This window comes from Vibrio sp. 10N.247.310.17, from assembly GCF_041466605.1.
Classification (GTDB): domain Bacteria; phylum Pseudomonadota; class Gammaproteobacteria; order Enterobacterales; family Vibrionaceae; genus Vibrio; species Vibrio tasmaniensis_A.
Window position 1 is genome coordinate 1 of record NZ_JBFSTC010000029.1, and the last position, 52,486, is coordinate 52,486.

Annotated in this window: 45 protein-coding genes; 37 read left to right on the top strand and 8 right to left on the bottom strand. The window is 43.7% G+C overall.

Annotated elements, in window-relative coordinates; all coding sequences use genetic code 11:
• Positions 1–166: 166 nt before the first annotated feature.
• On the bottom strand, positions 167–1,039 hold the full coding sequence (gene galU, locus AB6D80_RS10430) for a UTP--glucose-1-phosphate uridylyltransferase GalU (RefSeq protein WP_372188440.1): 873 nt from the start codon (positions 1,037–1,039) through the stop codon (positions 167–169).
• A 154-nt stretch (positions 1,040–1,193) separates the two neighbouring features.
• On the bottom strand, positions 1,194–1,841 hold the full coding sequence (locus AB6D80_RS10435) for a LuxR C-terminal-related transcriptional regulator (protein WP_029222919.1): 648 nt from the start codon (positions 1,839–1,841) through the stop codon (positions 1,194–1,196).
• Between the two features lie 277 nt (positions 1,842–2,118).
• Here AB6D80_RS10435 and AB6D80_RS10440 point away from each other — a divergent pair, with 277 nt between their 5' ends.
• The 26 genes from AB6D80_RS10440 to tldD all read left to right on the top strand — a co-directional run bounded on the left by AB6D80_RS10440 (position 2,119) and on the right by tldD (position 33,477).
• Positions 2,119–2,676, top strand: coding sequence for a single-stranded DNA-binding protein (locus tag AB6D80_RS10440; protein ID WP_009847868.1), 558 nt, complete (start codon positions 2,119–2,121; stop codon positions 2,674–2,676).
• A 161-nt stretch (positions 2,677–2,837) separates the two neighbouring features.
• Entirely contained in the window at positions 2,838–4,853 is a 2,016-nt protein-coding gene (csrD, locus tag AB6D80_RS10445; protein ID WP_135444535.1) for an RNase E specificity factor CsrD, read from the top strand.
• Positions 4,854–4,855: 2 nt separating this feature from the next.
• Positions 4,856–6,298 carry an MSHA biogenesis protein MshI gene (locus AB6D80_RS10450; protein ID WP_372188442.1) on the top strand — a complete coding sequence of 481 codons (1,443 nt, stop codon included), beginning with the start codon at positions 4,856–4,858 and terminating at the stop codon, positions 6,296–6,298.
• Positions 6,298–6,945 carry a type 4a pilus biogenesis protein PilO gene (gene pilO / locus AB6D80_RS10455; RefSeq protein ID WP_135444531.1) on the top strand — a complete coding sequence of 216 codons (648 nt, stop codon included), beginning with the start codon at positions 6,298–6,300 and terminating at the stop codon, positions 6,943–6,945. Before AB6D80_RS10450 ends, pilO begins: the two co-directional genes overlap by 1 nt.
• A complete protein-coding gene (locus AB6D80_RS10460) occupies positions 6,938–7,270 on the top strand; it encodes an MSHA biogenesis protein MshK (protein ID WP_372188444.1) in 333 nt (110 codons plus the stop codon). The genes pilO and AB6D80_RS10460 overlap by 8 nt, the downstream gene beginning before the upstream one ends.
• 15 nt (positions 7,271–7,285) lie before the next feature.
• Complete coding sequence (mshL, locus tag AB6D80_RS10465) at positions 7,286–8,962, top strand: pilus (MSHA type) biogenesis protein MshL (RefSeq protein WP_135384581.1); 1,677 nt, start codon at positions 7,286–7,288, stop codon at positions 8,960–8,962.
• A gap of 56 nt (positions 8,963–9,018) precedes the next feature.
• Positions 9,019–9,858 (top strand): ExeA family protein, encoded by an 840-nt coding sequence (locus AB6D80_RS10470; protein WP_102250487.1) that lies wholly within the window; start codon positions 9,019–9,021, stop codon positions 9,856–9,858.
• 2 nt (positions 9,859–9,860) lie between these two features.
• Positions 9,861–11,036: a tetratricopeptide repeat protein gene (locus tag AB6D80_RS10475; protein ID WP_372064144.1), complete on the top strand. Its 1,176-nt coding sequence runs from the start codon at positions 9,861–9,863 to the stop codon at positions 11,034–11,036.
• Complete coding sequence (locus tag AB6D80_RS10480) at positions 11,026–12,750, top strand: GspE/PulE family protein (protein WP_372064142.1); 1,725 nt, start codon at positions 11,026–11,028, stop codon at positions 12,748–12,750. The genes AB6D80_RS10475 and AB6D80_RS10480 overlap by 11 nt, the downstream gene beginning before the upstream one ends.
• 12 nt (positions 12,751–12,762) lie before the next feature.
• Positions 12,763–13,986 (top strand): type II secretion system F family protein, encoded by a 1,224-nt coding sequence (locus AB6D80_RS10485; RefSeq protein WP_009847859.1) that lies wholly within the window; start codon positions 12,763–12,765, stop codon positions 13,984–13,986.
• Positions 13,987–13,989: 3 nt separating this feature from the next.
• Positions 13,990–14,445 (top strand): hypothetical protein, encoded by a 456-nt coding sequence (locus AB6D80_RS10490; RefSeq protein ID WP_017101377.1) that lies wholly within the window; start codon positions 13,990–13,992, stop codon positions 14,443–14,445.
• Positions 14,446–14,524: 79 nt separating this feature from the next.
• Entirely contained in the window at positions 14,525–15,100 is a 576-nt protein-coding gene (locus AB6D80_RS10495; RefSeq protein ID WP_372188445.1) for a prepilin-type N-terminal cleavage/methylation domain-containing protein, read from the top strand.
• A 34-nt stretch (positions 15,101–15,134) separates the two neighbouring features.
• Positions 15,135–15,656: a type II secretion system protein gene (locus AB6D80_RS10500; protein ID WP_372188447.1), complete on the top strand. Its 522-nt coding sequence runs from the start codon at positions 15,135–15,137 to the stop codon at positions 15,654–15,656.
• A gap of 140 nt (positions 15,657–15,796) precedes the next feature.
• Positions 15,797–16,348, top strand: coding sequence for a type II secretion system protein (locus AB6D80_RS10505; RefSeq protein WP_372188450.1), 552 nt, complete (start codon positions 15,797–15,799; stop codon positions 16,346–16,348).
• A complete protein-coding gene (locus tag AB6D80_RS10510; protein WP_372188452.1) occupies positions 16,339–16,893 on the top strand; it encodes a prepilin-type N-terminal cleavage/methylation domain-containing protein in 555 nt (184 codons plus the stop codon). Before AB6D80_RS10505 ends, AB6D80_RS10510 begins: the two co-directional genes overlap by 10 nt.
• Positions 16,893–17,615, top strand: a complete 723-nt coding sequence (locus AB6D80_RS10515; RefSeq protein WP_372188454.1) for a PilW family protein — start codon at positions 16,893–16,895, stop codon at positions 17,613–17,615. The genes AB6D80_RS10510 and AB6D80_RS10515 overlap by 1 nt, the downstream gene beginning before the upstream one ends.
• The gene (locus AB6D80_RS10520) at positions 17,605–18,042 is read left to right on the top strand and encodes a hypothetical protein (RefSeq protein ID WP_017098893.1); all 438 of its coding nucleotides are present in this window, start codon (positions 17,605–17,607) and stop codon (positions 18,040–18,042) included. Before AB6D80_RS10515 ends, AB6D80_RS10520 begins: the two co-directional genes overlap by 11 nt.
• Positions 18,043–22,407 carry a DUF6701 domain-containing protein gene (locus AB6D80_RS10525; protein ID WP_372188455.1) on the top strand — a complete coding sequence of 1,455 codons (4,365 nt, stop codon included), beginning with the start codon at positions 18,043–18,045 and terminating at the stop codon, positions 22,405–22,407.
• 148 nt (positions 22,408–22,555) lie between these two features.
• Complete coding sequence (locus AB6D80_RS10530) at positions 22,556–23,599, top strand: rod shape-determining protein (RefSeq protein ID WP_009847850.1); 1,044 nt, start codon at positions 22,556–22,558, stop codon at positions 23,597–23,599.
• Between the two features lie 94 nt (positions 23,600–23,693).
• Entirely contained in the window at positions 23,694–24,581 is an 888-nt protein-coding gene (gene mreC, locus AB6D80_RS10535; RefSeq protein ID WP_135382240.1) for a rod shape-determining protein MreC, read from the top strand.
• On the top strand, positions 24,571–25,059 hold the full coding sequence (mreD, locus tag AB6D80_RS10540; protein ID WP_135382239.1) for a rod shape-determining protein MreD: 489 nt from the start codon (positions 24,571–24,573) through the stop codon (positions 25,057–25,059). Before mreC ends, mreD begins: the two co-directional genes overlap by 11 nt.
• A gap of 7 nt (positions 25,060–25,066) precedes the next feature.
• Positions 25,067–25,711, top strand: a complete 645-nt coding sequence (locus AB6D80_RS10545; RefSeq protein ID WP_372188456.1) for a nucleoside triphosphate pyrophosphatase — start codon at positions 25,067–25,069, stop codon at positions 25,709–25,711.
• Between the two features lie 20 nt (positions 25,712–25,731).
• Positions 25,732–27,201 (top strand): ribonuclease G, encoded by a 1,470-nt coding sequence (gene rng, locus AB6D80_RS10550; RefSeq protein WP_372188458.1) that lies wholly within the window; start codon positions 25,732–25,734, stop codon positions 27,199–27,201.
• Positions 27,202–27,211: 10 nt separating this feature from the next.
• A complete protein-coding gene (locus AB6D80_RS10555; RefSeq protein WP_372188461.1) occupies positions 27,212–31,084 on the top strand; it encodes a YhdP family protein in 3,873 nt (1,290 codons plus the stop codon).
• Between the two features lie 115 nt (positions 31,085–31,199).
• A complete protein-coding gene (locus tag AB6D80_RS10560) occupies positions 31,200–32,012 on the top strand; it encodes a carbon-nitrogen hydrolase family protein (RefSeq protein ID WP_009847844.1) in 813 nt (270 codons plus the stop codon).
• 19 nt (positions 32,013–32,031) lie between these two features.
• A complete protein-coding gene (gene tldD / locus AB6D80_RS10565; RefSeq protein WP_371701438.1) occupies positions 32,032–33,477 on the top strand; it encodes a metalloprotease TldD in 1,446 nt (481 codons plus the stop codon).
• Between the two features lie 104 nt (positions 33,478–33,581).
• Here the strand turns inward: tldD and AB6D80_RS10570 are convergent, their stop codons facing one another.
• Positions 33,582–34,961 (bottom strand): PhoH family protein, encoded by a 1,380-nt coding sequence (locus tag AB6D80_RS10570; protein ID WP_009847842.1) that lies wholly within the window; start codon positions 34,959–34,961, stop codon positions 33,582–33,584.
• 419 nt (positions 34,962–35,380) lie between these two features.
• Here AB6D80_RS10570 and rapA point away from each other — a divergent pair, with 419 nt between their 5' ends.
• The 3 genes from rapA (at position 35,381) to AB6D80_RS10585 (ending at position 40,202) form a co-directional block, all read left to right on the top strand.
• Positions 35,381–38,290 carry an RNA polymerase-associated protein RapA gene (rapA, locus tag AB6D80_RS10575; RefSeq protein WP_102250497.1) on the top strand — a complete coding sequence of 970 codons (2,910 nt, stop codon included), beginning with the start codon at positions 35,381–35,383 and terminating at the stop codon, positions 38,288–38,290.
• A 180-nt stretch (positions 38,291–38,470) separates the two neighbouring features.
• A complete protein-coding gene (locus AB6D80_RS10580) occupies positions 38,471–39,205 on the top strand; it encodes a pseudouridine synthase (RefSeq protein WP_372188463.1) in 735 nt (244 codons plus the stop codon).
• Between the two features lie 34 nt (positions 39,206–39,239).
• A complete protein-coding gene (locus AB6D80_RS10585; protein ID WP_372188464.1) occupies positions 39,240–40,202 on the top strand; it encodes a D-2-hydroxyacid dehydrogenase in 963 nt (320 codons plus the stop codon).
• A gap of 91 nt (positions 40,203–40,293) precedes the next feature.
• Here the strand turns inward: AB6D80_RS10585 and AB6D80_RS10590 are convergent, their stop codons facing one another.
• From AB6D80_RS10590 to argR, 4 genes are all read right to left on the bottom strand, one after another.
• Positions 40,294–40,731, bottom strand: coding sequence for a universal stress protein (locus AB6D80_RS10590; RefSeq protein WP_372188466.1), 438 nt, complete (start codon positions 40,729–40,731; stop codon positions 40,294–40,296).
• A 107-nt stretch (positions 40,732–40,838) separates the two neighbouring features.
• On the bottom strand, positions 40,839–43,418 hold the full coding sequence (locus AB6D80_RS10595; RefSeq protein ID WP_372188468.1) for a TRAP transporter permease: 2,580 nt from the start codon (positions 43,416–43,418) through the stop codon (positions 40,839–40,841).
• A 255-nt stretch (positions 43,419–43,673) separates the two neighbouring features.
• Entirely contained in the window at positions 43,674–44,642 is a 969-nt protein-coding gene (locus tag AB6D80_RS10600) for a TAXI family TRAP transporter solute-binding subunit (protein WP_009847835.1), read from the bottom strand.
• Positions 44,643–44,985: 343 nt separating this feature from the next.
• On the bottom strand, positions 44,986–45,456 hold the full coding sequence (argR, locus tag AB6D80_RS10605; RefSeq protein ID WP_004735909.1) for a transcriptional regulator ArgR: 471 nt from the start codon (positions 45,454–45,456) through the stop codon (positions 44,986–44,988).
• A 332-nt stretch (positions 45,457–45,788) separates the two neighbouring features.
• Here argR and mdh point away from each other — a divergent pair, with 332 nt between their 5' ends.
• Together mdh and AB6D80_RS10615 are read left to right on the top strand one after the other, a co-directional pair.
• On the top strand, positions 45,789–46,724 hold the full coding sequence (gene mdh, locus AB6D80_RS10610; protein ID WP_009847834.1) for a malate dehydrogenase: 936 nt from the start codon (positions 45,789–45,791) through the stop codon (positions 46,722–46,724).
• 129 nt (positions 46,725–46,853) lie between these two features.
• Entirely contained in the window at positions 46,854–47,045 is a 192-nt protein-coding gene (locus AB6D80_RS10615) for a hypothetical protein (RefSeq protein ID WP_017100846.1), read from the top strand.
• Between the two features lie 70 nt (positions 47,046–47,115).
• Here the strand turns inward: AB6D80_RS10615 and ispB are convergent, their stop codons facing one another.
• A complete protein-coding gene (ispB, locus tag AB6D80_RS10620; protein ID WP_269335451.1) occupies positions 47,116–48,087 on the bottom strand; it encodes an octaprenyl diphosphate synthase in 972 nt (323 codons plus the stop codon).
• A 268-nt stretch (positions 48,088–48,355) separates the two neighbouring features.
• Here ispB and rplU point away from each other — a divergent pair, with 268 nt between their 5' ends.
• The 6 genes from rplU (at position 48,356) to folA (ending at position 52,368) form a co-directional block, all read left to right on the top strand.
• On the top strand, positions 48,356–48,667 hold the full coding sequence (gene rplU / locus AB6D80_RS10625) for a 50S ribosomal protein L21 (RefSeq protein WP_004740823.1): 312 nt from the start codon (positions 48,356–48,358) through the stop codon (positions 48,665–48,667).
• A 19-nt stretch (positions 48,668–48,686) separates the two neighbouring features.
• Positions 48,687–48,944 carry a 50S ribosomal protein L27 gene (gene rpmA / locus AB6D80_RS10630; protein ID WP_004735905.1) on the top strand — a complete coding sequence of 86 codons (258 nt, stop codon included), beginning with the start codon at positions 48,687–48,689 and terminating at the stop codon, positions 48,942–48,944.
• Positions 48,945–49,265: 321 nt separating this feature from the next.
• Entirely contained in the window at positions 49,266–50,438 is a 1,173-nt protein-coding gene (gene cgtA / locus AB6D80_RS10635) for an Obg family GTPase CgtA (RefSeq protein WP_009847831.1), read from the top strand.
• A gap of 169 nt (positions 50,439–50,607) precedes the next feature.
• Entirely contained in the window at positions 50,608–51,375 is a 768-nt protein-coding gene (locus tag AB6D80_RS10640) for a threonine/serine exporter ThrE family protein (protein WP_004735903.1), read from the top strand.
• Complete coding sequence (locus AB6D80_RS10645) at positions 51,375–51,848, top strand: threonine/serine exporter family protein (protein WP_009847830.1); 474 nt, start codon at positions 51,375–51,377, stop codon at positions 51,846–51,848. The genes AB6D80_RS10640 and AB6D80_RS10645 overlap by 1 nt, the downstream gene beginning before the upstream one ends.
• Positions 51,849–51,888: 40 nt before the next feature.
• Positions 51,889–52,368: a type 3 dihydrofolate reductase gene (folA, locus tag AB6D80_RS10650; RefSeq protein ID WP_009847829.1), complete on the top strand. Its 480-nt coding sequence runs from the start codon at positions 51,889–51,891 to the stop codon at positions 52,366–52,368.
• Positions 52,369–52,486 lie beyond the last annotated feature (118 nt).

The window sequence follows — 52,486 nt, forward strand, 5'->3', positions numbered from 1 at the left end:
CATATCACTTACTACCGTTTTTGTTTTAAGTTCCCGCTAATCCGCGATGAACCATAAAAAAGGGCGACTCTTTTGAGTCACCCTTGGAATCATTTAATGTGCTGTTAAACAACCGCTCATTGCTATTAATTAAATAGCTAAACAGTGAGTAAGCCAAAATTAGCGATTAAGCTTCTTTTGTTGTTGAGTGCTTACCTAGCTCGATTTGTTGTTGATTTTTTTTATATAGGTTTTCAAAGCAGTAATTTGTTGCTTCGATGTAGCCTTCAACACTACCGCAGTCAAAACGTTGGCCTTTAAATTTGTAAGCCAATACACAGCCTGCTTTTGCTTGTTTCAGCAATGCATCAGTGATCTGGATCTCACCGCCTTTGCCTGGCTCTGTCTGCTCGATAAGCTCAAAGATATCTGGGGTCAGGATATAACGGCCAATGATCGCTAGGTTGCTTGGAGCAGTACCTGGCTCTGGTTTTTCTACCATGTCATCGACACGGAACAGGTCATCTTTGATCATCTCGCCAGAGATAACACCGTATTTGTGAGTCTCTTCTTCAGGAACTTCTTGTACTGCCACAATTGAACAGCGGAATTGCTTGTATAAAGCAACCATTTGAGCCAATACACCTTGCTGTTCGTTCACACAAAGGTCATCAGCAAGCACAACGGCGAAAGGCTCATCACCCACAAGTTCACGACCAGTCAAGATAGCATGGCCTAGACCTTTCATTTCGCGTTGACGAATGTAGGTAAAGTTTGCTGCTTCAATCGTCTCACGAATATTGATCAGCAAGTCTTCTTTATTGGTACCGCTAATTTGGTGCTCTAGCTCGTAGTTCTTATCAAAGTGATCCATCAGTGAATGTTTACCACGGCCAGTAACGATGCACATTCCATCCATACCGGCTTCGATAGCTTCCTCTACACCGTATTCAATCAGAGGTTTGTTTACTACAGGCATCATTTCTTTCGGCATTGACTTAGTTGCTGGTAAAAAACGTGTACCGTAGCCTGCTGCCGGGAAAAGGCACTTTTTGATCATGATAAGACCCTTTATCTATAATAATTATTGATTCAACTGATTTGTTGATATTTCTGAGGGCAACTCTAGCATATGTTATGTCGAAATTTCAGCAACAATACCAATGATTACTCGAGCTTCCCTCAAAATTATTGTCAGATTAGAGGCGGAGTGGTTATGCAAGCAAGTTTTGGTTTGCCCATGCAATAGCTTGGACTCTATTTTTCACCGCTAACTTACGGAATATTTGATAGAGGTGGGATTTGACCGTGAATTCGCTAATGAAAAGGTCATCGGCTATTTGAGTATTTGATGATCCTGATTGAAGGCAGCGAATGACTTGGATTTCACGAATAGTTAAATCAACATTGGTTGGGGTCGTATTGGTATTGACCATATTACGATAATAAAACAGAAGTTGATTAGTCACCTTCCTAGGTAGCCAGTTGTCACCATCGATCACTTCTTGAAGACCACGAGCAATCTTGTCCTTTTGTTCAGTGTTGTAAAAGAGTCCTTTTAGTACCCCATAGGTAAGAAGCTCTGAGGTTGGAAGTTGCTGGGGGACATTGAATAAAATGATTTCGTGATTTTTCCACATAACAGTCAGGTTAGGACAAATAACCAGTAGTTGTGGTACCTCTCTATAATCGACGAGCAAGATCCGGTTACTCTGCTTTCTATCAACTAACATTAATTCGTCGGGTGTCATTTTGTAGAGAATAATAGATAAGTGCTTTTCTATCTCCTTTACATGTAGATAGGTATCGTTTGGGTCGATGCACAGAAAGTGTAAAGTGCGAGCGTATCTTGATTTTCTCATTGAAACGTCCTGTTTGAGTGGGATTAGATTCCACGTTGTCATGCAGGCTTTCGCTTCTCTAGCGCCTTGATAGTGACTTGCGTTGAATATCAATTATCAAAGTAAATGAGTGGTTTGTAAGTGGAGAAAAAAGCAACATCGCTTTGAATATCATGATTTGTTACGTTTTTATTCTTTGTGGTGGAGTGAGAATAGGAAGCGATTTATCACAGCAGAAAAGCATGCTATTCTTGTGCGCTAAAATTTTCTGAGACTATGAATTTAGACGGAGCAAATCATGGCTAGCCGTGGAGTTAACAAAGTTATATTAGTGGGTAACCTAGGTAATGACCCTGAAATTCGTTACATGCCAAATGGCGGTGCAGTAGCGAACATTACCATTGCAACGTCAGAGTCATGGCGTGACAAAGCAACTGGCGAACAGCGCGAAAAAACAGAATGGCACCGTGTTGCTCTGTTTGGCAAGCTGGCGGAAGTTGCTGGTGAGTACCTACGTAAAGGTTCCCAAGTTTACATTGAAGGTCAACTTCAAACGCGTAAATGGCAAGATCAAAGCGGTCAAGATCGCTACACAACAGAAGTCGTTGTTCAAGGCTTCAACGGTGTAATGCAAATGCTTGGCGGTCGTGCTCAAGGCGGTGCTCCTGCCCAAGGTGGTATGGGTAACAACCAACAGCAAGGTAGTTGGGGTCAGCCACAGCAGCCACAACAACAGCAGCAACAATACAGTGCGCCAGCTCAACAGCAGCCGAAAGCACCTCAACAAGCTCCTCAGCAGGCTCAACCTCAATATAATGAGCCGCCGATGGATTTTGATGATGACATCCCATTTTGAGGACTGTTTTTAATATATTATAAAAGCAGTATTAAATTGGAAGAAGCCGCGTTCGTCGCGGCTTTTTGTTACCTACAATTCTTAACGCTTTATTTACAACGTCAATTTATAGTATAAGTAGCAATACGGTATAATGTGAGTTGAAAAGGATTTCGTTATTCATGAGATATACCCCGACACTAAAATTGAGCACTCGATTGGTCGCATTTGTCACCGTGATAGTGATCAGTGCGATGTTCATCCTTTTTATTGGTGGCACACTCTCCTTTAAGCGTATAGGACAGGAATATTTAGATCATTATTTGGTTGGCATTGTTGACGTCGTAGATAAAGAGATGGAAGATCCAGATGCTGCGTATTCAATGCAACGTTGGATGCCGAAGATGTTGCAGGCAAGCAATATCGTTGAGATGAAGCTTTCAAACAAAACCGGTATCGTTTACCGATTTAAAGATACCTCCCCACAAATTGATCCAAACCGTCTCTATGAAAGAAGCTTCATTTTAGATCGAAATGAAGGCTATCAAATCGAATTTAAAGCACTCCCCCCTTATATTGGTTACAACTACTCGATTGAAGCTATGTGGTCGATTACTTTGGCGGTGGCATTGATCCTTTTTTGTTTGGCCCGTGGTGTTCGTTGGTTAAAAGAACAGTTAATGGGCTCAGAGATTTTGGAAGAGCGAGGGAGAATGATCCTTGCTGGGCAGGTAGAGGCTCATTCAAAAGGGGACGAGCGAGAATGGCCATATACGGCAAGTGAAGCGCTTGATGTACTGATTGAAGAGTTGAAAGATGCACGCCAAGAGCGAAGTCGCTTTGATACTTTTATTCGCACCCATACTTTTCTAGATAAGCTCACTGGTACAGCCAACCGAGTACTATTTGATAACAAACTTGAATCTGTACTGCATGAAAGTGGCGCTCGTGGAGGCGTTTTACTGATACGTATCGACGAGTGGGAACAAGTTCGAGATGCCAATGACAAGCAGATCACTGACGGATTTATTATTGAAGTTGGTGAAGTGTTGTCGAATATTGTTCAGCGTTATCCCGATGTCATTTTTTCTCGTTATTACGAAGCAGACTTTGCCGTGTTTATTCCGCATCAAGGAACAAAGGATATTGCAACGTTGGCTGCTCAATGTTTAAGGCAATTAGATAAATTGACTCCGCCGGAGCCTTTGGAATCAGATAATTGGTGCCATATTGGTGTGACAATGTATACCGAAGGTGAACGCCATAGCCAAATTATGGATGAAACGGAAACGGCGTTAAAGAGCGCTCAGTTAGAGCGCATTAATAACTGGAGCCGTTACCCAAAAGAAAATAAAAGTGAGATAGACAGAGGCAGTGTTCGCTGGAGAACATTACTTGATAAAGCCCTGCTACCTGAAAATTTAGTAATCTTTGCTCAGCGGTGTTATCTTATGCCGGATTCAGGTCAAGTTAATGAATTGCATAAAGAAATATTTATTAGAATTCAAGATCCAGACAAAGGTCTATTGAAATCTTCTCGTTTTATGTCTGCGGTAGAACAAGTCGGTTATCAAGCTCAAATGGATCAATCGGTTTTGACGGTTTTGTTTAAGTCGCTGAAAGTATCAACACAGCCTGTCAATTATTCGGTGAACTTGAGTGTCACTCCGTTTGCAAATAAATCACATTTTAAATGGTTCAGAAGTGAGTTGTTACAGCTCTCTGCTCAGCATCGTTCTCAGCTTGCTTTTGAGTTTTCAGAAGGCCATCTAATTACTCACCTTGATTATATGCGACCAGTGGCGAAGATGTTACGAGGGTTAGGGTGTAAAGTGGTGGTTGGCCAAGCTGGGCGAACCATTGTTAGTACTCATTATATAAAGGATTTGAAGGTTGACTATATTAAGCTTCATCGAAGTTTGGTAAAGAAAATCGATCAAAGGCATGAAAACCAACTGTTTGTTCGAAGTCTGATTGGAGCATGCGGTGATTCTCCAACTGAAGTGATCGCGGTCGGAGTTGAGACAAAGCAAGAAAAGAATACCTTGATAGAGTTAGGCATTAACGGTTATCAAGGGAGATATTTTGACGAAGAACAACAAATAATTCCCTTGCCTACTCAAGGGGAGAAGACAGTGAAAGCTGAATCCGTTGTAAAAGTCGGTCGAAGAAATCGATGGCGTAAGAGTAATAGTTAAGCATGAATTTTAAAGCGATTTTAGACAAAATAAAGCCAACGAATAATAACGGTAGTTCTCAAGTTGTCCTTTTGGGCAATGATACCGTTTATATTTCATCGACTGAGTCAAAACCTCAAGTCACCAGTTTCCCTGTGGTTAACGGTGACTGGGAAAGTGCGCTGAAAAAATTGTTAAGCAGTGAGTCGCTTACTAGTGATAGCCTTCAGCTAATTGTCTGTGCGAACTACTACCAAACCTATCAAATTGATAAACCGGACATTCCACAGAGTGAATGGTCGGTTGCATTGCCTTTTCTATTGAAAGATCTGATCTCTGAAAGGGTGACTGATATTACAGCGAGTGCGGTAGCGCTACCGACCTCAAATAAGCTACAAGTGTATGTTTTGCCTAAAAAGCTATTGGACAAGCTTGTAAGCATTACTAATTCAGCACAAGTTGATCTTAAAGGTATTGCTCCCGAAGATGAAGTTTGGGGCTACAGTGCTGGTGAGCTCTCTAATTTCATTCTTTTACAGCGCAGCCCCAACTCACATTTTAAGCTTGGTGCATTTGTTGAAAACACGGTTTGCTTCCAAAGAACAATCCGCAGTGTTGTCCCCCCATTAACTGGTACCGCATCAAGTGCATTGCAGTTGGATGGTCTAGCTTTAGAACTCCAAAGGTCGATTGATTACCTTTCTTCTCAAATTAAAGGCACCCAACTTCATCAGTTAAAAATATGCTGTGATGAGGAAGATGAAGCTGAATTGCAGAGCGTGTTAAATAGCACATTGAGTTCGACCGTTTCTTTGCTTGTTGAAGGTGAACGCGAAAATTCAGAGAAATGGTTAGTTACGCTCGCGGCTGAAAAGAATATTTTTAACGTTAATCTCTACCCTGAGCACCTTAAGCCTAAAAAAGAGTATTTCACTCTAGTGAATGTGGTCATGGTTTGGGGGCTTGTGTGTACCTTGTTGCTTGGCAGTTATTGTGTAATGCAGTATCAAGCATTGAGTTTGGATGAAGAGCTAGCAGCTTTACAATATGACTTGAATCAGCTTAACCAAGAAGTTAACCAATTAAACAGTCAGTTAATTCAACATAAACCGTCTCCAAACAAGGTAGCTGCGGTAGCTCGTCTCACTAGTGAGACGCAAGCCAAAAAAGAGGCGTTGAAGGCGGTCGGTCAATTCGATGAATCTCAGCAAGTCGGGTATTCTGGCGTCATGAACTCCTTCGCTCAATTAGGCCGAAATGACATCTCGCTTTCGCATATATACATGACTCACGATACCTTAGAGCTTAATGGTTTTGCCCGTGATGCAAGTGTAGTTCCAAATTGGGTTGGTCAATTTAAGAATGAACTTAATTTAGTCGGACGTACCTTTGAAAAGATAAAGATAGGTCGTAATGAGCAAGATGTGGTGACGTTTGAGTTAAGTACTCATAGGGAGGGTGAATAATGCAACTGTGGAATCAGCTTAGCGATAAGTTTCTTGCATTAAGCCTGAGAGAGAAATGGCTACTTTTCGTGTGTGGTCTAGTGGGCTTATCCATGCTTGTATTTACCTTATTGATTGAACCTGCATATCTTGATTTACAAGAAAAGAATGTGAAGTCGATGAGCCTTACGCAGTCAAATCAGAAACAACAAGGTGAATTACTTGCTCTACAAGCCAAGTTGAACAAAGACCCAGATAAAGAAATTGATCTTGAGTTAAAAAAACTATTGGTTGAGAGCCAAGAGCTATCATTTGAGCTCGCTGAAATCGTTGATAGGTTGGTTACGCCTTCTCAAATGGCGCAGTTATTAGAGAGCGTTCTTAATGCAGGTAATGGACTGAAGCTTGAGTCTTTAGAATCGTTACAACCAGAAGCTATTTCGGACAATCAAGAGAACAGTGACAATTCAAAGTACTTTCTCCATCCTGTTAGAATGGAGTTGACGGGTAGCTACTTCGATATTTCAATTTATCTTCAAGCACTTGAGTCACTTCCTGTGAGCTATTATTGGCGTACGTTTGAGTATTCAGTAGAAGAATATCCCAAAGCTCGACTTGTGTTCGAGGTTTACACCCTAGGTACCAGACAGGAGTTTATCGGTGGTTAGAACTCTAGTGTTATCTTTGCTGTTTGGTAGTTCAGTGGTATGGGCAGAACAAGACCCGACTGCGCCATTAGGTTGGCTTTCGCCCCAACAGAAATCAGCATCAGCTAAAAAGGCGCCAGTTCAATATCGTTTACCGTCTCTAGAGAGCATTGTTTGCAAGGGCGATACACCTTGTTATGCGATTATGAATGGTCAGATTCTCGAACAAGGAGAAACGATCAGAGGGTACCGAGTTAAGAACATAGATCCAGAGTACGTCACTCTGCTGAGAAGCTCTAAGCAGTGGAAATTAGAGATGTTCTCTTTAGATGTTAAGAATAATTAAGGTTAGAGTGAAGACATGCGTAAACTTGTAGTAGCAATTCTAGTGTCATCTTTAGTCGGCTGTTCGATGGGGCATAGAGACCCTGTTGAGATAAAAGAGTCTTTAAACGAATCTATTAATGAAGCGAATAGCAAAGCACTTCATAACTTACCTTCGTCGGTACAAGATGACCTTATGCCTCAGCTAAGTTCGGACTCTATGTCTCCGAATGTGGAAACCGTCAAGCGCTTTCGTATTCAAGCAAAAGGCGTTGAAGCGAGAACCTTTTTTGCAAGCCTAGTGAAAGGTACAGAGTACAGTGCCGCGATTCATCCAAGCGTTGCTGGAAAACTTACTCTAAATCTAACAGACGTGACCTTAGATGAAGTTCTGGCTGTTGCTCAGGATATGTATGGTTACGATATTGAAAAACGTGGCAAAGTGATTCAAATTTATCCGGCTGGTTTGCGTACAGTCACGATTCCTGTGGATTACTTGCAAGTAAAGCGTTCTGGTCGTTCTTTAACGACGATTACTACTGGAACAATTTCCACTTCAGACTCTAACTCGAACTCATCTAACTCGAATTCTAATTCGTCTAACTCGAATTCAAACTCATCAAACTCGAACTCCAATTCGTCTAGCTCCACATCTAACGGTGGTACGGAGATTGAAACGATATCTGAAAGTGATTTTTGGCCGCAGCTTGAAGCGGCAGTCGCTCACTTAATTGGTTCTGGTGATGGGCAAAGCGTTGTGGTTACGCCACAAGCGAGTGTGATTACGGTACGTGCTTACCCCGATGAAATCCGAGAGGTTCGTGAGTTCCTTGGTATTTCTCAGAAACGTCTGCAGCGCCAAGTTATCTTGGAAGCCAAAATCATGGAAGTGACACTTAGTGACGGCTATCAACAAGGCATTAACTGGACCAAGATGTTTTCGTCGAACGGTACTAACTACACGCTAGGTATGGGTTCTATCGTTAAAAATGCAGCCGGTACGATCATCCCAGGCAAACTACCAGGCATGGACCCAATCGGTACCGCTTTAGGTGGTCAATCTAACCTCGTTGTTTCTGGTGGCAGCTTTGAAGCAGTATTGAGTTTTATGGATACACAGGGTGACTTGAATGTGTTATCTAGCCCAAGAGTGACAGCAGCTAATAACCAGAAAGCGGTTATAAAAGTGGGTATAGATAAATATTTCGTGACGAATTTATCAAGTTCGGTCGGTAGTGGTGATAACGCGAATGTTGCCCCTGAAGTTGAGCTAACCCCGTTCTTCTCCGGTATTTCTTTGGATGTGACGCCGCAGATCGATGATAAAGGAAATGTGTTCCTGCATGTTCACCCCGCAGTGATTGAGGTGGAAGAGGAAGTGAAAGAGCTTAATCTTGGCTCAACAACTGGTGTTGTGACGCTGCCGTTGGCTAAAAGCTCTATTCGTGAATCTGACTCCGTGATTCGAGCGCAAGATGGTGATGTGGTTGTTATTGGCGGATTGATGAAATCAAACACCAGTGACATGACTTCAAAAGTTCCATTTCTTGGTGATATCCCGGCACTCGGTCATTTGTTCCGTAATACCAGTCAACTCACTCAAAAAACTGAACTCGTTATTTTATTAAAGCCAACGGTTGTAGGTGTAAATACTTGGCAATCAGAAATGGAGCGTTCTCGAGATCTTTTACAAGAATGGTTCCCTGATGAATAGTAACCACTCACTTTATCAATGCAGATTGGTAGTGAATTACTAAGCTAGGTCGTCTTATGTATCAAGCTCATTTTGATTTTGAACAGTTACCATTTACGTTAACGCCGAATACCGATTTTTTTTATGGTTTAGCACCTCATTTTGAGGCAATTCAAACGGTAATGTCGGCGTTAGAAATGGGCGAGGGGGTAGTTAAGGTTACAGGAGAGGTCGGCACAGGCAAAACCATGGTGTGCCGAATGCTAGTCAATCATCTCAATGATTGTACTGCTTTAATCTACCTGCCTAACCCAGTGCTATCTGGTGCTGACTTACGACAAGCCGTGGCTAAAGAGCTGGGTTTGACTATTGATAATCCAGCAGCTTTAGTTGATAACATTCAACACAAGCTTATTGAATTGCACAACTCAGGTTTACGAGTGGTTGCGATTCTTGATGAGGCCCAGGCGTTGTCAGATGAAGCTCTAGAGACCTTAAGGTTGTTTGGTAACTTAGAAACTGAAGATAAAAAGCTGCTGCAAATTGTTCTATTAGGGCAGCCGGAATTGGATGCTCGATTAGAGGCTTATCATCTAAGGCAATTTCGTCAAAGAATCACATTTAGTTCGACACTGAGGCCACTGACTCTCGATGAAACGGTAGCTTACATTGATAACCGGATCGCTAAATCTGGTGGCAAATATGCTCCCTTTAGCCTGAGCCATAAAAAAGCGATCTGGCGCTCTTCTTTGGGGATCCCAAGGTTGATTAACCAGTTGTGTCATAAAGCTTTGTTGCTTGCTTTTAGTGAAGATAAGCAAAATATAGAAAACCAACATCTCTTTGCTGCAATGCATGAAACATACGATGTGTGTAAACCTAAATTTAAAACGCCAATGCTGTGGGGTTGGAACTAATTATGAGCGTCATTAATAACGCCTTGTCTGAATTGGCAAAAAAAGAGTCAACAGCATCGATTGAAGCTGCGGTGGTACCTAAAGTAAAAACACGCTCTCCATTGGTTTGGGTGGTCGCAGGTTTTACCCTTAGCTTGGCCATGGGGGGCTGGGCTATATCACAAGGCCCAGCTGTCGATAACTCAATATCAACTCGAGATATACAAGTTTCCGTTATTGATACTTCAGAAGGCAATTCAGAGGGTAGTCCTGAAGCGGCCATTACTCAACCTGTATCCTCGCCGACTAAGAAGTTAGTGACGCTAGATTCAGCGAACCTTTCGGCTCACAACACGGCAATACTAAAAAGTACTCAATCTAAATCGGATTCAGTCATTGCTGCATCAACTCAGTCAGTTACAAAGCCTAAAGTAAACCCTGAATCTCAAGCTATACCTAAATCTCAAAGCACACCTAAAGCAAAAGTAGCAAAGCCAATGCTTGTTGCTAGCGTGGCTAAAAAAGATCCCACACCAGTATCAAATCAACCTGAAACGTCTGGCGATTTAGAAAGTAATGGAATGTTGATTGAGCAGATAGAATTAACGCCTGAACAACTTTCTATTAATGCTCAAGGCCGAGCTCAGAAAGCTCTTGATGCCAATGACCTTTCTGGTGCGTTGAAAGGTTATAACGAAGCGCTTCGTTATGATCCAAGAAATGAAGATGTCCGTCAGAAACTAGCAATTCTCTATTTTGGTAAAGGTGATACTCGCAAAGCGTATGAGTTATTTCAGTCGGGTATCAAACTCAATATCAACAGTGAAAAACTGCGCCTAGGTTTATCGAAGCTACTTGTGAAAGCCAATCAAGCGGAAGCTGCTTTGAGCCCATTAATACACTTACCACCTAGTCCAACTCAAGACTACTTAGCAATGCGCGCTGCATTAAGTCAAAAGTCTCAGCAAGAAGATATTGCGCTAGAGAGCTACCAAAAATTGACTGAGGTCGATTCAGATAATGCTCGCTGGTGGTTAGGTTTAGCGATTCAGCAAGAACGTCAGCTTGATTTCATGGCTGCAAAGCAATCATACCAAGGAGCATTGGTTAGAGTTGGGATCTCATCTCAGTCGCAAGGCTTTGTACGTGATCGTTTAAAAATACTCAATGCTTTAGAGGAGAGTGGCGATGCAAATTAGATTAAGAAAAAGGCTCGGTGATTTGCTCGTAGAAGAGGGCATCATTACTGAAGATCAAGTTGAACAAGCTCTGGCCGCTCAAAAAAGGACAGGCCGCAAGCTTGGTGATGCACTGATCGAGCTTGGCTTTTTATCAGAGCAGCAAATGCTCAGTTTCTTGTCGCAACAGCTTGCTATTCCTCTTATTGATATTAGCCGAGCTAATGTTGACGTCGAAGCTGTGCAGCTTTTACCTGAGGTTCATGCTCGCCGCCTTCGAGCTTTGGTCATTGGGCGTCAAGGTGACACATTACGTGTTGCAATGAGTGATCCTGCTGATCTGTTTGCCCAAGAATCTTTGCTGAGTCAACTAGGCGACTACGCACTCGAATTTGTCGTCGCACAAGAGAGACAATTAGTTGATGGTTTCGACCGTTATTACCGAAGAACCAAAGAGATTGCCTCATTTGCTGAGCAGCTTCATGCTGAGCATAAAGTTAATGAAGCCTTTGACTTTGATATCGCTGAAGAAGACAGCGACGAAGTTACGGTCGTTAAGCTAGTAAACTCGCTGTTTGAAGATGCTATTCAAGTTGGTGCGTCTGATATTCATATTGAACCAGATTCAAACGTATTACGTTTACGTCAGCGTATTGATGGTGTCCTGCATGAAACGTTGTTGAATGAAGTGAATATTGCTTCTGCACTGGTTTTGCGTTTGAAGCTGATGGCTAACCTCGACATTTCAGAGAAACGACTGCCTCAAGATGGTCGCTTTAATATTCGCGTTAAAGGTCAATCGGTCGATATTCGTATGTCGACTATGCCAGTACAGCACGGTGAGTCAGTGGTTATGCGTTTGCTTAATCAATCGGCTGGCCTACGTAAATTGGAGTTGTCAGGCATTCCGAGTGATTTGCTCGTTCGTCTTCGTCATCAATTACGCCGCCCACATGGCATGATTCTCGTAACCGGGCCTACGGGCTCAGGTAAAACAACGACTCTATACGGTGCGTTAAGTGAATTAAACGAACCGGGTAAAAAGATCATTACCGCTGAAGACCCTGTAGAATACCGTCTTCCTCGTGTGAATCAGGTTCAGGTAAACCCTAAGATTAACCTCAATTTCTCAACGATTTTGAGAACCTTCCTACGTCAGGATCCGGATATCATTCTTATTGGTGAGATGCGAGATCACGAAACCGTTGAAATTGGTTTGAGAGCGGCACTTACTGGTCACTTAGTGTTAAGTACTCTGCATACCAACGATGCAGTAGACAGTGCACTGCGTATGATGGACATGGGGGCTCCGGGTTATCTGGTAGCAAGTGCTGTTCGAGCCGTGGTCGCACAGCGGTTAGTTCGTAAGGTATGTACTGATTGCAAGGTTGATGATGAGCTGGATGAAGCGCGTAAGCAATGGTTGAGTGTTCGTTTCCCAAACCAGCGAGGTACGCCATTTATGAAAGGGCGTGGTTGTCAAAATTGTAATTTGACAGGCTACAGTGGTCGTGTTGGTGTGTTTGAAATGTTGGAGCTCGATCAGCCTATGATGGATGCGCTTAGAGCCAATGATGCCGTTGGTTTTGCTCAAACGGCAAGACAGTCTGAAAACTACAAACCGCTGTTAGCTTCTGCGATGGAATTGGCCATGCAGGGTGTTGTGAGCTTTGATGAGGTAATGAACCTTGGCGAAGGTGATGCTTCTGGTGCCACTGATCCAATTTATCTGTAGGGGTAGAGTGATATGCCAACTTATCGTTATGTAGGTCGCAGTTCTGATGGCAGTCAAGTGACAGGCCAGTTGGATGCGAATAACGAAGATCTTGCTGCTGACAGCTTGATGAGTAAAGGGATCATTCCAACTTCGATTAAACTTGGAAAAAGTGGCGGTTCAATCCTGGATATGGATGTATCCAGTCTGTTCTCCCCGAATGTGCCTTTAGAGGTGTTGGTTCTGTTTTGCCGACAGTTGTATAGTTTAACTAAGGCGGGTGTTCCGCTATTAAGATCGATGAAAGGGTTAACTCAACATTGTGAAAATAAGCAACTGAAAGTAGCACTTGAAGAAGTGGTCGCTGAACTTACAAATGGTCGTGGATTAGCGGCATCGATGCAAATGCACCCTAAGGTATTTAGTTCATTGTTTGTATCGATGATCAGTGTTGGTGAGAATACAGGTCGTTTAGATCAGGCATTGTTACAACTGGCTGGATACTACGAACAAGAGGTTGAAACTCGAAAGCGAATCAAAACGGCAATGCGTTACCCAACGTTCGTGATTACTTTTATTACAATCGCTATGTTTGTCTTGAATATATTCGTGATTCCTCAGTTTTCGAGTATGTTCGCGCGTTTTGGGGTCGACTTACCACTTCCAACTCGTATTTTAATGGGGATGTCTGAGTTCTTTGTTAATTACTGGGGGTTAATGCTTGGATTAATCTTTGGTCTTGTTTTTGCTTTTAAAGCATGGGTTAAGACAGATAAAGGGTGGGAAAAGTGGGATCGGCTGCGCTTAAAAATGCCAGTGATTGGTGGAGTGGTCAATCGAGCTCTATTGTCGCGTTTCTCTCGTACCTTTGCTTTGATGCTAAAAGCAGGCGTACCACTTAACCAATCGTTATCGCTATCGGCTGAAGCTCTGGACAATCGTTTTTTAGAACTTCGTGTTCAAGGCATGAAATCGGCAATAGAAGCGGGAAGTACCGTGTCTTCTACCGCGATTAACAGCGAAATTTTTACACCACTCGTGATACAAATGATTTCTGTGGGTGAAGAAACGGGTCGTATTGATGAGTTGCTGCTTGAAGTTGCGGATTTTTACGACCGAGAGGTTGATTACGATCTAAAAACGTTAACCGCTAGAATTGAACCTATTCTGTTGACGATCGTTGCGGGAATGGTGCTGGTTTTAGCTCTGGGTATTTTCTTGCCAATGTGGGGAATGCTGGATGCAATCAAAGGTTAGGGGATGCTGAATAACCTACAGCGCTCACGTTTTGTTATTTGGGTTGCGGTTATTCTTTTTCTCGTTATGGGTTTGCTTTCTGTATGGAAAACAGTAGAAGAAGAAGCAACGAACACGGCATTAATCGTTGCGAGCAAGCGAATTCTTGAGCAAGCGAATTTGTTCAAACAGCAGTATTTGTTATCTGGTGTGGAGCAAAAGAATGATGCGAAACCGCCAAAGACTTACAGCAGAACGGGGTGGGTTATGCCAATTCAAGACTCGGCTCGAAATTGCGGTTATTGGTTGGAGCAATTATATCCTAAGGGGCGTATTTTAGGTCTCAGCTCTCCAAACATTGAAGACAAAAGTGATAACATTCATTTTCATTGCCGTTATCATTATAGTGATAAGTATCAGATAGATATATTACTCAAAAAAGAAAGATTTAGTGTCAAAGTCAATATATTGGCCTTGTGAACGTATTGGCGCTGTTTTTATGGTTTTATGCATGGTCAAATGTATAATGCGCATTAGCAATTAGATGAGTAGGTAGAAAGTGCTTAAAAATCAAAAGGGTTTCTCCCTAGTTGAGTTAGTCATAGTGATTGTTGTTGTGGGTTTATTAGCTGTTGCAGCTTTACCTCGTTTCTTGGATGTGACAGACGAAGCCAAGAAAGCCAGTATTGAAGGTGTCGCGGGTGGTTTTGCGACAGGCGTACTTTCAGCAAGAGCGCAATGGGAAGCAGAAGCTCGTCCATCAGAAAAAATTGGTATTGAAACATACAATACTGTAAATTACGATGGTGTTGATTTTTGGCTAACCAGATCAACAAGTAGCAATGGAAGTACTAATTTTAGAGACGGCTACCCATGGTCTATAAACACAAATTCAGCTTCAGCTCCGTCTAATGATGTGACTGATGTTTCGTGTGTCGATTTAATGGAAAACCTTCTTCAGAACCCACCAAAAGTTGGAACATTAACCGATGTGGCTAATGGTTCGAATTACAAATATTCAGCGCAAGCGGATAATAGCAATGACTACTGCACTTACATTCAATTGGAAGGCGGTACTCAGCATCAATTTGTTTACGAGATTAGAACTGGTCGTGTGACCGTAACACTGCAGTAAACCTGCGTTTAAATATACATAGAGAGAAAAGACTATGAAAAAACAAAGCGGTTTCACCCTAATAGAACTAGTGGTGGTAATTGTTATTCTAGGTATTCTTGCAGTTACTGCAGCACCTCGTTTTCTAAATTTACAAGATGATGCTCGTACCGCTTCTTTAGAAGGGCTGCGTGGTGCAGTTGCGGGCGCAATGGGAATAACTTATGGACGTGCTGCTATTGCTGCTATTGAAGGTACGACTTATACAGCATGGACTAATGCAAGCGCACCTGGAACGGTAATTGACAATATCGCTCATCATTTTGGTTACCCAACGGCAGTTAGCGATGATACAGCTAACCTTGGAGGTATCGTTCAAGCTTTAGACTTATCTGATGAGTTCGTTGTCCTACAATCGGAAAAAACAGCTACAACTCAAAATAACCTATGGATCGACCTAGGTTTTAAGGGCTTTACAAAGCAGTGTGTTCGTTATACTGCCGCTACGAATGCGAATACCCCTGCAACAGTTGCGTTGCAAGCTGGTGCTAATGGCACAGCTTGTGGTGCTCAGTAAATAACCAAATTGACGAATGTATAGGCCAGCATTGCTGGCCTTTTTTCTGTCTGAAATTCAGGTAAGCAGCAAAGACAAATTCCGTTCCCTGAGTTACACTTAATCTTTAAACTATCAAATATTTAGCGGATTGGGTGTCGGTGAATAAATTCAATAGAACATACAGAAACCGCTGTTTTCAGCAACAAGGCTTTACTTTAATCGAGTTGATCATTGTGATGTTGTTGATAGCGATTGTCTCTGCCTACGCTGCTAGCCGTCTTTCCGGAAGGGATAGTTTTTCTGCCTTCGCAGCTCAAGAGCAAGTGGTTTCTGTTATTCGTCAAGTTCAAATCAATCGTATGCAATCCAATGTTGATCTGGGGGCTGTCGTTGGAGAGAGTAACTTCATTCTCGCAATCGTTGGCAATTGTGTCGGTTCCGAAGTGAGCTGTACCGCGCAAAACCAAGCGCGTAGTGATTGGGTTATGCTCAACGGGGTTATCTTAACAGCGGCATCTAATACCACTCCAGCCATTCCTCTATCTCTAGTTAACTTTGATTTATTAGGTAACCCTACAACAGGTGAAACACCTGCAGGCGTTGTCGTTAACGTTGCAGCTGGTGTGGTGATTACGATTACTTCAAATGTGAATACCTGCCGTGTGGAAATTAACGCGCAAGGTTATGTCGAAAATGGGGTGTGCTCATGAATAGTATTCATAAATCACCTGTAAAAGAACGTGGTTTTACATTAATTGAAAGTGTGATTGTGATTGTGGTTATGGGGCTCGCCATGATGACCATCATAAACTTTTTAGCGCCTCAGGTTAGTCGATCTGGTGATCCTCATTATCAGACTCGTTCAGCCGCGCTAGGGCAAAGCGTGATGTCGATGATTCTTGCTCGAGGGTTCGATGAGAATAGTGATTTTGATGGTGGGGAATTTAGATGCGGTGAGGGGGCATCTGGTGTGAATTGCACTGTTGAAGCGATATTTGGCCTTGACCGCACGGAGGTTATCGCTCAATACAATGATGTCGATGACTATGATGGGTGTTGGGAGCCCGGTGCAATTAACGGGTGTCGAGACCTTAATCTATTATTGGGCGAGAATGGCGCAACAACCTATAACAACTACCGCCTAGATATTAATGTGACGTACCAAATTGTCGATCAACTAAAAAGAATCAACCTAACGATCTCGGCCTCAAATTATCCCCCTATTGTGCTGGATGCCTATCGAGGTAATTACTAATGAGAAGGCAAGGTTTCACTCTTATTGAAATGGTTATCACCATGATTGTCGGTAGTATTTTAGTAGTAGGTATAGCAGGGTTTGTTGAGTTAGGTGCACGTGGCTATGCGGACACCGTAGATAGGCAGCGCTTGCAAACTCAAGCAAAGTTTGTGATAGAAAAAATTACCCGTGAAGTGCGTCATGCTGTACCGAATATGTTCAATCAGAATGCTGTCGTCCCGGGAGCTCGCTGTGTTTCATTTTTCCCTATCGTTACCTCTGGGATTTATGCGGTGTCGGGCGATGATATTCAATTTGTCACGGGCGATAATAGGCTGACAGTTGCAGAGCTTGCTCCTCTTTCTTTAGTGATAAACCCTACAGAGGCGGCGCCGACCAATAATATTTTCCCCTTAGCTACTGTAACTGCAACCAATAATACTTTCTTGCTTGCTAGTGAGTCTGTAAACCTTGTGGGCAATTCGGTTTCAAATCGACACTATATTTACAATCCTAATGGCCGCGTCAACTATTGCATTGTGAATGGCCGAGTATGGAGAAGTGAAGGCAATGGCGCGCTAATCCCAATTTCGGATACGGGAGTGACTGGGGATTTAGACTATCAACCCGCAAATGTTCAGCGTAATGGTATCGTCCATCTTGAGTTTGAATTTAGAAACCAAGTCGGGGATGAACTGACCAATTTCCAGCAAGACATACAGGTGATCAATGTTCCTTAAAAAAAGACAAGTCGGAAGCCTGTATATTGTCGTCATCTTTGTCTTGGTGGTGATGGGGTTTCTTGCTACAACCTTAAGCCGCATAGAGTGGTCTAATAATGACGCACATACAAAAGATGTGATTGGTACTCAAGCCCATCTTTTAGCTCATTCGGCAATAGAGCGAGCCTTAATGCAGATATATCCACCTAGAGCCAACACAACGGTTTCATTTGATGTGGCTGCAGAGTGTACAAACTTGAATGGAACAGCAATGAACTTCGCAACGACAATTACATGTGCAGATGTTCAAATAACGTGCTCACCAACAGGTGGTCAACTTGTCGATAGTTCTCAGTTATACACAGTAAGAGCGGTCGCAATGTGCGGAACGGGTGTGAATTTAATGCAACGTAGTCAAGATGTGTGGGTGAGGGGAGTAATATAAATGCGCCTACTTAGTAGAGTTAGCCTCGTATTTTTTATTCTTTTTAGTGTGTTGTTTCAAACTAATGCATTGGCTAATCAGTGTTTATCTAAAGGGGCATGGGTAGATGCTCGAAATGGTTTTTGTTTCACTTTTCAAATTGATTCTGATGGAAAAAATCGTGCTCGTTTGGAAGGAATTTACTATTTCCCAATTTGGACCGATGATACTGTTTATCAAGGTTATAGCTCTAATGTTTATGAAAGAGACTATGTATCAGAAAGAAAACAAAGAACTTTCCAAGTTAAATTTACACGAACTTCAAATTATAATGCTAGGCATATTAAAGGCATAATTACCTACTCTGTTGATGGAGTAGTAAAAGGTTCTCCTTTTGCGATCAATTTGTCTCAAAAAACAGGTGTTGATAAATTTTACCCATATTTGAGATTGAACTTAAAAGGAACACAATTTTACGATAGCGATAAATATTGTATTAGTAGTGGTAGCTGTGGAGCATTACCTCCTCCACCCGTAACAAAATTTGATGATGCTCGCTTTGAGTTCGGTCGTTTGGACTCAGCCAACTGTAAAGCTAGCGATTGCACGATCACCTTCAATAAAACCTATAGAACGACTCCATTGGTATTTCTTATGCCAACGATTGATCCTGTTAATCCTGATAGTGATGCGCCTGCAACACTTTCTATAAAAAACATCAGTTCAACGCAAGCGACATTCCACCAAGAAGTTGCTCCTCAACACTGGAATTACAATCTTGCTTCAAAACCAATGTCTTCGATTAGTTACCTTGTGGTTGAACCCGGCACTATAACATTCAGTGATGGACATAAGGCAATTGCAGGTTACCTCGATACCAAAGCGTATCAAGCGCATGGAAAAAAAAGCGATCCTAAGTGGGAGTCAGTCCCTTATTCAAGGTTTAGCTCACATCGAATAGGGGATGATGATCCCGTTGTATTTGCTCAGATTAATAGCTCGACGAACCGATGGTTAACTGCCGGCATTGATGACGTAAATCAAACGAGTGCCAAATTCTATTTAGAGCTGACTCGTGTGGATACAAATAACCCGCCTTCTCAGCCAGAAAAAATAGCGTTTTTAATTTCAGATGAACATGATGGCACGTCAAACGGAATTAATTATGAGTTTGGCCGCATTTCTCTTGATGATGACAGCGGATCCTCAAAACCTATCCTTAAATCTTGTAATGATATGCATGATCTTGAAAACGAATATCAGTCCCTACCTGGAATTGTCGCAAGTAAAGTCACCCGTAAAGGAGGCCAAGGTGGTTGGTTGAGACTTTGTAGCGTGAAGCATAACGGCAGTGACGATAATGACTATCAAGTAGGACTTGTTGTTGATGAAGATCTGTCTCTGAGTGGTTCAAAAGGATGGAGGTCTCATACTGACGAAAAGATCGGGTACTTTGCTTTTCAAGTCAATAAGCTCCCTAAGTTTACGAAAAACTACTGTTCGGCTTTTCCTTCTGCAGTTCAAGGTTGGAGAAACTCGTCAGGTAGCAGTATTGAGATGTGGAACCAATCTAAAATTACCAATGCGTTATTGGAGGCTGGCCAAAGAAAGGTCGGGTTTGGAAGTGCTCAATTTGGGAATGCAGTGAAATGTGATGGGATATCGTGTACTAACGATCCCACAAAGCAAATCGTCCAATCTAAACTGGATGATTTCCTGATAACAAATTCAGGTAGTGATATCTGGAATACAACAAAAACGTTAACACCTTTATCTCAAAAGAGCTTATCAATTGGTCAGTCAACCGTGACACTGACTGCTGGCGACTACTATTTTAATTCTTTGAATATCAATACCCACTCTTCCTTGAATATTCAAGGGAAGGTGATTATTCATACTCGATACTTAAATTTATCGAATAATTCAAGGATTAATAATTCAGGTAATGCAGATAACCTTGTAATAGTTGGGTATGACCCTACTAAAGGTTCATCTGGACAAACGTGCCCTGCATATGGTTGTGAAATGGATTTATCCAGTCAATCACAAATCAAAGCATTGATTTACAGCGAGGGGGAGGTTCGGTTATCTAATGGATCACATGTGTACGGTGCGGTTACCGTTCGTGACCTTCATATGAGTGGAGCATCTCAGATTACCGGGGAAAGCCAATGTTTTTCTGAGCCAGAGTTGGTTATTACTCCAGGCTCTAGCTCTGGGTTAGCTTGTACCGGTATTCCTATAAACTTTAAGTTGGTCGATAAAATAACCAAGCAACCTGTTAATAATTATACGGGAACTCTTGATGTGACAATTCCAAATAATAGTTCGAGGGATGCGTGTTGGTTAAATTCAGATGGAACCTGTTCTGCATCCTTGAGTCACGATTTCGTAGCAGGGCAGACAGCTACTTACACCAAGTCACTGTCAAGTATTGGCCTATCTCCGGTTTCAATCTCTGCTTCTATTCGGGGGCAAAGTAACATCAGTGCAACCGGTGGACCGTATCAGTTTGTGCCTTACGGATTTAAAATTGAAGATAAACAAAGGGTTGATGGAGGTAAGGGGCAGGTTGCTTTCCGAACATTTGAGACCGAAGTTACTGCAGTAGCATCAGGGGCTTCTAACCCAAGGGCATGTCAGAAAATATCGGATTATGATGGAACTAAATCACTTTATGCTTCCTATGAGCAGATAACTCAAGGCAATAGTGGTTGGAATAATGAGCTATTTCTCAATTCGTATAGCATTAAGATCGGCAGTTCACCTTTAAATGGAACTAAAGTGAACAATATTGTTTTTCAGAATGGTGTTGCAAAACTGACTTCTCAATACTGGTCGGCTGGTCATATAAAACTTCATTTGGCAGATGCTGACTGGCAACCCACGAATCAATCTATACCCAATTGGAAAGGCTTACAGAGTTCTACTGATGTGTATGTTAGGCCATTTGCTTTGGTGAGTTGCCAAGATAACTCCGGTGTACCAAATGCCCCATTCCCTTCCGGTAGCTCAACAGGAGGAGCTTCATTTATCGCCGCAGGTAATACTGCTTACTTAGCGGTTAGTGCGATAGCTTGGGAGCCTAGTGCTGATCGTAATAATGACGGTCTCATTGACAGTTCATTTTCGGGGGATTTATGTAGGGCTCTTTCAGTATCTGGCTTTGATGATGAAGTTGTGTATGTCAATTATGCTCTTGAAAGCCCGAGTAATGGCCATAATGGCGTATTAAGCGTTGGTAATAAAAACAGTGGTGATGAATTGTCACCGCAACCTATCCCTGCTGATATGTGGTTGAATGGCTACGCGTATAAGAGCTTAGCTTGGTCTGAAGTAGGTAGCATTAAACTATGGGCAGACAAACCGGACTACCTGAATGGGATGACGGTGCCAGGTTATAAAACAACCGCTGGTCGTTTTTATCCTAAATATTTTCAAGTGGTGAACAATGCGGTGTGGGATTACCCAGGGAATCAATCTTATGCATACATGAATCAGCCTTTTGAGGGGGTTTCTTTTAATGTGGAGGCACTAAACGCACAAGGCAGTGCAGTGAATAACTATGGATATTTTGAGCCAACAATTACCGCGAACTTTGCTTTGTATGAAGCTACCCCTGCTTTTGCAAATCGTTTTTATTCGGGGACGCCGAGTAAGTCGTGGGCTTCCATCTTGGGCAAGAGTATAGGTACATTTACGTTAGATGAAAATTCGCCCTCAACTAACTGTGCTAGCGAGTTGTGTTGGGCGAAAGCAGCACCTGCTGATGGCTATGAAGATGGGCCGTTCAATACTGCGGGAGGCACTGGTTCGTCGATATCGATTGATGCTTTGGGTAGTAATACAGACCCCGTGGACTATCAGCAGAATAGAGATGCTAGATTGTTAACTGTTCAACCTATAATTCGATTTGGTCGCGCTGTAATAGATAGCGTTGGTGGGGTTGCTGGTGGTGGTATGAATATACCGCTCCGCATAGAGCATTGGACCGGAACAAGTTTTGCCACTCATGAAGGTGATAACACAACGAATTTAGCCGGTATAAATACGGAAGGTGACAACCGAGATATTTGGGTTGAAACGGGAGCTACGGCCGCTGATGTAAATCTTTCAGGGGGCGGTGGTGTTGTGAATGGTATATCTAACTCTATACAGGTTGTTCAAACGCCAACAGATCCAGAGGTTAGGCAACAAACACAGGTTTGGTTGGATCTAAATAGCGGTGGAAATGCCGCTCCTTGGCTCCGTTATCGCTGGCAAGACCCGAACCGGGTGGAAGTTGCTGGTGAAGAAGATCCCTCAACAGTAGTCACCTTTGGTATCCATCGCGGGAACGATCGTGTGATCTACCGAGGTGAAAGTGGCTTAATAGGTCAGCAATAATATGATTTTTTGGCTGTTAAGTTAGGAATCTGTAAGAAATTGTGGGTTTCAGTCCATGTTTATACTTCAATGCCTTGCCGTGACAGCAAGGCATTGGTACATTTAGTGCAATTTTTGTCTTCTAATTCTTGCAGGATGAGCGAAGAATATGTTTAAAAAGCTTCGTGGCATGTTTTCAAACGACCTATCGATTGATTTAGGTACTGCCAATACCCTTATATATGTAAAAGGCCAAGGCATTGTTCTTGATGAGCCTTCAGTTGTAGCTATCCGCCAAGATCGTGCGGGTTCTGCAAAGAGTGTCGCTGCGGTTGGTCACGCTGCTAAGCAAATGCTTGGCCGTACGCCTGGTAATATCTCAGCAATCCGTCCAATGAAAGATGGCGTAATTGCTGACTTTTACGTAACGGAAAAAATGCTTCAGCACTTCATTAAGCAAGTGCATGATAACAGTGTTCTTAAACCAAGCCCTCGCGTATTGGTTTGTGTTCCTTGTGGTTCAACGCAAGTTGAGCGCCGTGCAATCCGTGAATCAGCACTGGGTGCTGGTGCTCGTGAAGTTTACCTAATCGATGAGCCTATGGCTGCTGCGATTGGTGCCGGCCTACGTGTATCTGAGCCAACAGGTTCAATGGTTGTTGATATCGGTGGTGGTACGACGGAAGTTGCCGTTATCTCACTAAACGGTGTGGTTTACTCGTCTTCTGTACGTATCGGTGGTGACCGTTTTGATGAAGCTATCATCAACTACGTTCGTCGTAACTACGGCAGCTTGATCGGTGAAGCAACAGCCGAAAAGATCAAACACGAAATCGGTTCTGCTTACCCAGGCGATGAAGTCGATGAGATTGAAGTACGTGGTCGTAACCTTGCTGAAGGTGTTCCTCGTAGCTTTAGCCTAAACTCAAACGAAATCCTTGAAGCGCTTCAAGAACCTTTATCTGGCATCGTATCTGCAGTAATGGTTGCACTTGAACAGTGTCCACCAGAGCTTGCCTCTGATATCTCAGAAAACGGTATGGTACTGACAGGTGGTGGTGCACTGCTTAAAGACCTTGATCGCCTGCTAACTGAAGAGACGGGTATCCCTGTTGTTGTGGCGGAAGAGCCATTAACGTGTGTTGCTCTAGGCGGTGGTAAAGCTCTAGAGATGATCGACATGCACGGCGGTGATCTTTTCAGCGAAGAATAGTATCTAGTGTTAGGCTCTTTTCTTGTCTAGTTTTATGTAAAGAGCCTAAGACCTTGTCTATAGGATCAAATGTCGCTCTAGGACCAAATATAGAATGAAGCCAATTTTTGGTAGAGGTCCCTCTCTACAATTGCGCCTGTTTTTTGCTGTAACATTATCAGCCAGCCTTATGCTGGCTGATAGTCGTTTAGATGCATTCTCAAATGTCCGCTATCTATTAAACAGCATGGTTGCGCCTATTCAGTATGCCGCTAATTTGCCTCGCACCATGTTTGATGGCGTATACGACCGTTTTAGTACTCGCAAAGGGCTCATTGAATCCAACCATAATATTAAACGAGAAGTCTTGCGACTGAAGAGCGAGTTGATTCTGCTTGAGCAATATCAAGAAGAAAACAAGCGCCTTCGCAAGCTATTAGGTTCACCGTTTATTCGTGATGAGAAGAAGGTCGTCACAGAGGTTATGGCGGTGGATACTTCACCATACCGACATCAAGTCGTGATCGACAAAGGTCAGATTGATGGAGTGTACGAAGGTCAGCCTGTGATCAATGAAAAAGGCATTGTTGGTCAAGTCACTTTCGTTGCTGCTCATAATAGTCGTGTTTTGCTACTGACTGATGCAAATAACGCAATTCCTGTTCAGGTTATTCGTAACGATATACGTGTTATTGCTTCTGGTAATGGCATGATTGATGAGATCCAGTTAGAGCACATTCCAACCAGTACTGATATTCAAGACGAAGATCTGTTGGTGACATCTGGACTCGGTGGTGTATATCCAGAGGGTTACCCAGTCGCTTATGTGACTGCCGTTGATTATGACCCGAAGCGTGAGTTCGCCGTTATCAAAGCAGAACCTGTAGTTGAGTTTGATAAGCTCAGATACTTGTTGCTTGTGTGGCCTGATGAAAATAAACAGATGCAAGCAGAGCAATCCAGTATCGAACAAGCATTGTTAGAAGGTGAAAATGGCCAATAGCGTTTTAAGAAGCAAAGTAGTAATTGGCTGCTCATTTTTGATAGCACTTATTCTACAAACGATCCCTTGGCCGGGTAGTTTAGACCTATTCAGGCCATCTTGGTTATTACTGGTTACCTGCTATTGGGTTTTAGCGTTACCTTACAGAGTTAACGTTGGTAGTGCTCTAGTACTGGGCTTATTGTGGGACCTTTTGATCGGTTCGACTCTCGGTATTAGAGGCATGATGCTGGCAATAGTAATGTACATTATTGCAATGAACTTCCTCGTGATTCGAAATATGGCGCTATGGCAGCAAGCGATAATCATTGCAGCCTTAACTGTGTTGTTTGAGGTGCTGATATTCTTTGGTGAATATTTGATCCAAGATGTCGTTTTCAATCCGTTATCGCTATGGAGCGCATTGATAAACTGTATACTTTGGCCTTGGATGTTTTTATTAATGAGACGTGTACGTCGCCATTGGCATGTAAGGTAGAGTGACGATGGAAAAGAAACATTTAGTTTTGGCATCCGGCTCTCCACGCCGCAAAGAATTGCTATCTCAACTCGGTTATGAGTTTTCTGTCCTTGTAACTGATGTCGAAGAGTGTAAACACGCTCAAGAAACCGCCGAAGAGTACGTTAAGCGACTATCTTTAGATAAAGCCTTAGCTGCGTTGTCTTTATTGAAAGATAACCCTTCTGAAAAACAGCATGTTGCTTCTGGTTCTGATACTGTAGTTGCTAGTTCTGATGCTATTTCTCTTGATTATGAAACAGTGGTTCTGGGCTCTGACACAGTCGTCGTAAGCCAAGGGCAAGTGCTCGAGAAGCCAATAGACCTTGCTGACTCCAAGCGTATGCTTACTCAGTTAGCGAATGGTCGTCACCAAGTGATGACGGCAGTTTCTGTTGTATCGGAAGGAAAACAAAAGACAGAAATCATTATTACCGACGTATGGTTTAAACCCCTCAGTGAAAAAGAAATAGAACAATACTGGCAAACAGGGGAGCCATGCGATAAAGCTGGTAGCTATGGGATCCAAGGTTTGGGCGGACGCTTTGTTACCCGAATCGAAGGTAGTTATTACGCCGTTGTCGGCTTACCTTTATTTGAAACGGACCAGCTACTGCAAGAATTCTTATAATTACTAATCTGAGGTGCACCATGAGTGCTGAATTGTTGCTGAACGTGACCCCGAGTGAGACTCGTGTGGCCATGATTGAAGGGGGAGCTCTTCAAGAGATCCATGTCGAACGAGATGCTCGACGCGGGATCGTAGGAAATATCTACAAAGGACGTGTAAGCCGTGTTTTGCCTGGAATGCAGGCGGCATTTGTGGATATTGGCCTTGATAAAGCAGCTTTTTTGCACGCCTCTGATATTGTCCCCCACACTGAATGTGTTGCTGAGAATGAAAAGAAGCAATTTCAGGTTCGTGATATTTCAGAGCTTGTTCGCCAAGGGCAAGATATTGTCGTTCAAGTGGTCAAAGATCCTCTTGGTACCAAAGGTGCCCGTCTAACCACTGACATTACATTACCATCTCGTTATCTGGTATTCATGCCGGGCGCAAGCCACGTTGGTGTTTCTCAGAGAATTGATAGTGAGTCAGAACGCAACCGCCTAAAAAAAGTCGTGTCTCGTTACTGTGACGAGCACGGTGGCTTCATCATCCGTACGGCAGCAGAAGGCGCAGATTCAAATGAGTTGGCGCAAGATGCCGCATTCTTGAAGCGATTATGGCTAAAGGTGTTAGAACGTCGTGGTAAGCACAAAGCTCGTACTCGCTTGTATGGTGAGTTGTGCTTAAGCCAACGTATCTTACGTGATTTTGTCTGTACTGAGCTGAGCAAGATTCAGGTCGATTCTCGTCTAGAATATGAAAACCTAAAAGAGTTTACTTCTGAATACGTGCCTGAGCTAACAGACAAGCTTGAGTTGTATGAAGGTGATAAGCCTATCTTTGATATGTACGATACCGAGAACGAAATTCAACGTTCATTGGATCGCAAAGTCGAATTGAAGTCTGGTGGGTATCTGATTATCGACCAAACAGAAGCGATGACCACTGTTGATATCAATACTGGTGCCTTTGTTGGTCGTCGTAATCTAGAAGAGACGATTTTCAATACTAACGTCGAAGCGACACAAGCTATTGCTCGTCAACTTCGCCTTCGTAATTTAGGCGGCATCATCATTATCGATTTTATTGATATGCTGTCTGAAGAACACCGTAAGCGAGTACTAACTTCTTTAGAAGCTGCTCTCGATAAAGACCGTGTGAAAACCAACATTAATGGCTTCACACAGCTTGGTTTGGTTGAGATGACTCGTAAACGTACTCGTGAAAGTATTGAGCATATTCTGTGTTCTAGCTGCCCTGCTTGTGAAGGTCGCGGTAGCGTGAAGACAGTTGAAACCGTTTGTTATGAAATTCTTCGAGAGATCACACGAGTGAATCGCGCGTATGACGCCGATAAGTTTGTTGTTTATGCGGCGGCTGCCGTTGCCGAGGCGTTAGAAGGCGAGGAATCTCACGCGCTTGCTGAGCTTGAAGTGTTTATTGGTAAGCAAGTTAAAATCCAGGCTGAGCCTCTGTACATACAAGAGCAGTTTGATGTTGTTATGATGTAATGGATATTTTGTGAGTTCAAGCGTTACTCTGATTCTTCGTACATGTTTATGGTTAGTGGTTACTCTCTTAGTAACACTAGCCATTGCTGTCACTACACTGCGTGTAGCCTTACCTAATTTAAATAAGTATCAATCTGAAATTGAGCTTTGGGTAAACCAACATTCCGGTTTTGAGTTTTCTATTCAAGATGTGGGTGGTTTTTGGCGTAACACTCATCCCTCTATTGCTCTGCAAGGTGTTAAGGCTAGCCTTCCCAACGCAGAAGATGTAGCTTTCTCTGTTGAGCGTGTTGAAGTTGAGTTTGACTTGATTCAATCGGTCGTGCAGATGCGTCCTGTTGTGGCCGATTTGGTCATGAATCAAATGTACCTCGACATCCGCTCAATTGATCTATTTGCCGGGCAAAACGGTAAAGATGAACCTAAAGACCCCGGCTCTTCCAAGCGAGTGATGCAGGAGCTGGACAATTTACTTCTAAAAACTTTGGTGGATGTGACCGCTAAAGACTCCTCTCTTCTATATCGAACTATCTCTGGTGAAGAACGTCAGCTTGATATCGAAACTTTAAAATGGCAAAACTCAGGTAAACATCACCTTGCGGAGGGTGTAGTAAGTATTAAAGACGCTAACCTCAACTCTTTGTCAGTAAGTGCTAACTTTGTTGATGGTGGTTCTTTAACTGATATGACGGGCGAGTTTTATGTCAGCGCGGATAGTATCTCAGTAATGCCTTGGTTAACTCGTTATATGCAGGCAGAATCCGGCATTGAGACGGGCACGGTGAGCTTGAATAGCTGGCTAACGCTACGAAATAGCAAGCCAGTTAGCGCTTATGTTGAGGTATTACCTTCAGAACTGACTTGGAATGAAGATGGTCAACATGACTTGATGCTTGAGTCGGGTGTTTTTAAATTATCACCCATTGATGGTGGATGGCAGGTAAATGGTCACTCACTAAATCTAAGAACGGATGACAGGCCTTGGCCTGAGCTTGATGTCGCTTTCAAGTGGAATAAAGGCCCGTGGGAACTTAATGTTTCTGAACTTGATGTTGAAACCATTACCCCGTTGATCAAGTTGATGCCAGATTCTTCGCAATCTACCCAAATGATCAATGCATTGGCTCCGGGCGGTATCGTTTCAGACATTCGCGTTGCGATGGACTCTGGAATTGAAAGCTTGCGTTACTCTGCGAACTTTTCCGATTTGGCGATCGAACAATGGGATTTAGTCCCTGGCTTTAGCCAAGTATCAGGGCATGTGTTTGGCTCGGCTTCGGAAGCGAAAGCCAGCTTATATGTTATTGATGATGTGTTTCCTTATGGTGATGTATTCCAAGCGCCTCTGAATATCAAACAAGGTCAGGTTGATATTGTTTGGCAGCAAGATGAAAACGGCTGGAAACTGTGGTCGGACAAAATCACTGCAGCCACGCCAGATTTACAAGTACTAGGCGCATTTCGCTTGGACTTCCCAACTAACGCTAGCCCTTATCTTTCTTTCTATGGTGAAGCGGACGCTTACAACGTCGGTGAAACATGGCGCTATTTACCGACATTAGCACTTGGTCAAGACTTAACCGATTACCTTTCAACGGCGATTCAAGCGGGTAAGGCCGACACCGTTAAATTACTTTGGCATGGTGAATTAGCCCAATATCCGTACACCAATCATGATGGTATTTTCCAAGTTTGGGTTGGCTTAGAAGACGCTAAGTTCAGCTTCGATACCGCGTGGCCATTGATAACCGACCTTCAACTTGATCTGTTATTTGAAAATGATGCGATGTATTTAGACTCTCGCTCCGCTCAATTGATGGATGTGGCGGCAGATCGAATCACTGGTCGTATTCCTTATTTAGGGGAAGGCGGCCATATCGAAATTGAAGCTAAAGCAACGGCGTCTGGTAATGCAGTTCGAAATTACATGACTGCTTCGCCACTCGTAGATTCTGTGGGTGCTGCGTTAACCGCACTTAAAGTGAGTGGTGATGTCTCTTCTGAGTTCCAGCTTAATATTCCGTTTGATTCTGAACAAGAACCTAGAGCGTGGGGATATGCAGATCTGAGTGGTAATCATGTTGAGATTGAAGCTCCACCAATGGTGCTAGAGAACACCACTGGTCGTATTGAATTTGATAATGATGTCGTGACAGCAAGTGGTCTTGCAGCTGATTTGCTTAATCAAGGTATCTCGGTTGACTTTAAAGGTCTTAATGATGGACCTGGCTATGCAGTGGATCTTGATGTGTTAGGTGATTGGGACGTCAATCCTCTAAAGCCGTATGTCGGAGAGCAGTGGTTAAGCCGTTTGTCGGGTCATGCACAATGGCAAAGCCAGATCGATATTCAACTTAATGATATTGGTTTTACTTACCAACTCGACTTACAGTCAGACCTCAAATACTTAGCGAGTGATTACCCATACCCATTAGCTAAAAAGTCATTAGAAAGTGGCTCGGCAAGGCTACAAGCCTCGGGCAATCAAGAATCGATTACCGCGCGTCTGCAATTGCCGAGCACTAAATACCAAGCTGAGATTGATATTTCCGGCGATGTTCCTGAATTAACGGCGACCAATTTAGTCCTTGGTCGTGGTGGCTATAAAATTAGCCCCGTGGTAGGGCACCATGCCTTGATTCGTACCGATAAGTTCAATGCCGATGACTGGCTGTCAGTAGTCATGGAGCCAGTGCAACCATCGGATGCTGTCCTTAGCCAGATGAACACGCCAACCATTCCAGCGCCACGTCGCATCACCTTCGAGAGCAAAGAGCTGATCTTAGGTGGTATTTCTTGGAATGATGTTGATTTTAGCGCTCGAAAAAATAAGCAAGCATGGCAAATGGAAGTGTCTAGCCAAGAGCTAGAAGGGGATATTAACTACCTGCCACCTTATGATTTGACGGTTTCATTGGATCGCCTGCATCTGTTTGTTCCTGGGTGGAGTGACAAGAAAAACCAAGATCAACTGCTACAGCGTAAGGCGCAAGAAGCACCGTTGATCTCTGAGTTGGATAGAAAGCTCCATGATGCGATGCCGAATTTGACGTTGACCCTGAACGACTTCTGGCTTCAAGGCTATAAAGTTGGCAAGGTTGATGTTGAAATGACGAGAAAGGAAGACCGCATTGAGTGGAATAAGATTCAGGTGAGAAGCGGCGGAAATAAAGCGGATATCAGTGGCTGGTGGGAACTGCAAGGCGATAAGAGTCATTCATCGTTAACTCTTGATGTTGAAGGTGAAAACAACAGTGAGTTAATGGAGCGTTTCGGTATTACTTCCGGGATTCAAAAAGCGCCCTTTGAGTTAGAAGGTCAATTGACTTGGGATGGTTCGCCTTGGGGGATCAAAATGGATACCCTTGATGGCAACGTTAAAACCCAATTTGGTAAAGGTATTATCTCGGATGTGAGTGGCGCAGCTCGATTACTGGGGCTGTTTAGCCTAGATTCGATTATCCGTAAGATGCAGCTCGACTTCTCGGACGTATTTGATAATGGCATGGCATTCAACAGCATCACAGGAACTGGCGAGATTCAAAATGGTATCTTTCTAACTAATGATCTGAATATGGATGCGGTCGCCGGTGAGATGAAAATAAAAGGGATCGCCAACCTCAATACACGCGAGGTCGATGCTGAAGTGAACTTCACCCCAGATATTACCTCCGGGATTCCAGTATTAACGGCTTTTGCGGTAACGCCTCAAACAGCGCTATACGTGTTAGCGGTGACTACGGTTATTTCTCCGGTTGTTGAAGTCTTTACCCAAGTTAATTATTCGGTGAAAGGGCCGTTGGATTCACCAACAGTGAGCGAGCTTTCTCGCAGTTCTGGAGAATTCCAGCTACCAGAAAAACTCAGAAAATTAGCCGAATAAGCCTTAAATTAGCCCAATAAATCTTAAATTAGCCGAAAAGACCTTAGTATCCTAATCAGTTAATATACGGTGAAATGCTGATTTCTGAATCATAATGAATGTAGGAGCGATACACATGGATTGTGTTGGGTTGATTCAAATGACATCAGGCCCTCGCCCTGACTTGAACTTTGATTATCTTGCTCAAGAAGTAGCAAAGTGCAAAGAGTTGGGGGCTAAGTGGGTTGTGTGCCCTGAAAACGCGTTAGTCTTTGGCAGTAAAGCCGACTATCACCAGTATGCTGAGCCTCTAAATGATGGTCCACTGCAAAAGAAAGTCTCTGAGCTAGCAAAGCTTTACCGAATTTGGATTGTTATTGGCAGTATGCCGATAAGCACAGCTAAAGGCGTGACTACCACAACTTTGGTGGTTGATGATTTTGGTTGCTTAGTGGCCCATTACGATAAGCTACACATGTTTGATGTGGATGTTGCTGATGCACATAAGTGCTATCGAGAATCGGATATTTTCACGCCCGGTGACCGAGTGGTAACAACGGAAACGCCTTTTGGTCGCTTAGGTTTGAGTATTTGTTATGATGTGCGCTTTCCGCACTTGTATTCAGAGTTACGCAAGCAAGGTGCACAAATCATAGTGGTACCGGCAGCTTTTACCGCAGTAACAGGGCAAGCTCACTGGGAAGCATTATTAAGATGCCGCGCGATCGAAACGCAATCGTGGATTATCGCGGTAGGGCAAGGCGGAAATCACCCTTGCCAAAGAGAAACATGGGGACACTCAATGGTGGTTGATCCATGGGGACGAGTGGTTGCACAACTAGACCAAGATCCTAAAAGTATGGTGGTTGAGATAGACACATCCAGTTGCGAATCAATCAGGCAAAATATGCCAATCGCGCAGCATTCTCGATTTACCAATCAATTTTAATTACAAATAAGAGCCATTTATGAGCATCAATCAAATTGAAGAAGCGCTACTAAACCCAACAGGGCTGACGGAGCAAAATATCGCAGATACATTGGCGAGCATTGCTACCCGCCAAATTGATTATGCTGATATCTACTTTCAGTCAAGCTGGCATGAATCTTTAGTGCTAGAAGACAGCATTATTAAAGACGGCTCTTTCAATATCGATTGTGGTCTTGGTGTACGAGCGGTATCTGGTGAAAAAACCGGTTTTGCTTACTCTGACCAAATCCAATTGGATGGCCTTAAACAGAGTGCAATCGCGGCTCGCGGTATCGCTAAGCAAGGGCAAAACGGTAAGGTACAAGCTTTCAAGCGTAACTCTAACCAAGCTTACTATGATGCAGTTAACCCGCTAGCAAGCTGGGAAAAACAGCAAAAGACAGAATTACTTAAAGCGCTTGATGCTTACATTCGTACTAAAGAACCGATGGTAACTGAAGTATCGGTGAGCCTAAGTGGTGTACATGAACAGATGCTTGTTGCGGCAACTGATGGTACCTTCGCTGGTGATATTCGCCCGTTGGTTCGTTTATCAATTAGCGTACTTGCACAGAAAGGCGATCGTCGTGAACGTGGCAGTGCCGGTGGCGGTGGTCGTTTTGGTTACGATTTTTTCTTAAGTGATGCTAACGGTTTTCAAGTTGCTTACCAGTTCGCTGATGAGGCCATTCGCCAAGCATTAGTTAACCTTGAAGCGGTTGCTGCGCCTGCTGGTGCAATGCCTGTGGTTCTTGGTTCTGGTTGGCCAGGTGTTCTACTGCATGAAGCGGTAGGCCACGGTTTAGAAGGTGATTTCAACCGTAAAGAGTCTTCAGTATTTTCTGGCAAGATCGGCGAGCAAGTTACATCAAGCCTATGTACGATTGTTGATGACGGTACATTAACGGATCTACGCGGTTCATTGAACGTTGATGATGAGGGTGTTAATGGTCAGTACAATACGCTAATCGAAAACGGCATCTTAAAAGGTTACATGCAAGATAAGCTAAACGCTCGTCTAATGGGTGTAGCACCTACAGGTAACGGTCGTCGTGAGTCTTACGCGCATCTTCCAATGCCACGTATGACGAATACATACATGCTGCCGGGCGAACACACACCGGAAGAGATCATTGCAACGGTTGAGAAAGGCATCTACGCACCGAACTTCGGTGGCGGTCAGGTTGATATCACATCAGGTAAGTTTGTGTTCTCAGCTTCTGAAGCGTACATGATTGAAAACGGCAAGATCACTCACCCAGTGAAGGGCGCGACGCTGATCGGTTCTGGTATCGAAGCAATGCAGCAGGTGTCTATGGTCGGTAATGACCTAAGCATTGACCGTGGTGTTGGTGTATGTGGTAAGGCTGGTCAAAGTGTGCCAGTGGGTGTTGGTCAGCCAACATTGAAGCTAGACTCGCTAACCGTCGGTGGTACTGAGTAAAGCTGATTAGCCTCTGAAAATTCACTGTAAAGATAAATTGAAAAGCGCCTCTATTGTGAGGCGCTTTTTGTTTATAGGTTACTGGTTCAGTGAGCGCGCAGAGTCTACATGTTCTCTTCCGCGAACTCAGCCAGTCGGCTACGCACCACACCATTGAGGTGGATGTTGGCACTGCCTTCGAAGTTTTTAAAACGCTCAACCATGTAGGTGAGCCCCGAGGTTACAGGAGTTAGGTAGGAAGAATCTATCTGCGCTAGGTTTCCTGAGCAGACGATCTTGGTCCCTTCACCACAACGGGTGATGATGGTTTTGATTTGTGAAGCGGTAAGGTTCTGACACTCATCCAAAAGCACAAATGCATTCTGAATTGAACGGCCACGCATAAAGTTAATCGATTTGAACTGGATGTTGGCTTTATCACAGATGTACTTCATCGAGCCTTCTGTGCAGTGATCGTTCTTGTGCAGCGCTTCCAGTGTATCAGTCACTGCAGCTAACCAAGGCAACATCTTCTCTTCCTCTGTACCCGGAAGAAACCCTATCGACTCACCTATATCAGGTGTGTTTCGGGTTACGATGATCTTATCGAACTGTTTACGTTCAATAGTTTGTTCAAGTGCAGCTGCCATGGCTAACAGCGTCTTACCACTCCCCGCTGCGCCTGTAAGAATCACCAGATCAATATCAGGGTCGAGCAGGGCATCGATCGCCATGCCTTGATAAACGTTTTTGGGTGTGATGTCCCATGCTCTGCGATTCATTAGTCTTTCGCGACTGAGGTCTCTTAGTGTAATACTTTCAGTTTCAATCTCTTCGACTCGAGCGGCAAAGTCACTTTCTTCGTCAATCACATACTGGTTGAGAAAGGTTGGCTCGAACGGCGCTCTTGCTAAGGTGTGCAGCGTCTTTCCGCCTAAACTTCTGCTCTCGACATTATCGATACCATCCCAAAATGAGCCTTCCAGTTGTTGGAAGCCTTTGGTGAGGTATTGGATATCATCAATCAATTGGTCGGTTTGATAGTCTTCAACAAAACGGACACCGGCGCCTTTGGCTCGTAAACGCATGTTGATGTCTTTGGTGATAAGAACCACTTCGCGTGGCGCGCGTTTATTTTGAAGATAGAGGACTGCGTTGAGGATTCGGTTATCGCCAGCTTTGTCATCGGCGAAGGCTTTGATGCTTTCTTGAAGTTCGTAGTCAGCGAGTATTGAAATACTGCCAGATGCGTTTATGTCTTTAGAAAAAGGGATGCCTTCCGATATTTGGTCTGGTGTGGCTTCCCTGAATAAGTCTTCGAGCGTTCGAATCGCAATTCTCGCATCTCGAGCAACATCTCTTTTACTGTCTTTGATTCTGTCGAGTTCTTCTAGCACTGTCATTGGGATAACGACATCGTGCTCTTGGAAAGAAAATATAGCGAAGGGTTCGTGAAGTAGGATATTGGTGTCTAAAACAAATAGCTTCCGGTTGGTCTCGCCCATAGCATCTCCTTGCCGACGTGCGGCTTGCCTTGCATTCATTGAACGTAGATTAAGCTCATATAAAGGTTAGTATCTGATTCTAGTGATAGTCAACAACTCACCTAAACTTCATTTGAGAGCTGCATTCTGCTCTCCATAGAATAACCATGATTTTTTGACAGTTTGATTGCACTTATGAAAACAGAAAAAAAGTATGAAATCGTCTCCTTTAGGCGTGACCTAAATCACAGCATCGAGTAAGATTAGCGACCTTTTTCTGCACCATTTTCTCAAGATATTTATTATTAAGAGCGCACTTAAAAAGTGGCTGCAAACTAGGCATTTTTGGCTATATTTTTAGTTCAAGAGCAATAACGTTCTTGTTTGAAATTGCAGTTAGAAAGACCAAATTCCAACTATAAGATTGAGGTAGTCGATTCATGACATTTGCTTTGGGGCAACGCTGGATAAGCGATACGGAGAGCGATTTAGGTTTAGGTACCGTTGTAGCAATGGATGCTCGCACAGTGACAGTAATGTTTGCTGCGTCAGAAGAAAACCGCGTCTATGCACGCACAGATGCTCCCGTAACCCGAGTGGCGTTCAATGTAGGCGATGTCATCGAATGCCAAGAAGGTTGGTCTTTATCTGTTGAAGAAGTTATCGAAGATAAAGGGCTACTGACTTATTTGGGTACTCGTGAAGATACTCAAGAGACAGAGGTGACTCTGCGTGAAATCTTTTTAAGTAACCAGATCCGCTTTAACAAGCCACAAGATAAGCTGTACGCAGGTCAAATCGACCGTATGGATAACTTTGTGTTGCGCTACCGTGCTTTAAGCAACCAATACCAACAACATAAGAGCCCAATGCGCGGCTTGTGTGGTATGCGTGCAGGTCTTATCCCTCATCAGCTTTACATTGCTCATGAAGTGGGTCGTCGTCACGCTCCGCGTGTTTTACTCGCCGATGAAGTTGGCCTAGGTAAAACCATAGAAGCGGGTATGATTATCCACCAACAGGTGTTGTCTGGCCGTGCTGAGCGTATTCTGATTGTGGTTCCTGAAACACTACAACACCAATGGCTAGTTGAGATGATGCGCCGTTTCAACCTGCACTTCTCTATCTTTGATGAAGAGCGTTGTATTGAATCTTTTGCAGAATCAGATAATCCATTCGATACACAGCAATACGTCCTGTGTTCTTTGGATTTCCTACGCAAGAGCCGTAAGCGCTACGAGCAAGCACTTGAAGGTGAATGGGATTTGTTGGTTGTCGATGAAGCGCACCACCTTGAGTGGAGCCAAGACAAACCGAGCCGCGAATACCAAGTGGTTGAAGGATTAGCTGAAAACACATCTGGCGTATTACTACTGACAGCGACCCCTGAACAGCTTGGTCGTGAGAGTCACTTTGCGCGTCTTCGTCTGCTTGATCCTGATCGCTTCTACGATTACGAAGCATTCGTTGAAGAAGAAGACCAATACGCGCCAGTTGCTGATGCTGTAACGGCATTGTTCTCTGGCGTGAAGCTTGAAAACAGCGCGAAGAACCAAATTACAGAACTTCTGTCTGAGCAAGATGTTGAGCCACTGTTCCGTGTTATCGAAGGTGATAGCAGCGAAGAAGAGCAAGCCTTAGCTCGCCAAGAACTTATTGATAACCTTATGGATCGCCATGGTACTGGCCGTGTTCTTTTCAGAAACACACGTGCTGCAATCAAAGGCTTCCCTAAGCGTAATGTAAATCTACTGCCGATGGATATTCCAACGCAGTACACAACCTCGATGCGTGTATCGGGCATGATCGGTGGCAAGATGGCGCCAGAAGCTCGAGCGATGAAGATGTTGTATCCAGAAGAGATCTTCCAAGAATTTGAAGGTGAAGATTCAAGCTGGTGGCAGTTCGATTCACGTGTGAACTGGTTGATTGAAAAAATCCAAGACAAGCGCAGCGAAAAGATCCTAGTGATCGCTTCTCGTGCAAGTACTGCTTTGCAATTAGAACAAGCACTGCGTGAGCGTGAAGGTGTGCGTGCAACGGTATTCCACGAAGGCATGTCGATTCTAGAGCGTGATAAAGCTGCGGCTTACTTTGCTCAAGAAGAGGGCGGCGCTCAGGTTCTTATCTGTAGCGAAATCGGTTCTGAAGGTCGTAACTTCCAGTTTGCTAACCAGTTAGTGATGTTCGATCTTCCGTTTAACCCGGATTTGCTTGAACAACGTATTGGTCGTTTGGACCGTATCGGTCAACTTCGAGATATCGACATTCATGTCCCTTACCTAAAAGGCACATCGCAAGCGATTCTAGCGCGTTGGTTCGATGAAGGTTTGAATGCATTCGCAGAGACTTGTCCTACTGGTCGCACGGTTTACGATAAGTATTCTGATGTACTGATCGAAATGCTGGCTTCTGGTAACACTGAGCAGCTTGATGAAGTCATTGAAGAATCAGCGAAGCTCAATCAAAGCCTGAAATCGGATCTAGAAAAAGGCCGAGATCGCCTACTAGAGATGCATTCAAATGGTGGCGATAAAGCCCATGAGATTGCTGAAAAGATCGCGTCTACTGATGGTGATACTAACCTAGTTTCTTTTGCACTGAGCCTGTTTGACACCATTGGTCTGAACCAAGATGACAAGGGTGAAAATGCGCTCGTTGTGACACCTTCTGAACACATGATGGTGCCAAGCTACCCAGGCTTACCTTATGAAGGTGCAACGATTACGTTTGACCGTGAAACCGCGCTTTCTCGTGAAGACATGAATTTTATTAGCTGGGAACACCCAATGATTCAGGGCGGTATTGATCTGCTATTGAGTGAAGGTGTGGGTGCGTCTGCGGTATCTCTACTGAAGAACAAAGCGCTGCCAGTCGGTACGATTCTACTTGAGTTGGTTTACCTTGTTGATGCACAAGCGCCAAAGCGCAGCGGTATCAGCCAGTTCCTGCCTAAGACGCCGATTCGCTTGATGATGGATGGTCGTGGTAACGATTTATCTGCTCAGGTTGAATTCGATAGCTTTAACCGTCAACTAAGCCCGGTAAACCGTCATTTAGCGAGCAAGCTAGTGAACTCGGTACAAGGTGAGATTCACAAACTAATCGAAGCAGGTGAGACGCATGTACTGCCGAAGGTTGAAGAAGTTCGTCAACAAGCTCAGAAAGATATGCAAACTAACTTGAACGGTGAGTTAGAGCGTCTACAAGCGCTTAAAGCGGTTAACCCTAACATTCGTGATGAAGAGCTAGAGGTTATCGAAGCTCAAATCAACGAACTGACAGGTTACATCAGCAAGGCTCAGGTTCAGCTTGATTCGCTACGTTTGATTGTGGTTTCTCACAACTAGTTTTGAATTAGCGAAATGCTTTAACGAAATAAGGCCTTCATCACGAAGGCCTTATTTGTATCTGTAGTTTGGTTAAACTGTAGCTGGGTTAAAGCTTAGCGCTCGATTATATTCCTATCTAGTGAACAATCGCGAAATAAAGTAAAAAATCAAAACTTCCTTAGTAGTTAAGAGGCTCTAGTGGCGTTAGAACAGTACACACCACCACGTGAACCGTGGACTGATATTATCTATCAAGATGATGATATTCTTGTGGTGAACAAGCCTGCAGGCCTACTTTCGGTGCCGGGGAGACTGCCAGAACACTACGACAGTATGTGGAGTCGGTTGGTTGTGGATTTTCCGGAGATTCAGGTTGTGCATCGGTTGGATGTGTCGACATCAGGCTTGATGCTATTGGCTAAGCATAAGCAGGCTGAGCGGAATTTGAAGAAGCAATTTCAATATCGACTGACACACAAACTTTATTACACACGAGTGTGGGGTTCAATGGAAGACAAGGAAGGTTTGATTGATCTTCCTCTTATTTGCGACTGGCCGAATCGTCCTAGACAGAAAGTGTGTTTCGACGAGGGTAAACCATCTCAGACTCGCTATGTGGTTGAGCAACAAGAGGCTCAAACGACCTTATTGAAGCTACTGCCTATCACCGGCCGCTCTCATCAGTTGCGTATGCATTGTATGGAAATAGGGAATCCAATTGTGGGCGACGAGTTTTACGCAACGCCTGAAGCTTTTGAGTATAGCGATCGGCTAGCTTTACATGCGTGTGAACTGAGCTTCTATCATCCAGCGAACAACCAACTGTTCAAAGCCTTCGTGCCTTGTGATTTTTACCCTCAAGCATCGCCACAAATCGAGCAGCACTTTGAAATTGCGCCAGAGCTTCCAGACTACAGTAAGCCAAAAGCTTAGAATGGTGCCATCAATACCAATGCAAGGACGTACAATGCCGAAGTTGAAAGTGGTCTTTCTCGACAGAGCTACCATCCCATCTCAAATACATTTAAAACCCCTTAGCTTTGAACATCAATGGGTTGAGTATGACTTCACTTCGCCAGAACAAGTGTCTGAACGAATAGAAGGCGCTGATGTGGTTATTACCAACAAGGTCGTGCTTAACGAATCGAATTTGGCTCAAGCACAACAACTTAAGCTAATAGCTGTTTCAGCAACGGGTGTGAACAATGTCGATGTTGGCTACTGCAAGAGTAACAACATAGCGGTGACAAACGTCCAAGGCTACGCGACTCAATCGGTACCTGAACATGTTATCGCGATGCTATTTACGCTAAAGCGAAACCTCGTTGGTTATCATCAAGATATCGAGACAGGCGAGTGGCAAAAGGACAAACAATTCTGTTTCTTTACTCATCCGATTCAAGATGTTGCAGGCAGTACATTGGGCTTAATAGGGAGTGGTAGCTTAGGGCAAGCGACCGCGATATTAGCAAAAGCGATTGGTATGAATGTCATCTTTACTGAGCGTAAAGGGGCAGATTCTTGTCGAGAAGGGTATCTACCTTTTGATACGGTGTTACAGCAAGCGGATGCGATCAGCTTACATTGTCCATTAACTGAAGCGACCCGAAATCTGATTTCAGAGCGAGAGCTAACCATGATGAAATCAAGTGCGGTATTAATTAATGCTGGCCGTGGTGGACTTGTCGATGAGCAGGCCTTAGTTGAAGCTTTGAAAAGTAATGAGATTGCAGGTGCGGGCATGGATGTGTTTACACAAGAACCTGCAGATAATTCGAATCCACTATTGGCTAACAGCCACTTACCTAATTTACTGCTGACACCACATGTGGCGTGGGGCAGCGACAGTTCAATTCAAAAACTGTCTGATATCTTAATCGATAATATTGATGGGTTTGTTGCAGGTAATCCGCAGAACTTAGTGAGTTGATTGAAGAATTGAATGGTGCAAGCACAAAATAAAAAAGGTTGGCTTTTAGGCCAACCTTTTTAGATTTAGATCTTTGTGTCGATTAAGTGATTTAGCCTTGCGGCTTAACTACCAATACATTGATTGGTGAGTTCTGAACCACTTTGCTTGCAACAGAACCCAGTACAACCTTGTCGATTTTTGAACGCTTATGACTAGGCATCACGATAAGATCTGCCCCTAGTTTCTCTGCGCAATCAAGAATCGTTGTGTAGGTCTTGCCTTCGGCAACGTGAACTTTATAGATCACATCATCGTCGATATGCTTATCAGCAAATTCTTTCAGCTGATTTTTAACATCAAGCTTCATTTGGTTTGCTGCATCTTTCGGGAAGTAAGACGCTACCATCGACATGTGGATGCCCGGTAATACGTTCAGAATGTGGATCTCAGCATTACTGTGTTTCGCGTGCCATACCGCTAGATCGACCGCTTTATCAGAAAAGCCTTTGTCGTTCAGATCAACGGGAACAAGGATTTGTCTATACATGTATTCGTCTCTTTTTGAGCAGCGCTGAGTACATACCAAGCGCTGTAATTATCTTTTCCATGTAGTAAAAAAGCCAAATAGAGTAGAGCGCTATTTGGCTCTATCCATTACGCGCTAATCTCATCCTTACGAGCACGCCTTCTTTGGTTCATCGCTAAACCAATCAAAATTAATAGGGCAGGTAAGAAAACCCACTCTTTCATTGGTCGTTCTGCATCTTGGATAACGGATTTAATTTCCCAATCAAAGTCAATGCCAGCAGCTTCAGCAGGGCTACCAAACTCAACCATATCAACAATCATCTTGTCGTCAGCTTGGGTCAGCATTAGGCCCATTGAAGCAATGCGGTCTTCACTTGTTGTCGCAGAATCTTCAAACGGAAGGCGAACTGTTTTCTCAGAATAGTTACCTTCTAAGTTTTCGCCACCGACTCTCAATTCAAGTGATTGTCCCACAGATAGATTTTCTGTGATTTGAGCGATCTCAACTCCAGGTGAAAGAACTTTCTCTGGATAAATCATGTCCCACCAGAAGCCAGGGCGGAAGAAAGAGAAGGTCAGAACGATAAGCAGTATAGTTTCCCACCACTTGTTCTTAGTGAACCACCAACCTTGTGTCGCTGCTGCAAAGATAAGTACCGCAGTAACCGAAGAGAAAATCGTCAGTGCTAAGTGCCACCAAGAATCAATGCCCATCAACAGTAGTTGGGTGTTGAAGATGAACATGAACGGCAATATCGCGGTCCGGATATCGTAGGTAAAACCTTGAATACCGGTACGAATCGGGTCTGATTTAGCAATCGCAGCGGCCGCAAATGCAGCCAAACCTACCGGAGGTGTATCGTCCGCAAGAATACCGAAGTAGAACACGAATAAGTGAACCGCAATCAGTGGAATGATCAAGCCGTGCGCTGCACCTAAGGTAACAATTACTGGTGCCATCAATGTTGATACAACGATGTAGTTCGCCGTTGTTGGCAAGCCCATACCTAAGATCAAGCTGATTACCGCAGTGAATAACAACATTAGAATGATGCTACCGCCTGAGATGAACTCAACAAAATCGGTCATTACAAGGCCGATACCTGTCAGTGTTACCACGCCTACAACCGTACCTGCTGCAGCTGTCGCTACACCGATACCGATCATGTTGCGCGCGCCTGAAACCAAGCTCTCTAATAGATCAACGAAACCGGCTTTAGTTTGCTCTGCAAGATCGTCAGATTTGTTCATCAGAGTCATCAAAGGACGCTGTGTGATCAAAATAAAGATCATGAATACCGTTGCCCAGAAGGCAGAAAGACCTGGAGAGAATCGCTCTACAGTCAGACACCAAACAAGAACCACGATAGGCAGTAGGAAGTGCAGGCCAGATTTAATGGTTGGGCCTGGATCGGGTACTTCTGTTAGCTCGGCATCGATGTCCATGCCACCTTCAGCGGCATATTTTGCTGATACTCGAACCAAGGCTACATAAGAGATCAATAGAGCAACGGTAACAATAGGTGTCGCTGCATCGCCAAAGACATCTTTCGTCCAGCCGACACCGTAGTAAACCGCAGCACTGATGACACATAGCCCAAGAATGGTACCAGTGAAAGACAGTAAGCTTTGTACGATAGTTGGTGTGTGGCGACGAGGTAGGCCAGTCATACCAGCTTTACATGCTTCTAAGTGAACAATGTAAATCAGGGCGATGTAAGAGATAAGAGCAGGCAATAGCGCCGCTTTAATCACTTCTACATACGAGATACCTACATATTCAACCATCAAGAATGCAGCAGCACCCATGATTGGTGGTGTTAATTGACCATTGGTTGAAGCTGCGACTTCTACTGCACCCGCTTTTGTTCCCGGGAAACCAACACGCTTCATTAGCGGGATAGTAAAGGTACCTGTGGTAACTACGTTAGCAATCGAAGAACCTGATACCAGACCAGATAAACCAGATGCTACAACGGCTGCTTTCGCTGGGCCGCCCTTCATGTGGCCAAGCAGAGAGAATGCCACTTTGATGAAGTAAGCACCTGCACCCGCGCGCTCAAGCATTGCACCAAACAGTACAAACAAGAATACAAATGACGTTGATACGCCAAGAGCAACACCGAACACACCTTCTGTTGTTAACCACAGATGCGACATTGCCTTGTTCAGGCTCGCACCTTTGTGGGCGATAACGTCTGGCATGTGTGGACCGCCAAAGGTGTAAAGTAGGAAGACGGCTGCCACAACCATAAGAGGTGGACCTAAAGCGCGTCGTGTTGCCTCAAGCAGTAGAACCATACCGAATACGGCCGCAACAATATCGAATGTTGTTGGTGCACCCGAGCGTTCAGCGAGTTGAGTATAGAAAATATAGATATAAGAAGCTGAAAAGCTACCTACAAGCGCTAGTATCCAGTCGACAGCTGGGATGCGATCCCTAGGCGAATTCTTCATGGCTGGATAAGCGGTAAAGGCTAGGAAAATAGCAAACGTAAGGTGAATTGCTCGAGCTTCAGTGTCGTTTAAAATTGCGAAGTTAAAAATGAATGGCAGCGGAGATGCATACCAAAGTTGGAACAGTGACCAACATAGAGGCACAAACCATAAAATACGGCCTTGGATACCACGAGGGCTACGCGCACCAGTATCTGATTGTGCCACCATTTCTTGCACATCTGGAGACGGTGATGTTGTCTGCGTCATGTACTTTATCCTTATTATTGATGGTCTGCCTTTTGTTACGAACAACTAAACGTGATTTCTTTCCTATCTAGTGTAGTGAATGGATAGAGAAATGCGTTCTTTGTTCGTCTTTGTCTTAGGCTTGATACGAAGGTAAGTCCTCCAAATTGGAGAAACTTAAAGGGTTGTTCTTTTCACTTAAATTATTTTTATAAAACGTGAAAAGCCAATAAGGAGGACTGGCCTCCTTATTGGTTTAGTAGGCTTAAAGTAGAGTTACTTTAGAAGGCCTACTTCTTTGTAGTACTTTGCTGCACCTGGGTGAAGAGGGATAGAGATACCCGCTTTAACCATGTCTTCTTTTTTCAGGTTAGCAAATGCTGGGTGCAGACGTTTGAATGTTGCGAAGTTTTCAAATACTGCTTTAGCAACGTTGTATGCAACTTCATCCGAAACGTCTGAAGTTGTTACCATAGTAGCAGCAACACCGAAGCTATTTACGTCAGCATCTGTACCGCGGTACATACCAGCAGGTACTGTGCTGTATGCGTAATATGGGTTTTCAGCTACGATCTTGTCGATCTGTGGACCTGTTGCAGAAACCAGTTTTGCATCACAAGACGTTGTCGCTTCTTTAATTGATCCGTTCGGGTGACCAACCATGTAGATGAATGCATCAATCTTGTTATCACAAAGTGCTTGTGAACGCTCAGAACCTTTCAGTTCAGAAGCAAGCTTGAAGCTATCGTTAGTCCAGCCCATAGAGTCCATTACAACACCCATCGTTGCACGGTCGCCAGAACCAGGGTTACCAATGTTGACACGCTTACCTGCTAGGTCTGAAACATTGTTAATACCTGCATCGGTGCGAGCGATGATGTTGAACGGTTCTGTATGTAGAGAGAACATCGCACGAAGTTTCTTGTATTCGCCTTGGTCTTTGAACTTACTTGTACCGTTGTAGCCGTGGTATTGCCAGTCCGATTGAACAACACCGAAATCTAGTTCACCAGCACGGATGGTATTAACGTTGTAGATTGAACCGCCAGTAGACTCGACAGAACAACGAATGTTGTGGTCTTTACGGCCTTTGTTCACTAGCTTACAAATCGCACCACCAGTCGGGTAATAAACACCCGTTACTGAACCAGTACCAATTGTGATGAACTCTTGAGCGTTAACTGCGCCAGCGCCCATTACAGCAGCTGCAATAGCCCCAACTTTAATCAGTTTGGTAAATGCCATGAATTTCCCTTCCTTTATTCATTATTAACCCTGAAACAAGTGTAGTCGTTTCTGGAGTTTCCTATTTGGAAACGGCACCTTTTTCAATCCATGTGATGAAAAAGTGGCTGAATAATATCAAAAATTGGCAGAAAATTACTCAAATGTTAAAAGATATAGCGAAAAAATCTAACAAATGACGGTTGGATCTCGTGTTTGATTTGCTATTGAGTTTTTTAAAATCAATGAGTTAGTGATTTTTGGGAGAGGCGGGATAGATATCTTAGGATGTGATTTGGATCACGAACTAAATAGGTGTTTGTGATCCAATAGTAATGGCTGATAGTTATGAAACTGTGAGCAATTATCCTGCGTATTCAAACAGTTCGCATACAGAATCGAACAGTTGCTTAGTGGTAACTGATAAGGTTGGAGTAATGAAGATAGTATCATCTCCAGCAACTACCCCCAGTATGCCTTCTGACTTACCTAATGAATCTAATAAGCGAGCAATAAGCTGCGCGGCACCAGGGCCAGTGTGTATCACAACCAATGCATTGTTGTGGTCAATATCTAACACTAACTCTCTTAAAGAGCTCGAAACCGTCGGAACACCAAGTTCAGCAGGAAGACAGTAAACCATCTCCATTTTTGCATTGCGTGTTCGCACGGCGCCAAACTTAGTTAACATACGCGAAACTTTAGATTGGTTGATACTTTCAAAGCCTTCATGCTTCAGGGCATCGACAATCTCGCCTTGCGAACCAAAACGTTCTTCTTTTAGTAGTGATTTAAAAGCTCGAACTAAGTTGTCTTGTTTTTCTGTATTGCGCATATGTCATTCTTATTCATTAACAAAGATGTTTGCATATTCTCGCATACATATTCAGTTCTCGCCAAAATATCACGGTAATTTGTTAGTCATATCACTGTAAAAATTTAATAGGATAATGTGTTATTTAAGACGAGTTGTTTTGTCATTTCAAATGATTATCGCCATAATGCGAACTTGCTGTGTAGCACGGTTTTATTGACTTGCGCGAAGTCGCAAAGCTAGCGTTAATTGATTGTAATCACTTTGTGATTAATATAGTTTTTTAACTTAAATTTAGCTCAAGAATTACCCTACAAAGAATCTATAAGAGAAAGCTCTCAAGGAGAATAACAATGAAAGTAGCTGTTATTGGTGCCGCTGGTGGCATCGGTCAAGCCCTAGCCCTACTACTAAAGAACCGCCTGCCTGCTGGTTCAGATCTTGCACTTTACGACATCGCTCCGGTAACCCCGGGGGTTGCTGCCGATCTGAGCCATATCCCAACGCCTGTTTCGATCAAAGGTTACGCGGGTGAAGATCCAACTCCAGCACTTGAAGGTGCGGATGTTGTGCTTATTTCTGCGGGTGTTGCTCGTAAACCTGGTATGGATCGTGCGGATCTTTTCAATGTGAACGCTGGCATTGTTAAGTCTCTAGCTGAAAAAATTGCCGTTACTTGTCCTACTGCTTGTGTTGGTATCATTACTAACCCAGTAAATACAACAGTGCCAATCGCTGCTGAAGTACTTAAGAAAGCAGGCGTTTACGACAAGCGTCGTTTATTCGGTATTACTACTCTTGATGTCATTCGTTCTGAAACGTTCGTTGCTGAGCTGAAAGATAAAGATCCAGGCGACATTCGTGTTCCTGTTATCGGTGGTCACTCAGGTGTAACGATCCTTCCTCTGCTTTCTCAAGTTGAAGGTGTTGAGTTTACTGACGAAGAAATCGCAGCGCTAACAACTCGCATCCAAAACGCGGGTACTGAAGTAGTAGAAGCTAAAGCGGGTGGCGGTAGTGCGACTCTATCTATGGGTCAAGCGGCTTGTCGCTTCGGTCTTGCTCTAGTGAAAGCACTTCAAGGCGAAGAGAACGTGATTGAGTGTGCCTACGTTGAAGGTGAAGGCGAGCACGCACCATTCTTCGCACAACCAGTTAAACTTGGCAAAGAAGGCGCTGAAGCGATTCTTAGCTACGGTGAACTGAGCGATTTCGAACGCAATGCACTAGACAGCATGCTAGAAACGCTAAATGGCGATATTGAGATTGGTGTTGAATTCGCTAAATAAGCGATAGATAACTGAACTCTGCTAAAACGACAGTTAACGAAAGCCGATCATTGCGATCGGCTTTTTTGATCCTTGTATTCAACCCACTCGTAATCTTTTTCTAATCTCGAAGAATTAGAGTATCGAATTATGGCTAGAGTCCAAAAGGGAATGAATGTTAACTATCTAGGTCGCTTGGGCAAGATATTGGTTATCGATGAGCAAGAGCAGTTCGCGTTGTTTGAGTCTTACAATAGTCATAAGCAATATGCAGTTCCGTTGGAAGAACTTGAAGAGATCGAAGCGCAACTACCTCTATCGTTAGAATCGAGTCGTTATTGAGACCCAGTGTATTATTTAGCAGGATCAAAAAAAGAGCCAACAGGCTCTTTTTTATTATATAGCTGTCTATTTACTTGCTACGTTTTACTGCAAGGTGAGCTAGCGTAGTTAAAGCTTGCTTATATTCTGAATTAGGAAGAATAGAAAGCTCAGCAATGGCTTTATCAGCTTCTTCGTAGGCTTTATTGGTCGTGTACTCTAACGAGCCAGTCTCTTTCATGACAGACATAATGTCGTCGAGACGTTCCATACCATTAGCTTTTTCAATCGCTTCACGAATCATGCTTGCTTGGTCTGGGGAACCATTGCGCATTGCGTAAAGCAACGGTAACGTCGGTTTGCCTTCTGCTAGGTCATCACCAACATTTTTACCCATCTCTTTACCATCAGCGGTGTAGTCCATCACATCATCAATAAGCTGGAATGCTGTTCCTAGGTACTTACCGTAGTTTTGCATCGCCGTTTCGATCTCAGGTGTAGACTCTGTAAGAATTGCGCCGATTTGGGTTGCGGCTTCAAACAAACGAGCGGTCTTTGAATAGATCACCTGCATGTAGCTTTCTTCTGTGGTGTCTGGGTTGTTACAGTTCATCAATTGTTGAACTTCACCCTCGGCAATCACATTTACTGATTCGCTCATTAGCTCAAGGATCCTTAAAGATCCAAGCGTCGTCATCATCTGGAATGAGCGGGTGTAAATAAAATCACCAACCAAAACGCTAGCTGCATTACCAAAAGCCGCATTCGCTGTAGCTTTGCCACGTCGCATGTCTGATTCGTCGACAACATCGTCATGAAGCAGTGTTGCTGTGTGGATAAACTCAATAAAAGCGGCTGAGGTGATGTGAGCTTCACCTTGGTAACCAAGTGCACGAGCTGATAAAAGAGCAAGCAAAGGGCGTAGGCGTTTGCCACCACCGCTAACGATATAAAAACCAAGCTGGTTGATTAAACTTACGTCAGAATTAAGTTGGGCTTGAATTGTTTCATTCACTTTTGCCATATCATTGGCAGTAAGCGTTTGGATAGCTTTAAAATCCATTGTTCATCCGGCTGAAGTTAGACCCTGTAAGGCTTATACGTTGTATTTAATTGTTGAATAATACACTAAAAAACGTTGATTAATACATCACTTAAAGGCATCATTGCCGCACTTTTCTTTGGCGAACATGTTTTCGCCAATATTTTAAAAATATGGCTTGTCATAGCGGCATGATTCCCGTAGAATCTGCGCCCTATTGATTAGTTTAGCGCACACCCGAGTTGTAGAATTAACAACCATAGGCTGTGCGGAAAAAGCGGAGTAAAATATGTACGCTGTTTTCCAATCTGGTGGCAAACAACACCGAGTAAGCGAAGGTCAAACACTTCGTTTAGAGAAATTAGACGTTGAAACTGGTGCAACTGTAGAATTTGATAAAGTTCTTCTTGTTGCTAACGGCGAAGAAATCGCTGTTGGTGCACCTCTTGTTGAAGGTGGCAAGGTTACTGCAGAAGTAGTACAACACGGTCGTGGCGATAAAGTAAAAATCGTTAAGTTCCGTCGTCGTAAGCACTCGCGTAAGCAAGCTGGTCACCGTCAGTGGTTCACAGAAGTGAAAATCACTGGCATTAACGCTTAAGTATTAGGAGAGTTTAACAATGGCACATAAAAAAGCTGGCGGTTCTACTAATAACGGCCGCGATTCAGAAAGCAAACGTCTTGGTGTTAAGCGTTTTGGTGGTGAATCTGTTCTTGCAGGTAACATCATCGTTCGTCAACGTGGTACTAAGTTCCACGCTGGCACAAACGTTGGCATCGGTAAAGACCATACTCTTTTCGCTCTTACTGAAGGTAAAGTGAAATTTGCAGTAAAAGGTCCTAAAAACCGTAAGTTTGTAAGCATCGAAGCTGAGTAATTTAATCTTTTATTAGATTATTTATACTAGCTTTCAAGCTGAATTCAAAAGCCCTGCCGATTCGGCAGGGTTTTTTATTTATAGCGAGAATAAAAAAGTAGACGCTCTGGCTTTAGTTTGAGAAGCAGTTTGGTTTTTCATAAACAGTTTAGTTTTAAGAAGCCGTTTGTTTTTAAGAAGCAGAAAGCAAAGAACCTCTCCTTATTTGTTCCTTGGTTGCAGATCGATCTAGATCTTAGGTGATCGATCTAAACACGGATCTGCTAGAATTTATATCACTCCTTGATGAGTGGTAACGCAACGTAAGTGCGGAGTTAAAAAATGAAATTCGTTGATGAAGCATCAGTAAAAATAGAAGCCGGTGATGGCGGTAATGGTACAGTAAGCTTTTGGCGCGAAAAATTCGTCGCTAAAGGTGGTCCTGACGGCGGTGATGGCGGTGATGGCGGTGATGTTTACATCCAAGCGGATGAAAACTTAAACACACTGATCGACTACCGTTTCCAACGTTTTTACAATGCAGAGCGTGGCGAAAATGGCCGCGGTGGTAACTGTACTGGTAAACGTGGTAAAGATATGACCATGAAAGTACCTGTAGGTACTCGTGCTGTTGATATCCACACTAATGAAATCGTTGCTGAAGTTGCTGAACATGGCAAAAAAGTCATGGTTGGTAAAGGTGGTTGGCACGGTCTTGGTAACACGCGTTTTAAGTCGTCGGTTAACCGTGCTCCTCGTCAAAAGACAATGGGTACTAAAGGTGAAGTTCGCGAACTGCGTTTAGAGCTTCTTCTATTAGCGGATGTTGGTATGCTTGGCTTGCCAAACGCTGGTAAATCTACTTTTATTCGCTCAGTATCTGCTGCGAAACCAAAAGTGGCTGATTACCCGTTTACCACGCTAATCCCTAGCTTAGGTGTGGTAAGTGTTGTCCCTGAGAAGAGTTTCGTCGTTGCCGATATCCCTGGCTTGATCGAAGGCGCAGCTGATGGCGCTGGTCTTGGTATTCGTTTCTTGAAGCACCTTGAGCGTTGTCGCGTTCTTCTGCATATGATCGATATTTTGCCGATCGATGGTTCTGATCCTATTCAGAATGCACTGACGATCATTGACGAGCTTGAGCAATACAGCGAAAAAGTGGCACAGAAACCTCGTTGGTTAGTGTTCAATAAAGTTGACCTAATGCCTGAAGAAGAAGCTGACGAAAAGATTCAAGAAATCGTCGAAGCTTTAGGTTGGGAAGGCGAGTACTTCAAGATCTCTGCTGTAAACAAGATCGGTACCAAAGATCTTTGCTTTAAACTGGGTGAGTTCATGGAGAACCTACCTCGTGAAGTTGAAGCAATTGAAGAAGAAGAAAAAGTTAACTTTATGTGGGATGACTACCATAAAGATGCGATGGCCGGTAAGAATGTCGTGACTGAAGATGACGACGACTGGGATGATTGGGATGACGAAGAAGATGACGGTCATGTTATCTATGTTCGTGATTAATAATCCTCGTAGTTTCTTATAAGCACTTTGGTCGCTTTTTCTAAGATACGCTGATAGTTTTATTAAACCGCAATGAAAATTGCGGTTTTTTTGTATCTAAATCATGACGTCTTGCTGTTTTTTATGCAAAATTTATCTTTAGATAATTAACGCCTATGGGAAGGAAATCATGGCATCAAAGCAAAGAGCGATCTCAAGGTTAGTCGCTCAATCAGGACAAATGTTATTAGCTCATGGCGCCGAGAGCACATTGGTCGGTGACATTATGCGCCGTATCGGTATTGCTTGTGGGGTGAATGAAGTTGAAGTTGCACTGTCAGCCAATGCGTTGGTTGTGACAACGGTAATGGATGATCATTGCATAACGACGACTCGAAGTTGTGCTGATCGTGGCATTAATATGCAGGTTATCACCGAGATTCAACGCGTGTGTATCATGATGGAGAAAGGGATTCTTGATTATGATTTAGCTTATAAGAAGATCCAAGGGATCAGTCCCGAACGCTACAACCGTTGGTTAGTTGTCGTAATGATAGGGCTATCGTGTGCTTCTTTTAGCCGTCTTGCTGGCGGAGATTGGCATGTCTTTATGATGACGTTTATAGCTTCGGCTTGCGGTATGATCGTGAGACAAGAGATTGGTCATCGCCATTTCAATCCGTTATTAAATTTCGCTATTACCGCTTTTGTCACCACCACCATTTCAGCTCAGGCAGTGCTCTACAATATTGGTGGTCAACCCACTATCGTGATGGCTTCGTCAGTATTGATGCTAGTGCCCGGTTTTCCTTTGATTAACTCCGTAGCAGATATGCTTAAAGGCCACATTAATATGGGTCTCGCACGCTTCACCATGGCCAGTTTATTAACGTTGGCTACAAGCTTAGGTATTGTCGCAGCGATGAGCCTATCTGACGTATGGGGGTGGGTGAACTAATGACTATTTTTGAACTTTTTGTTGGGTTACTCAACGACATGTTTTTTGCTGCGATTCCTGCGGTTGGTTTTGCATTGGTGTTTAACGTCCCGCAACGAGCGTTGATCTATTGTGCTCTCGGAGGATCCATTGGCCACGGTAGCCGTTACTTAATGATGCATTTCGGCATTCCCATTGAATGGGCGACGTTCTTTGCTGCTACATTGGTCGGCATGATAGGGGTGCATTGGTCGCATAAATTGTTAGCACACCCGAAAGTATTTACGGTTGCAGCCTTGATTCCGATGGTCCCTGGCGTGTTTGCCTTTAAGGCGATGATTGCCATGGTTGAGATTAACCGAGCAGGATACAACCCAGAACTATTGGCATTGTTGATGGAGAACTTTTTGAAATCGATGTTCATTATCGCAGGGCTTGCGGTTGGCTTAGCAGTGCCTGGGCTGTTATTCTACCGTCGTAGACCTATCGTCTAGCTTCAACTTCATTTTCAAGTAAGGACAGGACTTTCGATTTATGATCATCAGCATGATAGCGGCAATGGCGAACAACCGTGTAATTGGTAAAGACAATCAGATGCCTTGGCATTTACCTGCAGATTTCGCATGGTTTAAACGTTCAACTATGGGTAAACCTGTCGTGATGGGACGTAAGACTTACGATTCAATTGGACGTCCTTTACCGGGGAGGCTGAACGTTGTAATCAGCCGCGACGAGAGTTTAGAAATCGGAGGCGTCACGACGGTAACTTCGATTGAAAAAGCACTAGAGCTGGTTAGTGATGTTGATGAAGTGATGATCATCGGTGGCGGTTCAATCTATGAAAGCTGCTTACCAAAAGCGAACAAGTTATACCTGACTTATATCGATTTTGATGTGGATGGTGATACTCAATTCCCAGACTGGGGAGAAGGTTGGAAGCAGAGCTTTAATGATACTTATCAGGCGGATGAGAAAAACAAGCACAATATGGAGTTTGTGGTTCTCGAGCGTTAACGGTGGTTATTAAGCGTTAGGCTCTGAAAATGCTTGCGTTACTGTGCCCAGCTAGCGCAAGCTTCTCGTATCTCGTATCTCGTATCTCGTATCTCGTATCTCGTATCTCGTATCTCGT

Coding starts and splice junctions, on each gene's coding strand:
- mreD (WP_135382239.1), top strand. CDS start 24,571: ATGGCCAATAGCGTTTTAAGAAGCAAAGTAGTAATTGGCTGCTCATTT.
- AB6D80_RS10480 (WP_372064142.1), top strand. CDS start 11,026: ATGCAAATTAGATTAAGAAAAAGGCTCGGTGATTTGCTCGTAGAAGAG.
- AB6D80_RS10520 (WP_017098893.1), top strand. CDS start 17,605: ATGTTCCTTAAAAAAAGACAAGTCGGAAGCCTGTATATTGTCGTCATC.
- AB6D80_RS10645 (WP_009847830.1), top strand. CDS start 51,375: ATGACTATTTTTGAACTTTTTGTTGGGTTACTCAACGACATGTTTTTT.
- AB6D80_RS10500 (WP_372188447.1), top strand. CDS start 15,135: ATGAAAAAACAAAGCGGTTTCACCCTAATAGAACTAGTGGTGGTAATT.
- cgtA (WP_009847831.1), top strand. CDS start 49,266: ATGAAATTCGTTGATGAAGCATCAGTAAAAATAGAAGCCGGTGATGGC.
- AB6D80_RS10525 (WP_372188455.1), top strand. CDS start 18,043: ATGCGCCTACTTAGTAGAGTTAGCCTCGTATTTTTTATTCTTTTTAGT.
- csrD (WP_135444535.1), top strand. CDS start 2,838: ATGAGATATACCCCGACACTAAAATTGAGCACTCGATTGGTCGCATTT.
- AB6D80_RS10530 (WP_009847850.1), top strand. CDS start 22,556: ATGTTTAAAAAGCTTCGTGGCATGTTTTCAAACGACCTATCGATTGAT.
- mshL (WP_135384581.1), top strand. CDS start 7,286: ATGCGTAAACTTGTAGTAGCAATTCTAGTGTCATCTTTAGTCGGCTGT.
- AB6D80_RS10600 (WP_009847835.1), bottom strand. CDS start 44,642: ATGGCATTTACCAAACTGATTAAAGTTGGGGCTATTGCAGCTGCTGTA.
- rng (WP_372188458.1), top strand. CDS start 25,732: ATGAGTGCTGAATTGTTGCTGAACGTGACCCCGAGTGAGACTCGTGTG.
- tldD (WP_371701438.1), top strand. CDS start 32,032: ATGAGCATCAATCAAATTGAAGAAGCGCTACTAAACCCAACAGGGCTG.
- ispB (WP_269335451.1), bottom strand. CDS start 48,087: ATGGATTTTAAAGCTATCCAAACGCTTACTGCCAATGATATGGCAAAA.
- rpmA (WP_004735905.1), top strand. CDS start 48,687: ATGGCACATAAAAAAGCTGGCGGTTCTACTAATAACGGCCGCGATTCA.
- argR (WP_004735909.1), bottom strand. CDS start 45,456: ATGCGCAATACAGAAAAACAAGACAACTTAGTTCGAGCTTTTAAATCA.
- AB6D80_RS10570 (WP_009847842.1), bottom strand. CDS start 34,961: ATGGGCGAGACCAACCGGAAGCTATTTGTTTTAGACACCAATATCCTA.
- AB6D80_RS10595 (WP_372188468.1), bottom strand. CDS start 43,418: ATGACGCAGACAACATCACCGTCTCCAGATGTGCAAGAAATGGTGGCA.
- folA (WP_009847829.1), top strand. CDS start 51,889: ATGATCATCAGCATGATAGCGGCAATGGCGAACAACCGTGTAATTGGT.
- AB6D80_RS10585 (WP_372188464.1), top strand. CDS start 39,240: ATGCCGAAGTTGAAAGTGGTCTTTCTCGACAGAGCTACCATCCCATCT.
- AB6D80_RS10515 (WP_372188454.1), top strand. CDS start 16,893: ATGAGAAGGCAAGGTTTCACTCTTATTGAAATGGTTATCACCATGATT.
- AB6D80_RS10440 (WP_009847868.1), top strand. CDS start 2,119: ATGGCTAGCCGTGGAGTTAACAAAGTTATATTAGTGGGTAACCTAGGT.
- AB6D80_RS10470 (WP_102250487.1), top strand. CDS start 9,019: ATGTATCAAGCTCATTTTGATTTTGAACAGTTACCATTTACGTTAACG.
- AB6D80_RS10475 (WP_372064144.1), top strand. CDS start 9,861: ATGAGCGTCATTAATAACGCCTTGTCTGAATTGGCAAAAAAAGAGTCA.
- AB6D80_RS10590 (WP_372188466.1), bottom strand. CDS start 40,731: ATGTATAGACAAATCCTTGTTCCCGTTGATCTGAACGACAAAGGCTTT.
- mreC (WP_135382240.1), top strand. CDS start 23,694: ATGAAGCCAATTTTTGGTAGAGGTCCCTCTCTACAATTGCGCCTGTTT.
- rapA (WP_102250497.1), top strand. CDS start 35,381: ATGACATTTGCTTTGGGGCAACGCTGGATAAGCGATACGGAGAGCGAT.
- galU (WP_372188440.1), bottom strand. CDS start 1,039: ATGATCAAAAAGTGCCTTTTCCCGGCAGCAGGCTACGGTACACGTTTT.
- AB6D80_RS10450 (WP_372188442.1), top strand. CDS start 4,856: ATGAATTTTAAAGCGATTTTAGACAAAATAAAGCCAACGAATAATAAC.
- AB6D80_RS10490 (WP_017101377.1), top strand. CDS start 13,990: ATGCTGAATAACCTACAGCGCTCACGTTTTGTTATTTGGGTTGCGGTT.
- mdh (WP_009847834.1), top strand. CDS start 45,789: ATGAAAGTAGCTGTTATTGGTGCCGCTGGTGGCATCGGTCAAGCCCTA.
- AB6D80_RS10545 (WP_372188456.1), top strand. CDS start 25,067: ATGGAAAAGAAACATTTAGTTTTGGCATCCGGCTCTCCACGCCGCAAA.
- AB6D80_RS10485 (WP_009847859.1), top strand. CDS start 12,763: ATGCCAACTTATCGTTATGTAGGTCGCAGTTCTGATGGCAGTCAAGTG.
- AB6D80_RS10560 (WP_009847844.1), top strand. CDS start 31,200: ATGGATTGTGTTGGGTTGATTCAAATGACATCAGGCCCTCGCCCTGAC.
- AB6D80_RS10640 (WP_004735903.1), top strand. CDS start 50,608: ATGGCATCAAAGCAAAGAGCGATCTCAAGGTTAGTCGCTCAATCAGGA.
- rplU (WP_004740823.1), top strand. CDS start 48,356: ATGTACGCTGTTTTCCAATCTGGTGGCAAACAACACCGAGTAAGCGAA.
- AB6D80_RS10615 (WP_017100846.1), top strand. CDS start 46,854: ATGGCTAGAGTCCAAAAGGGAATGAATGTTAACTATCTAGGTCGCTTG.
- AB6D80_RS10435 (WP_029222919.1), bottom strand. CDS start 1,841: ATGAGAAAATCAAGATACGCTCGCACTTTACACTTTCTGTGCATCGAC.
- pilO (WP_135444531.1), top strand. CDS start 6,298: ATGCAACTGTGGAATCAGCTTAGCGATAAGTTTCTTGCATTAAGCCTG.